This window comes from Pseudonocardia ammonioxydans, from assembly GCF_900115005.1.
Taxonomy (GTDB): domain Bacteria; phylum Actinomycetota; class Actinomycetes; order Mycobacteriales; family Pseudonocardiaceae; genus Pseudonocardia; species Pseudonocardia ammonioxydans.
In genome coordinates, this window is the sequence record NZ_FOUY01000009.1 from 56,787 (window position 1) to 113,585 (window position 56,799).

56 protein-coding genes and 1 pseudogene (2 of these 57 running past the window's edge) are annotated in these 56,799 nt (G+C 74.2%); 27 read left to right on the forward strand and 30 right to left on the reverse strand.

What is annotated here, in order from left to right:
• The 3 genes in view from BM093_RS10915 to BM093_RS10925 are tightly spaced (at most 14 nt apart) and all read left to right on the forward strand, a layout consistent with a single transcriptional unit that may run on beyond the window.
• Positions 1-328: the 3' end of a DUF6541 family protein gene (locus tag BM093_RS10915; protein WP_093341099.1), read on the forward strand. The gene continues 1,883 nt to the left of window position 1, outside the view; 328 of the gene's 2,211 nt are visible here — the last part of the coding sequence; its start codon lies beyond the left edge, outside the window; it ends in the stop codon at positions 326-328.
• Between the two features lie 14 nt (positions 329-342).
• On the forward strand, positions 343-1,161 hold the full coding sequence (locus tag BM093_RS10920) for a class I SAM-dependent methyltransferase (RefSeq protein WP_093341102.1): 819 nt from the start codon (positions 343-345) through the stop codon (positions 1,159-1,161).
• A 3-nt stretch (positions 1,162-1,164) separates the two neighbouring features.
• Positions 1,165-3,087 (forward strand): arabinofuranosyltransferase, encoded by a 1,923-nt coding sequence (locus BM093_RS10925; RefSeq protein ID WP_093341106.1) that lies wholly within the window; start codon positions 1,165-1,167, stop codon positions 3,085-3,087.
• A 28-nt stretch (positions 3,088-3,115) separates the two neighbouring features.
• Here BM093_RS10925 and BM093_RS10930 read toward each other — a convergent pair whose 3' ends face one another.
• Complete coding sequence (locus BM093_RS10930; RefSeq protein WP_093341109.1) at positions 3,116-4,462, reverse strand: DUF222 domain-containing protein; 1,347 nt, start codon at positions 4,460-4,462, stop codon at positions 3,116-3,118.
• Positions 4,463-4,513: 51 nt separating this feature from the next.
• Complete coding sequence (locus BM093_RS10935; RefSeq protein WP_093341113.1) at positions 4,514-4,912, reverse strand: VOC family protein; 399 nt, start codon at positions 4,910-4,912, stop codon at positions 4,514-4,516.
• Between the two features lie 54 nt (positions 4,913-4,966).
• Here BM093_RS10935 and BM093_RS10940 point away from each other — a divergent pair, with 54 nt between their 5' ends.
• On the forward strand, positions 4,967-6,532 hold the full coding sequence (locus BM093_RS10940; protein WP_143105333.1) for a hypothetical protein: 1,566 nt from the start codon (positions 4,967-4,969) through the stop codon (positions 6,530-6,532).
• A 6-nt stretch (positions 6,533-6,538) separates the two neighbouring features.
• Here the strand turns inward: BM093_RS10940 and BM093_RS10945 are convergent, their stop codons facing one another.
• Positions 6,539-7,423 carry a glycosyltransferase family 2 protein gene (locus tag BM093_RS10945; protein WP_245773448.1) on the reverse strand — a complete coding sequence of 295 codons (885 nt, stop codon included), beginning with the start codon at positions 7,421-7,423 and terminating at the stop codon, positions 6,539-6,541.
• 81 nt (positions 7,424-7,504) lie between these two features.
• On the opposite strand from BM093_RS10945, the gene BM093_RS10950 reads away from it, so the two are divergent.
• Positions 7,505-8,593, forward strand: a complete 1,089-nt coding sequence (locus BM093_RS10950; protein ID WP_177238393.1) for a hypothetical protein — start codon at positions 7,505-7,507, stop codon at positions 8,591-8,593.
• A gap of 13 nt (positions 8,594-8,606) precedes the next feature.
• Here the strand turns inward: BM093_RS10950 and BM093_RS10955 are convergent, their stop codons facing one another.
• Genes BM093_RS10955 through pseB form a run of 3 tightly spaced genes read right to left on the reverse strand, consistent with a single transcriptional unit; the run spans position 8,607 to position 12,144 of the window.
• Positions 8,607-10,034 (reverse strand): lipopolysaccharide biosynthesis protein, encoded by a 1,428-nt coding sequence (locus BM093_RS10955; protein WP_093341119.1) that lies wholly within the window; start codon positions 10,032-10,034, stop codon positions 8,607-8,609.
• Positions 10,031-11,161 (reverse strand): DegT/DnrJ/EryC1/StrS family aminotransferase, encoded by a 1,131-nt coding sequence (locus tag BM093_RS10960; protein ID WP_093341122.1) that lies wholly within the window; start codon positions 11,159-11,161, stop codon positions 10,031-10,033. Before BM093_RS10960 ends, BM093_RS10955 begins: the two co-directional genes overlap by 4 nt.
• Positions 11,161-12,144, reverse strand: a complete 984-nt coding sequence (pseB, locus tag BM093_RS10965; protein ID WP_093341125.1) for a UDP-N-acetylglucosamine 4,6-dehydratase (inverting) — start codon at positions 12,142-12,144, stop codon at positions 11,161-11,163. Before pseB ends, BM093_RS10960 begins: the two co-directional genes overlap by 1 nt.
• Before the next feature lie 83 nt (positions 12,145-12,227).
• Between pseB and BM093_RS10970 the strand changes: the two genes are divergently transcribed.
• The 8 genes from BM093_RS10970 (at position 12,228) to BM093_RS11005 (ending at position 19,312) form a co-directional block, all read left to right on the forward strand.
• Positions 12,228-12,953, forward strand: a complete 726-nt coding sequence (locus BM093_RS10970; RefSeq protein WP_093341128.1) for a cytidylyltransferase domain-containing protein — start codon at positions 12,228-12,230, stop codon at positions 12,951-12,953.
• Between the two features lie 10 nt (positions 12,954-12,963).
• Complete coding sequence (locus BM093_RS10975) at positions 12,964-14,556, forward strand: GNAT family N-acetyltransferase (RefSeq protein ID WP_177238394.1); 1,593 nt, start codon at positions 12,964-12,966, stop codon at positions 14,554-14,556.
• A gap of 69 nt (positions 14,557-14,625) precedes the next feature.
• Positions 14,626-15,207, forward strand: a complete 582-nt coding sequence (locus BM093_RS10980; protein WP_093341130.1) for a biotin transporter BioY — start codon at positions 14,626-14,628, stop codon at positions 15,205-15,207.
• On the forward strand, positions 15,204-16,574 hold the full coding sequence (locus BM093_RS10985; RefSeq protein ID WP_245773449.1) for a class I adenylate-forming enzyme family protein: 1,371 nt from the start codon (positions 15,204-15,206) through the stop codon (positions 16,572-16,574). The genes BM093_RS10980 and BM093_RS10985 overlap by 4 nt, the downstream gene beginning before the upstream one ends.
• Positions 16,571-17,692, forward strand: a complete 1,122-nt coding sequence (locus BM093_RS10990; protein ID WP_093341402.1) for a thiolase family protein — start codon at positions 16,571-16,573, stop codon at positions 17,690-17,692. Before BM093_RS10985 ends, BM093_RS10990 begins: the two co-directional genes overlap by 4 nt.
• Entirely contained in the window at positions 17,689-18,363 is a 675-nt protein-coding gene (locus tag BM093_RS10995) for an energy-coupling factor ABC transporter ATP-binding protein (protein ID WP_093341133.1), read from the forward strand. Before BM093_RS10990 ends, BM093_RS10995 begins: the two co-directional genes overlap by 4 nt.
• 13 nt (positions 18,364-18,376) lie before the next feature.
• The gene (locus BM093_RS11000; RefSeq protein ID WP_093341136.1) at positions 18,377-19,018 is read left to right on the forward strand and encodes an energy-coupling factor transporter transmembrane component T family protein; all 642 of its coding nucleotides are present in this window, start codon (positions 18,377-18,379) and stop codon (positions 19,016-19,018) included.
• Between the two features lie 111 nt (positions 19,019-19,129).
• The gene (locus BM093_RS11005) at positions 19,130-19,312 is read left to right on the forward strand and encodes a hypothetical protein (protein ID WP_093341138.1); all 183 of its coding nucleotides are present in this window, start codon (positions 19,130-19,132) and stop codon (positions 19,310-19,312) included.
• Between the two features lie 20 nt (positions 19,313-19,332).
• Here the strand turns inward: BM093_RS11005 and pseI are convergent, their stop codons facing one another.
• Together pseI and BM093_RS11015 are read right to left on the reverse strand one after the other, a co-directional pair.
• Positions 19,333-20,391 (reverse strand): pseudaminic acid synthase, encoded by a 1,059-nt coding sequence (pseI, locus tag BM093_RS11010; protein WP_093341140.1) that lies wholly within the window; start codon positions 20,389-20,391, stop codon positions 19,333-19,335.
• A gap of 25 nt (positions 20,392-20,416) precedes the next feature.
• A complete protein-coding gene (locus tag BM093_RS11015) occupies positions 20,417-21,418 on the reverse strand; it encodes a putative sugar O-methyltransferase (protein ID WP_093341142.1) in 1,002 nt (333 codons plus the stop codon).
• A gap of 108 nt (positions 21,419-21,526) precedes the next feature.
• Between BM093_RS11015 and BM093_RS11020 the strand changes: the two genes are divergently transcribed.
• The 3 genes from BM093_RS11020 to BM093_RS11030 all read left to right on the forward strand — a co-directional run bounded on the left by BM093_RS11020 (position 21,527) and on the right by BM093_RS11030 (position 23,752).
• Positions 21,527-22,210, forward strand: coding sequence for a glycosyltransferase family 2 protein (locus BM093_RS11020; protein ID WP_093341144.1), 684 nt, complete (start codon positions 21,527-21,529; stop codon positions 22,208-22,210).
• Positions 22,207-22,707, forward strand: coding sequence for a DUF2304 domain-containing protein (locus tag BM093_RS11025; RefSeq protein WP_245773450.1), 501 nt, complete (start codon positions 22,207-22,209; stop codon positions 22,705-22,707). The genes BM093_RS11020 and BM093_RS11025 overlap by 4 nt, the downstream gene beginning before the upstream one ends.
• A 97-nt stretch (positions 22,708-22,804) precedes the next feature.
• A complete protein-coding gene (locus BM093_RS11030; protein ID WP_093341146.1) occupies positions 22,805-23,752 on the forward strand; it encodes an NAD-dependent epimerase/dehydratase family protein in 948 nt (315 codons plus the stop codon).
• 179 nt (positions 23,753-23,931) lie between these two features.
• On the opposite strand, the gene BM093_RS11035 is transcribed toward BM093_RS11030, so the two are convergent.
• The 3 genes from BM093_RS11035 to BM093_RS11045 form a co-directional block, all read right to left on the reverse strand.
• Positions 23,932-25,017 (reverse strand): decaprenyl-phosphate phosphoribosyltransferase, encoded by a 1,086-nt coding sequence (locus BM093_RS11035; RefSeq protein ID WP_093341148.1) that lies wholly within the window; start codon positions 25,015-25,017, stop codon positions 23,932-23,934.
• On the reverse strand, positions 25,014-25,622 hold the full coding sequence (locus tag BM093_RS11040; RefSeq protein WP_245773451.1) for a phosphatase PAP2 family protein: 609 nt from the start codon (positions 25,620-25,622) through the stop codon (positions 25,014-25,016). The genes BM093_RS11035 and BM093_RS11040 overlap by 4 nt, the downstream gene beginning before the upstream one ends.
• A gap of 125 nt (positions 25,623-25,747) precedes the next feature.
• Positions 25,748-26,587: an HAD family hydrolase gene (locus BM093_RS11045; protein WP_093341150.1), complete on the reverse strand. Its 840-nt coding sequence runs from the start codon at positions 26,585-26,587 to the stop codon at positions 25,748-25,750.
• Between the two features lie 53 nt (positions 26,588-26,640).
• Between BM093_RS11045 and BM093_RS11050 the strand changes: the two genes are divergently transcribed.
• On the forward strand, positions 26,641-27,762 hold the full coding sequence (locus tag BM093_RS11050) for a glycosyltransferase (protein WP_093341152.1): 1,122 nt from the start codon (positions 26,641-26,643) through the stop codon (positions 27,760-27,762).
• 61 nt (positions 27,763-27,823) lie between these two features.
• Positions 27,824-28,468, forward strand: a complete 645-nt coding sequence (locus BM093_RS11055) for an endonuclease (protein WP_093341409.1) — start codon at positions 27,824-27,826, stop codon at positions 28,466-28,468.
• 51 nt (positions 28,469-28,519) lie between these two features.
• Here the strand turns inward: BM093_RS11055 and BM093_RS11060 are convergent, their stop codons facing one another.
• Positions 28,520-30,172, reverse strand: a complete 1,653-nt coding sequence (locus BM093_RS11060; protein ID WP_218162734.1) for an AMP-binding protein — start codon at positions 30,170-30,172, stop codon at positions 28,520-28,522.
• Positions 30,173-30,182: 10 nt separating this feature from the next.
• Positions 30,183-31,148: a cyclase family protein gene (locus BM093_RS11065; protein ID WP_093341155.1), complete on the reverse strand. Its 966-nt coding sequence runs from the start codon at positions 31,146-31,148 to the stop codon at positions 30,183-30,185.
• 211 nt (positions 31,149-31,359) lie between these two features.
• On the opposite strand from BM093_RS11065, the gene BM093_RS11070 reads away from it, so the two are divergent.
• Entirely contained in the window at positions 31,360-32,271 is a 912-nt protein-coding gene (locus tag BM093_RS11070) for a TetR-type transcription factor C-terminal domain-containing protein (protein ID WP_218162735.1), read from the forward strand.
• Between the two features lie 26 nt (positions 32,272-32,297).
• A complete protein-coding gene (locus tag BM093_RS11075) occupies positions 32,298-33,821 on the forward strand; it encodes a serine hydrolase domain-containing protein (protein WP_093341158.1) in 1,524 nt (507 codons plus the stop codon).
• A gap of 15 nt (positions 33,822-33,836) precedes the next feature.
• Here BM093_RS11075 and BM093_RS11080 read toward each other — a convergent pair whose 3' ends face one another.
• The 4 genes from BM093_RS11080 to BM093_RS11095 form a co-directional block, all read right to left on the reverse strand.
• Entirely contained in the window at positions 33,837-35,300 is a 1,464-nt protein-coding gene (locus BM093_RS11080; RefSeq protein WP_093341419.1) for an amidase, read from the reverse strand.
• 97 nt (positions 35,301-35,397) lie between these two features.
• Positions 35,398-35,850, reverse strand: a complete 453-nt coding sequence (locus BM093_RS11085; RefSeq protein WP_093341161.1) for a DUF350 domain-containing protein — start codon at positions 35,848-35,850, stop codon at positions 35,398-35,400.
• An 85-nt stretch (positions 35,851-35,935) separates the two neighbouring features.
• Entirely contained in the window at positions 35,936-37,099 is a 1,164-nt protein-coding gene (locus BM093_RS11090; RefSeq protein WP_093341164.1) for a glutathionylspermidine synthase family protein, read from the reverse strand.
• Between the two features lie 3 nt (positions 37,100-37,102).
• Entirely contained in the window at positions 37,103-37,801 is a 699-nt protein-coding gene (locus BM093_RS11095; protein WP_245773452.1) for a hypothetical protein, read from the reverse strand.
• A 255-nt stretch (positions 37,802-38,056) separates the two neighbouring features.
• Here BM093_RS11095 and BM093_RS11100 point away from each other — a divergent pair, with 255 nt between their 5' ends.
• Entirely contained in the window at positions 38,057-39,595 is a 1,539-nt protein-coding gene (locus BM093_RS11100) for a septum formation family protein (RefSeq protein WP_143105335.1), read from the forward strand.
• 4 nt (positions 39,596-39,599) lie between these two features.
• Positions 39,600-39,950, forward strand: coding sequence for a metallopeptidase family protein (locus BM093_RS11105; RefSeq protein WP_093341169.1), 351 nt, complete (start codon positions 39,600-39,602; stop codon positions 39,948-39,950).
• Between the two features lie 44 nt (positions 39,951-39,994).
• Here BM093_RS11105 and BM093_RS11110 read toward each other — a convergent pair whose 3' ends face one another.
• The 3 genes from BM093_RS11110 to BM093_RS11120 are packed head-to-tail and all read right to left on the reverse strand — an operon-like array spanning position 39,995 to position 42,602.
• Complete coding sequence (locus BM093_RS11110; protein WP_177238395.1) at positions 39,995-40,741, reverse strand: histidine phosphatase family protein; 747 nt, start codon at positions 40,739-40,741, stop codon at positions 39,995-39,997.
• Positions 40,738-41,691: a prephenate dehydratase gene (gene pheA, locus BM093_RS11115; RefSeq protein ID WP_093341175.1), complete on the reverse strand. Its 954-nt coding sequence runs from the start codon at positions 41,689-41,691 to the stop codon at positions 40,738-40,740. The genes BM093_RS11110 and pheA overlap by 4 nt, the downstream gene beginning before the upstream one ends.
• A 2-nt stretch (positions 41,692-41,693) precedes the next feature.
• Positions 41,694-42,602 (reverse strand): hypothetical protein, encoded by a 909-nt coding sequence (locus tag BM093_RS11120; protein WP_093341177.1) that lies wholly within the window; start codon positions 42,600-42,602, stop codon positions 41,694-41,696.
• 138 nt (positions 42,603-42,740) lie between these two features.
• Between BM093_RS11120 and BM093_RS11125 the strand changes: the two genes are divergently transcribed.
• Positions 42,741-43,526, forward strand: coding sequence for a DUF2470 domain-containing protein (locus BM093_RS11125; RefSeq protein WP_093341180.1), 786 nt, complete (start codon positions 42,741-42,743; stop codon positions 43,524-43,526).
• Here BM093_RS11125 and BM093_RS11130 read toward each other — a convergent pair.
• A complete protein-coding gene (locus BM093_RS11130; RefSeq protein ID WP_093341183.1) occupies positions 43,515-43,844 on the reverse strand; it encodes a DUF3817 domain-containing protein in 330 nt (109 codons plus the stop codon). The two genes, BM093_RS11125 and BM093_RS11130, sit on opposite strands and share 12 nt — an antisense overlap.
• Positions 43,841-44,392, reverse strand: coding sequence for a hypothetical protein (locus BM093_RS11135; protein WP_245773461.1), 552 nt, complete (start codon positions 44,390-44,392; stop codon positions 43,841-43,843). Before BM093_RS11135 ends, BM093_RS11130 begins: the two co-directional genes overlap by 4 nt.
• A gap of 55 nt (positions 44,393-44,447) precedes the next feature.
• Here BM093_RS11135 and BM093_RS11140 point away from each other — a divergent pair, with 55 nt between their 5' ends.
• Both BM093_RS11140 and BM093_RS11145 read left to right on the forward strand, forming a co-directional pair.
• On the forward strand, positions 44,448-45,272 hold the full coding sequence (locus BM093_RS11140; protein ID WP_093341189.1) for a CPBP family intramembrane glutamic endopeptidase: 825 nt from the start codon (positions 44,448-44,450) through the stop codon (positions 45,270-45,272).
• Between the two features lie 119 nt (positions 45,273-45,391).
• Positions 45,392-45,922, forward strand: a complete 531-nt coding sequence (locus BM093_RS11145) for a ferritin (RefSeq protein ID WP_093341192.1) — start codon at positions 45,392-45,394, stop codon at positions 45,920-45,922.
• Between the two features lie 77 nt (positions 45,923-45,999).
• Here BM093_RS11145 and BM093_RS11150 read toward each other — a convergent pair whose 3' ends face one another.
• Positions 46,000-46,935 (reverse strand): DUF5926 family protein, encoded by a 936-nt coding sequence (locus BM093_RS11150; protein WP_093341195.1) that lies wholly within the window; start codon positions 46,933-46,935, stop codon positions 46,000-46,002.
• Positions 46,936-47,287: 352 nt separating this feature from the next.
• Between BM093_RS11150 and BM093_RS35870 the strand changes: the two genes are divergently transcribed.
• Together BM093_RS35870 and BM093_RS11160 are read left to right on the forward strand one after the other, a co-directional pair.
• Positions 47,288-48,085 carry a hypothetical protein gene (locus BM093_RS35870; protein WP_093341199.1) on the forward strand — a complete coding sequence of 266 codons (798 nt, stop codon included), beginning with the start codon at positions 47,288-47,290 and terminating at the stop codon, positions 48,083-48,085.
• A gap of 153 nt (positions 48,086-48,238) precedes the next feature.
• On the forward strand, positions 48,239-48,673 hold the full coding sequence (locus tag BM093_RS11160) for a hypothetical protein (RefSeq protein ID WP_093341202.1): 435 nt from the start codon (positions 48,239-48,241) through the stop codon (positions 48,671-48,673).
• Between the two features lie 672 nt (positions 48,674-49,345).
• Here the strand turns inward: BM093_RS11160 and BM093_RS35055 are convergent.
• The 7 genes and pseudogenes from BM093_RS35055 to BM093_RS11190 form a co-directional block, all read right to left on the reverse strand.
• Complete coding sequence (locus tag BM093_RS35055; protein WP_143105337.1) at positions 49,346-49,546, reverse strand: hypothetical protein; 201 nt, start codon at positions 49,544-49,546, stop codon at positions 49,346-49,348.
• A gap of 77 nt (positions 49,547-49,623) precedes the next feature.
• Entirely contained in the window at positions 49,624-50,697 is a 1,074-nt protein-coding gene (locus BM093_RS11165) for a DUF4328 domain-containing protein (RefSeq protein ID WP_093341205.1), read from the reverse strand.
• 4 nt (positions 50,698-50,701) lie between these two features.
• Positions 50,702-51,031 (reverse strand): rhodanese-like domain-containing protein, encoded by a 330-nt coding sequence (locus tag BM093_RS11170; protein ID WP_093341208.1) that lies wholly within the window; start codon positions 51,029-51,031, stop codon positions 50,702-50,704.
• A 396-nt stretch (positions 51,032-51,427) separates the two neighbouring features.
• Positions 51,428-53,026, reverse strand: a pseudogene (locus BM093_RS11175) (solute symporter family protein); the annotation flags it as partial.
• Positions 53,023-53,370 carry a DUF485 domain-containing protein gene (locus BM093_RS11180; protein WP_177238396.1) on the reverse strand — a complete coding sequence of 116 codons (348 nt, stop codon included), beginning with the start codon at positions 53,368-53,370 and terminating at the stop codon, positions 53,023-53,025. The pseudogene BM093_RS11175 and the gene BM093_RS11180, both read right to left, overlap by 4 nt.
• 223 nt (positions 53,371-53,593) lie before the next feature.
• Entirely contained in the window at positions 53,594-55,351 is a 1,758-nt protein-coding gene (locus BM093_RS11185) for a sodium/solute symporter (RefSeq protein ID WP_093341217.1), read from the reverse strand.
• 13 nt (positions 55,352-55,364) lie between these two features.
• Positions 55,365-56,799, reverse strand: partial view of a hypothetical protein gene (locus BM093_RS11190; protein WP_093341220.1) — the 3' portion only. Its footprint extends 1,268 nt past the window's final position; 1,435 of the gene's 2,703 nt are visible here — the last part of the coding sequence; its start codon lies off the right edge, out of view; the stop codon is at positions 55,365-55,367.

Sequence of the window (56,799 nt, forward strand, 5' to 3'; positions counted from 1 at the left end):
CCTGATCGGCGACTGGACCCCTGAGCAGACCCTGCTGGCGACCCGGATGCGGGACGCCGCCTCCGACCCGGAGGTCTGCGCGGCCGCGGCCGCCACCCGGGTCCAGTACGTACTGAGTGGCCCGGTCACCTTCTGGCCGTGGCACGGTGGCGCCGGCTGGTACCCCGGGCTGCACGATCTCGGTCCGGTGCCCGGGTTCGAGCTGGTCGCCTCCGGAGGCGGACAGGAACTCTGGCGGCTCACCGCGTGCGACCCGGCGAACCCGGCGGATCCGGACGCACAGGCCATGCCGCCCGGAGCACAGCCCGTTCCCGAGCCCACGCCCTGACTCTCGTACGGTGAGTGCTCCGCCGACCGCCCGAACTGGAGAGCACCGCCGACGTGGACCCGACCGAGCACACCGACCTCCCCGAGTACGAACGCTCGCTGCGCATGGTGGAGCGCCGGCGGCTCGCCACCGGTTTCGCGAAGCAGATCGCGATCACCACGGCGCCGTTCCTGGACCGTCCGTTCGCCGACTGCCGGGTGGCCGACATCGGCTGCGGCTACGGCTACACCGCGCTCGAGCTGGCGGGCATGTGCCGCGAGGTGGTCGGGATCGAGCCGAACGCCGCGCTGGCCGCCGAGGCGAACGCCCTCGCGGAGGAGGGCGGCGCGCGCAACTTCACGTTCCGCGTGCAGGGCATCGGCGAGTTCGGCCACGGTGCGGACGAGGGGGCGTTCGACGTCGCCGTCCTCGACAACGTCCTCGAGCACCTCGACGACCAGCCCGACGCGCTGGAGCGGATCGCGTCCTGCCTGCGCCCGGGCGGGGTCGCCTACATCCTGGTGCCAAACCGCTGGTGGCCGATCGAGGCGCACTACTCGCTGCCGTTCCTGGCGTGGCTGCCGCTGCCACTGGCGAACCGCTACCTACGGTGGTCCGGGCGCGGCAACGACTACACCGACGCCAGCTACGCCCCGAGCTACCTGCGGATGCGCCGGCTGCTGGCCCGGCGCCCCGAGCTCGAGGCCCACTTCACCGTGCCCGGCGACGTCAGCCTGGCCGAGGGCGGTGGGTCGCGGCTGTACGCGGCGGGGGTCTCGGCACTGCGCCGGTTCCCGGCGCTCTGGGCGATCTCCAAGGCGTTCCTGGTCGTCGCGGTGAAGAAGCCGGCCTGACCGGTGCCCGGCTCCCGGCGGCTCGCCGCGACGGCGGACCTGACACTCGGGCCGGTCGTCGCCGTCGCCGTGGCCGTGTTCGGCACCGCGCTGGCGGAGCGGCTCCCGATCCCGGCCGGCTCCAACGTCGCCCTGGCACTGACCGCATCCGGCGGTGCGGTGGTCGCCGCCCTCCTGGCCGCTGCGGTGTGGACGGCACGGCCGGTGATCGCCGTCCCGCTCACCTGGGCCGGGCTGGCCGCGATCCCGGCCGTGCCGCTGTCGCTGTTCCTCGCGAACACGCCGCACTACCTGTTCGGGGTCTCCGGTGACCAGCAGTTCCGGGTGCAGTTCCTGACCCGTTTCGCCGACTCCGCCCGGCTCGCCGACTTCGCCTACGCCGACCTGCCGCCGTACTACCCGGCGGCCTGGTTCTGGGTCGGTGGCCGCGCGGCGGCACTGGCCGGGGTCGACGCGTGGGAGTTCCACAAGGTCTTCTCGATCGCGACCCTCGCGGTGACCGCGGTGCTCGCCTACGCGCTGTGGGCGCTGGTGACGACGCGCCGTCGGGCCCTCGGCGCGGCCGTCGCGACGACGCTCGCCGGCCTGGCGACACTGGCCGCCTACACCCCGTACTCCTGGCTCACCGGCGCGCTCGTCCCCCCGCTGGCGGTGCTGGGGTTGCGGCTGGTGCGCCGCACCGGTTCCTGGCTGCGCACCGCGGTCCTGGTCGGGCTGGTGCTCGGGCTGGCCGCGGTCACCCACACCCAGATCCTGATCTTCGCGGGGTTCGTGCTCACCGTGCTCGCAGCCGACGGGCTGCTCACCCGGTGGACGCGGCCGGTCCCGCTGCTCGTGACGGTCGGCGTCGTGCTCGCCGCGGCCCTCCCGCTGACCCTCGTGCACTGGCTGCCGTACCTGCTCGCGTCGGCGGGTGAGCCGACCTACAGCGCGGGCCAGCACTTCCTCGCCGAGTCCGGGTCCCGCTGGCCGCTGCCGATGCTGGAGGCGACCGCGCTCGGCGGGCTCTGCCTGGCCGGGACGGTGTGGATCGTGGCCCGGTTCGGCCGGTCCACCGTGGCCCGTGCGCTCGGGGTGACGGTGGCGTGCGGGTACGCCTGGTACCTGCTGTCGACGCTGGCGCTGACGGCCGGGACGACGCTGCTGGCGTTCCGGATCGAACCGGTCATCGCCGCCGCGCTCGCCTCCGGCGCCGTGGGCGCCGCCGCTGAGGTCGTGCACCGGTTCCGGACGAACGTGCCAGGGTCGGACGGCGGGGCCGGACGGCCCACGCCGACCCCCGACCCGAGGGCCAGGCCCCGGGGCGAGCGCGACCGTCGCCGGAACCCGACTGCCGCCGTCGTCACCGTGCTCGCCGCGGTCGCCGTCGTCGCCCAGGTGCAGACCGTCCCGGAGACCTACGAGTGGGCCGGCGCCGCGCAGGACTACCGCCCGGACGGGACGAAGCCCGACGGTTCCCGTGATCCGGGTGACGCGAACGCCTGGCTCGGCGAGCTCCGGGCGACGATCGACGGGCTGACCGGCCGCGCGCCTCGGGAGGTCGTCGTCGCGAGTGCGAACCAGACGTTGCTGACCTACACCCCGTACTTCTCGTGGCAGGCCTCCTCCGCCCAGTACGCGAACCCGCTCGCGAACTACCCGGCGCGCACCGACGAGCTCCGTCGGTGGACGACCGCGGCCGGGCCCGCGCAGCTGCTCGGCGCGCTGGAGGGCAGCCCGGCGCGGGCACCGTCGGTGTTCGTGTTCTCCCGGACCCCGGACGGCCTCCTGCAGCTGCCGACGACCGAGGACCGGTTCCCGGACCCCGACTCGGGAGCCCCGGCCGCGACGTTCGCGCCGCAGCTGTTCGACGACCCCGCCTGGCAGCGGCGGGACGTGGGGCCCTACGCGGTGTTGGTGCGAGTCCCCGGCCCGCCGGTGCCCTGAGCGGCCTCGGCGGCGGAGCGCGATGCCGTCACGCCACATCGGCGGGCCGTGGACGGGCCCGTGGTCGCTGCATCGGGTCGATCCAGCGGGGCGGCACAAACTCGGGAAGCCCGTCGCGGATGCGCACGATCCACTCGGAGTGGTGCAGCAGGCGGTGATGGACCCGGCACAGCATCACGCAGTTGCCCAGCGAGGTCTCCCCGTCGGCCTCCCACGGGCGGATGTGGTGGACCTCGCACCAGGACGGTGGCCGGTTGCAGCCGGGGTGGGCACAGCCGCGATCACGAGCGGTGATCGCGCGGCGCAGCCCGTCCGGGACGGTGCGCTTGATGCGGCCGACGTCGAGGGGCTGCCCCTGGCCGTTCATGACGATGGGGACCACACCGGCGTCGCAGGCCAGCATCCGCAGGCTCTCGGGGGTGATCTGACCACCGAAGTCGAGCACGGCCGCACGGGCACGGCGCTGCAGGTCCTCGAGACCGATCAGCACACTGATGACGGGGCGGCGGCCACCGGTCTCGGGGAGGTCACCGTGGTCGAGTGCCCGGGCGCAGATCTCGGACAGCCCCTCGGCCTGCCGTTGCTCGGGTGAGCGCTCGTCGAGGTTGTCGCGTGGGGCGGCGAGGGCGTCGACGGCGGTGGCGATGGCGTCGAACAGGGCGGCGTCGTCGAAGCGGCCCCGGATGCGACCGCCCGATCCCGTGCGGTTCGCCACCACCGTGAGCGTGTTGATCTGGGGCGGTGGGGTGTCGTCGGGTTCGGGCCCGTCGTCGTCGAGGGCCTCGATCAGCCGGGTGGCCCAGGTGTGCAACTCGCCCGGGTTGTAGACGGTGGCGTGCTCGGCGATCTCGGCCTCGGCCAGGGCGAGCCGGTCCGGATGGATGCGGCGGGCGGCGTGGCTGCCGAGCACGGTGGCGATGACGTGCACGTGGCGCAGCCCGATGCGGCCGTCGGCGAAGCGCTCGGCGGTGGCCGGCAACGCGGGCGGCTGCGGGGTGCCGTCGAGGGCGGTGCGGGGGTGGACGTGCTCTCCGCGGCGAGGGTGCGACGGCGGGCGTCGGCACGGTCCCAGTTGAGCAGGTCGGCCAGGGCGAGAGCGGGGTTGCGGTAGCCGCGTTCGGTGAACGAGCCCTCGCGGTCGAGCGCGGCAACGGTGGCGACCGTGACCTGGTCGAGCCGCCGCACCCCGCCCTCGCACAGGGTGAGGACCGACAGGCGCTCCTCGGCGGTGGCATCGGGCCCGGCGGCGGCCCGCAGCGCGGCGACCGCCTCGGTGAGGAGGCGATGCGCGGTGGCGAGGCGCTCGCTGGGCATGAACCCATGCTACTCGAACATACGTTTGATCGACTGTCCGTCGTCGCAGGTCGAGCGCCACTCACCGACACGTGCCGACGGTGAGGAGCACGGTGTCCCCGTCCTCCCCGCTTCAGACCTGCACCACGGTGACGACGTTGCCGTCCGGGTCGCGGAGCATGAACATCCTCGGCGCGCCCGGGGTCTCGTCCTCGTCGAGCGGGTCGAGGTCGAGGCCACCGACGGCGGCGAGCCGGGCGTGCTCGGCGGCGACGTCCGGGGTCTCGACGCCGATGGCGCTGCCACCGGGCTCGTCGAACATCGGCGGGTTCAGCGCGAGCCGCGCGGTCGAGCCGGGCGGGGCGACCTCCAGCCAGCGGTGCTCACCGTTCTCCCCGAACCGGGTGTCGCCGCGGACCTCGAAGCCGAGCTTCTGCGTGTAGAAGTCCCGCGCCGCGTCCTGGTCGGCGACGGTGAACATGACGACGCTGATGTTGTTCACGGTCGTCGGGTTCTGCGTGTGGGTGCTCATACCGACCACGACCGCGCTGCCGGTCGGAACTCATCGGTGCGGCAGAATCCGGCCATGCTGACCGCTCCCCGCCGGGCCGACGAGCCACGGACCGCGGGCCCGGAGCCGCACCGCAGCCGCCGTCCGGTGCTGCTCGCCGCCGCGCTCCTCGCGCTCGCCGCCGGGCTCTGGGCGTGCTGGTCGGTCACCGTCGACGACGCCTACATCACCTACCGGTACAGCGCGAACCTCGCGCACGGCTTCGGCGCGACCTGGAATCCCGGTCAGGACCCGGTGGAGGGGTTCACCAACTTCAGCTGGATGCTGTGGCACGCCCCCTGGGTGTGGCTCGGCGTCCCCCTCCCGATCGTCTCCAAGCTCACCGCCGGAGCCTGTGCCGCGGTGATCGTGTGGGTCCTGGTGACCGAACCCCGCACCCGCTCCGGGGCGGTCGTCGCGGCGGGGAGCTTCGCCCTGTTCCTGCCGACCTGGGTCCACGTCGACTCCGGGCTGGAGACGGGACCGTTCGCACTGGTCGTCCTCCGCGCGGTGGTGCTCGCCGCTCGCCTGCTCCACGACCGGGACGCGGCCGTGCGGGCCGGGGAGATCCCGCTCCTGCTGCTCCTCGCCGGCACCCTGCGCCCGGACGGCGTGCTCGGTGTCGCCCCCGCGCTGCTGGTGCTGCTGTGGCTCCGGCGTCGGGACCGCACGGTGTGGTTGTGGACGGCCGGGGCCGGTGTCGTCGGCGTGGTGTACCTGGCCGGTCGGTGGCTGTACTACGGCCACCTGCTCCCGAACACCTTCTACGTCAAGGTCGGGGTCGAGGCCGCCACCGACGGCCGCTGGCTCCAGCTGACCGCCGCGACCTTCCTGCCGCTGCTGGCCTTCGCCGTCGCGGCGCTGTTCCGGACCCGGGTCGCGGCGCCGGCCGCGCTGGTCCTGGCGAGCTGCACCGCGTTGTGGATCATCCCGGCGCTGTCCGCGCCGGCGATGGACTACCTGTCCCGGTTCGCGTGGCACGGGTTCCCACTGCTCTGCCTGGCCGCCGCGTGGGCCCTGGACACCGCGGACCTGCGGCGGGTGGCCGCCGGTGCCGCCGTCGTCGCCGTGGCGTGGACGACTGCAGCCGGGTTCCTGGCCCCGGACGCCCGGACCCTGGTCCACTACGGCGACGACCTGCGCCGGGCACACATCGCCATCGGGCTCGCACTGGCCGACACCGACCTGCCTGCCGAGCGCCGGACGGTCGCGGTGACCGACGCCGGGGCGATCCCGTACTTCTCCGAGTGGACCACGACCGACTACATCGGACTCAACGACGAGCGGCTCGCGCACGGGGCGTCCCCGACCGACGTGCTGCTCGCCGACGATCCCACGGTCCTGGTCGTCACGAGCTCGACGCCGGAGCCGCCGCCCGCGTCCTGGCGGACGGATCTTCCCCGGGTACTGGGCGACCGGGAACTCGTCGGCGTGGCCCAGATGCGGCCGGAGTACTTCCAGCTGGTGTTCGCGAAGCCGGACGTCGCGGGTGATGTGCGGGCGGCCCTGGATCAGCGGCTGGCCGAAGCGCGTGCCGTGACCGACGCACGTCTGGACCCGGGCTATACGCGCTGGGTGGAGCGGTTGTCCGGCAGCAGCTGAGGCCGGTCAGCGGGTGAGCAGATGTGTACCCAACGCCCGCAGCGCCGCCCCGTCTCGCCGCACCAGCGCCCCGGGGAGCTGGACCGCCGCATTCAACCGGGACGAGACATGCCCCCGTGCGGCGCGGGCCGCCCGTCCCCAGCCGCGAGCGTCCATCCGGGCCGCCTCGGCCGCGAAGTAGCGCCGTTCCTCGGCGAACCGGTTGCCCGCGGCCGCGCCGGAACCGGAGTCGCTGGAGCGATGCCGCCGGTAGCGGAAGCAGACGTGGTCGTCGACCACCATCGACCTGCCGTCGGCGATCACCGCGACGGGGAGGGCCAGGTCGAAGACGTCCGCGGAGTCCGGAATCTGCTTCAACGCCGACGTCCGCCAGCACAGTGACGGGTTGTAGAGCCAGTTGCCGCGCAACAGGCTCACCACCAGGTCTTCGCCGCCCACCTCACGCGGCCCGGTCCCCTTCGGCGCGAGCAGTGCCTTCACCCGGTCGGCGAGCGGACGGACCGGCTGGTCGTGCTCGTCCATGATCGCGACACCGGGCTGGACGACCGCGGTGGCGGGCCAACGCTCGTGCAGCGCGAGGACGGTGTCCAGGTAGTCGGGCGACATGAGGTCGTCGGCGCCCATCATCACGAAGTACGGCAGCTCGACCTGCTCGATGCAGTACCGGTTGTTCGGCTGGGCGCCGAGCCGCTGCGCGTTGCGGCGGTAGCGGATGCGGTCGTCACCGAGGCCGGCGAACCAGGGCTCGATGGAGTCGTCGGGGTAACCGTCGTCGACGACGGTCAGCCGCCAGTCGGTGCGGGACTGCTGCTGCACGCTGCGGACTGCCCGGCGCAACAGCTCCGGGTCCCCGTAGAACGGAAGCATCACATCGACGGTCGGTGCAGGCACGTGCCGACGGTAGCGAGCGAGCGGATCGCTAGGATCGCCCGCCTCAGGGAGACGACGCCAGCAGCGATCCGGAGCACGGCCTTGGACATCCAGAACCATTACTACGGTCACTCGGCCGTCCTGGCCGCCTACGCGGGGTTGCCGCGGCCGCGGCACATCGCGGGCCTGCTCCAGCACGGCTGGACGGCGATCTCCCCGGTCGCCGCGCACTTCGCGGACTTCCCCACGGTCGGTGCCGACCCGCGGCAACGGCGCCTGCTGGTCTGGTCGCACGGCTGCCGTGGCTGGTCCCCGGCCGACGAGGACCGCGCGACCACCCCGATCGGCGCCCCTGTCCTGTACCTGGAGCGGCTGCTGCACCGGCAGGGCTGGTCCCGGTCGGACCGGCTCGGGCCGGTGTTCGTCCCGTTCCACGGGACCCGCCTGGTGCGGGTCACCGGCGCGCACGCCGACCTCGCCCGGCAGGTCGCGAAGGTCGACGGTCCGTCGACGGTCTGCCTGCACCACGAGGACATGACCGACCCCGAGATCACGTCGGCCTGGGCGGACGCCGGGCACACGCTCGTCACCGCCGGGCGGCGCGACGACCCGCACTTCCTGCTGCGGATCATGCACCTGGTCGGCAACGCGAGCCGGGTCTCGTCGAACCGGCTCTCCACCGCCGTCCTCTACGCGGCGGCGGTCGGCACCCCGGCCGCGGTCTGGGGCGACCCGCTGACGTTCGGCAACCAGGGCGCGGACGCGGTGACCCAGCTGCGGGAGCGGTGGCCGGAGTTCCACAGCGCGGACGCCGAGGACGGGACGCGCCCCGATGAGGGTGCGGCCGAGGCCGATGCCGCGGCGACCGCGCTGGCCCGTCGCGAGCTCGGTGCCGACCACCTGCTGGAGCCCGCCGAGCTCCGGGAGGTGCTCGGCTGGGGCCGCACGCCGAGCATCGGCCCGGGGCTCCAGTACTACGCGGCCTCCCCGCTGGCCAAGGCGGCGATGGTGCTCGGGCTGACCAAGCGTTCCGAGGCCGCCACCGAGGCGATGTCCGCGGGCAGCTTCAGCCCGTGGCTGTGGTTGCGGAACCCGCTGGCGGCCGTACCGCGGCCGTTGCCGAAGGGGTTGCCGACCCCGGTGACGACCGAGGAGCCCCTCCGGGCCCGTGAGTGGTTACCGCGGCCCTGACCGCGATAACCACTCACGAGCGAAAGACTCTCCGCACCATCCACACCAGCGCGATGCCCAGCAGCAGGGCCAGGCCGAACCGCGTCGACAGCCACGCCCAGCCGGCGGTCGGCAGCAGCGCACCGACCGCGCAGGCGAGTGCCCCGGCACCGATCGGGCCCAGCAGCACCGCCTCCCGCCAGGTCGTCTCCGACACCCGGCGGCGCAGCAGCGACGTGCCGACGGCGAGCGCGAGGTAGATGAGCGGGAACCCGAAGGCCACCGCCGTGAGCGACCCGGTCCCGGCCAGCAGCACCGCCACCACCAGGCCGGCGACCAGGCTCAGCGGGCTGGCCAGCGCCAGCCCGCCGCTGCGGCCGGAGGCGAACACCAGGTGCACGTTGGCCAGGTAGGCGACGCTGATCACCGCGCCGGCCGCGGCCACCCCGGCGGCCGGGACCAGCTCGGCAGGGACAAACGTGGCCGGGGCGAGGAAGCGCAGCAGGAACGGCGACAGCAGGGCCACGCCGCCGGCCAGCGCCGCCGTCACCGCGGCGACGTCGCGGGAGGTGCGTTCCAGTGCGGCGCCCCGGTCGGCCGGGTCGGTGCGGTAGACGACCGGGGCCCAGGCGTTGTTCAGCGCGGAGACGATCATCGCCGGCGCGGAGCCGAGCAGCAGTGCGATCTGCAGGCGACCGCCGTCGTCCAGGCCGAAGAACCGGTTGGCGATCAACACCAGCGCGTTCTGCACCAGCAGCAACGCCACCAGGTGCGGCACGGCGGGCAGCCCGACCCGCAACGCCCGCCGCAGGTCGCCCCGCTCACCGTGCGGGCGGCCGCCGCGCAGCGCGAGGACGATCCCGGCGAGCCCTGCGACGAGGTAGCCGAGCAGCAGGCCGAACAGGTAGTCCTCGGCGTCCGAGGCGCGCAGCGTGACCAGCAGCAGCCCGGCGACCGGCCCGCCGAGGGTGGCCACGGTGGACAGTGCCACGAACGGCAGCGGCCGGTCCTGGACCCGCAGGAACGACTGGGCGTTCTGGATGGTGGCGAACCCGGCGGCGGCGAGCGCGGCGAAGGCGAGCCCGGCCTGCCAGGGGGTCCCCAGTACCGGCTCGCCCCACAGTGGACCGGTGGCCACCGCGGCCAGGACCAGCAGCGTGGCCAGCGCGCTGCCCTGCAGGGCGAGCTTGCGGGACCCGGCCTCGCCGGAGCGCTCCATGATCCCGTGCCGGGTGATGGACGCCGCCATCCCCAGCCCGGCGACCATCGAGCCGACCTGCACCAGCACCAGGCCGACCGCGACGACGCCGTACTCGCCGACGCCGAGCACCCGGGTCACCACCGGGGTGACCAGCACGTTCGCCAGGATCGGCGCGACGCTGCCGAGGGTGTAGAGCGAGCCGCGGCCGAGCACGTCGCGGCTCGCGTTCCCGGCCGCCTCCGGATCGACCACCCGGCTCACGCCGAGTGCCCGAGGAACTCCCGCACCAGGCCCGCGACCCGGTCCACATCGGAGTCGGTGAGGTCCGGGAACAGCGGCAGCGAGAGCTGCTGGGAGTAGTAGGTCTCGGCGTTCGGGCAGAGCCCGCGGCGGTAGCCCAGGTCGGCGAACACCGGGTGCCAGTAGGCCGGGATGTAGTTGACCTGCACCCCGACCTCCCGCTCGCGGAGGAACTCGAACAACGCGCGGCGGCGGCCGTCGAGCACCCGCAGCGGGTAGAGGTGCCAGGCCGGGTCGGCACCGTGGCGCCGTGACGGCGTGCGGACCTCGGCGACGTCGGCGAAAGCGGCGTCGTAGCGGGCGTGGATCTCGCTGCGGCGCGCACGGAACGCGGCGAGCCGGGCCAGCTGCGACGACCCGAGGGCGGCGAGCAGGTCGGGCAGCCGGTAGTTCAGCCCGAACGCGTGCACCTCCTGGTGCCACGGACCCTCGTCCGGGAACCGCTGGGAATCCTTGTCCCGCACCAGGCCGTGGTTGCGGAACGAGCGCGCGCCGGCGACCAGGTCCGCCCGCGGCGAGACCACCGCGCCACCCTCGGCGGTGGTGAGGTTCTTGGTCGGGAAGAAGCTCAGCGTCGTGAGGTCGGCCAGGTCACCGACCGGACGGCCGTGCCAGGTGCCGCCGACCGAGTGCGCGGCGTCCTCCAGCAGCAGGGCACCTGTGTCGTGTGCGACCTCGCGCAGCGGCCCGGCGTCGATCGGATGCCCGGCGTAGTCCACTCCGGACACCACGGTGGTGTTCGGGGTGACGGCGGCCTTCGCGGCGTCCGGATCGAGGTTGCCGGTGTCCTCGCTGACGTCGGCGAAGATCACGTTCGCCCCGTGCAGCGCGGCCGCGCTCGCGGTCGCGACGAACGTCAGCGGGGCGACGACGACGTCCTGGCCCGGCCCGACGCCGGCCGCCGCGTAGGCGACGTGCAGCGCCGCGGTCCCCGACGTCACCGCGACGGCCGGGTTCCCGCAGACGACCGCGAGGTCGTCCTCGAACCGGGTGACCGCGGGCCCGGTGGTGAGCCAGTCCGTGCCGAGGACCGCGGTGACGGCCTCGACGTCGTCGGACGAGATCGACTGCCGGCCGTACGGGAGCATCAGTCGAGCGCCTCGACCATCTCGCGCAGCTGCGCGGGCGACAGCCACAGGTCGTTCGTGTCCGAGCGGTAGGCCTCGCCGTCGGCCATCGGCTCGCCGTCGGCGGGCGAGGTGTAGCCCCAGCCGGCGATGTAGGGCTCGACGACGTAGCGGTCGGTCAGCCGGCGGGTCCGCCGCGAGTCGTCGGCGGCGATCATCTCCTCGTGCAGCTTCTCCCCCGGCCGGATCCCGATCTCGTGGGTCGCGGCGCCGGGCGCGATCGCCTCGGCCAGGTCGGTCATCCGCATGGACGGGATCCGCGGCACGTACAGCTCGCCGCCCTGCATCAGGTCGAACGAGTCGATCACGAACTGCACGGCCTGCGGGAGCGTGATCCAGAACCGGGTCATCCGCTTGTCGGTCAGCGGCAACGACGCGCCCTCGGCGGCCAGTTTCTTGAACAGCGGCACGACCGAGCCGCGGCTGCCCAGCACGTTGCCGTACCGGACCACGGAGAACCGGGTCTCGTAGGCGGCCGCGTAGTGGTTCGCGGAGACGAACAGGCGGTCCGCGCACAGCTTGGTGGCGCCGTAGAGGTTGATCGGCGACGACGCCTTGTCCGTCGACAGCGCCACGACCTTCTTCACGCCGGAGTCGATCGCGGCCTCGACGACGTTCTGCGAGCCCTCGACGTTGGTCCGGATGAACTCGAACGGGTTGTACTCGGCGGTGTCGACCTGCTTGAGCGCGGCGGCGTGCACCACGTAGTCGATGCCGTGCATGGCCCGGCGCAGGCGCGGCTGGTCGCGGACGTCACCGAGGAACCAGCGCAGCCGGGGGTCGTCGCCGAACAGCGACCGGCACTCGTACTGCTTGAGCTCGTCCCGGGACAGGATCACCAGCCGGCGCGGTTCGTAGCGATCGAGCAGGGTGCGCACGAAGGCCTTGCCGAAGGACCCCGTCCCGCCCGTGACCAGGACCGACGAGCCCTTGAGTACCGACATCACGCCTCCACATCCACGGAATTTCTCCCGCCCGGCATGATGGCACGCGGGCAGGCGGACGAATCGAAGCAGGTAGCGAGCAGGTGCGGATCAACGCGGTCATTCAGGCCCGGACGGGCTCGACGCGGCTCCCCGGGAAGGTACTCCGGGATCTCGGTGGGCGACCGGTCCTCGATCGGGTCGTCCACGCCGCCCGCGCGGCCTCGAGCATCGACCAGGTGCTGGTCGCGACGTCGACGGCCGCCGGCGACGACGCGGTGGCCGAGCGCGCCTCCCGGCTCGGTGTACCCGTCGTGCGCGGCTCCGAGGACGACGTGCTGAGCCGCTTCGTCCAGGCCGTCGACGAGCACCCATGCGACGCCGTGGTGCGGCTCACCGCCGACTGCCCGCTGCTGGATCCCGATCTCGTCGGCCTGGTCGCCGCCACCTGGCGCACGGCCCCGCAGCACGACTACGTCGCGACGACGCTGGTCCGGACCCTGCCCCGGGGACTCGACGTCGAGCTCGCGACGGTCCCTGCGCTGCGCGCGCTGGCGTCCTCGGCAACCGGCTACGACCGGGTCCACGTCACGTCCGGGCTCTACGGCGACCCGGAACGGTTCCGTTGCCTCGGGGTGGTCGTCGCCCCGGCAGCGAACGATCTCCGGGTCACCCTGGACACCGCCGACGACCTGCACGCCTTGGAGGGGCTCGTCGAGCGGCTCGGCGACCGCACCGACTGGCGGTCGGTGGTGTCGGTGCTGCGGTCGAACCCGGACCTGGTCGAGCGGAACGCACACGTCCGCCAGAAGTCACTCACCGAAGGATGAACGCAGCGGGATGAGCCGGATGCGACTGTTGCTGCGCTGCGACGCCGGTCCGTCGACCGGGGTCGGGCACGCCGTGCGGTGTGCCGCCGTCGCCGAGGCGGCACTGCTGTCCGGACACGAGGTGTTCTGGTCCGGACGCCTCGACGGTCTCGACTGGCTGTGGGCGGGCCTGTTCCGCGTCGCGTGGCAGGCGTACACCCCGCTCCCGGGTGCCGCCGCGGAGCCCGCTCCGGGACCACCCGGGGTACTGCTCCCCCCGGCCGACAACGCCTCGGACCTGGTGGCGCTGTGCCGCGAGCACCGGATCGACGCGGTGCACGTGGACCACTACCTGCTCGGCACCGACCTGCGTGCCGCCCTGGTCGCGGCCGGCGTGGCGCTGTGCACGGTCGAGGACTTCACGACCGGGCGGCGGCCCGGGGACGTCGTCGTCGACCCGAACCTGGGCGCGGCGGAGCACCGGCGTCCGGACGACGGCTCGCCGGTCCTGCTGCGTGGCCCCGAGCACGCCCCGCTGCGGATGGCGGTGCGGCGGGCCCGCCGGCGGCGCGCGATCGGGGCGGCCACGGCCCCGGCCGCGGGGCCGCCGCGGGTTCTCGTCGTGATGGGGGGAACCGATGCGGCCGGGCTGCTCCCCCTGGTCGTCGCCGGGGTGGCCCGCGCCGGTGTCCCGGCGGAGGTCGACGTCGTCGTCCCGGCCGGGCGCGCGGTGGAACTGCCCGACGACGGACCGGCCCGGTTCCGCGCGGTCGGCCCGCTGCCCGATCTCCCCGCGACGATGGCCGAGGCGGACCTGGTGGTCAGCGCCGCCGGGACGACGGTGTGGGAGCTGTGCTGCGTCGGCGTCCCGATGGCGCTGGTCCGGGCCGCGGACAACCAGGCCGAGGGGTACCGCACGGTCGTCGCCGCCGGCGCCGCCGCCGGGCTGGGCGGGGTCGACGACCTGAGCGAGCCGGAGCCGGCCGCAGCGGTGCTGCGCGACCTGCTCACCGACCCGGACCGACGGGACGCCCTCGCCGAACGCGCCCGCGCCGTGGTCGACGGCGAGGGCGCGAACCGGATCGTCGATGCGGTCGCCGCCGCCGCGGGCGCCGCCTCCGACACCGAGTGGCGCACGCACGTCGAGGACACGACGTTGACGGGCGTCCTGCACGCCCGTCCGGCCACCCTCGACGACGCCGAGCTCCTCCTGGGCTGGCGCAACGACCCGGAGACCCGCCGCTGGTCGCGGTCCACCGACGAGATCGACCCGGACACGCACCGCCGCTGGCTCGCCGGGTCCCTGGACCGCGTGGACCGGTCGCTGCTGGTCGTCGCCGACCTCGACGGGCCGGTGGGCACCGTCCGCTGGGACCGCGAGTGCAGCGGCTGGGAGGTGTCGATCACCGTGGCGCCGGAGCGCCGTGGCGGCGGGCTCGCGGTGCCGCTGCTGCGCGCCGGGGAGGAGGCGCTGCGGACCCGGACAGGCACCGGCACCCCGGTGATCGCCGTGGTGCACGCGGACAACGCGGCGTCGGCGCGGTTGTTCGCCCGCGCCGGCTACGCCGACGACGGCACCGGCGCGGATCCGGACGGTTTCCACACCCTGCGCCGGATGCTGTGAGCGGCGACCTGCGGTGACGCCACCCGCATGTTGTGCCGCCGACACGCCGACGTGACCTAGTCTTCGCGCGTGTCCGGATCCCGCTCCACGCTGCCCGCCGCCTCGCTCGCGCGGGTCGTGGTGTTCGCCGCGTTCATCGCCGTGCTCGGTCTGTTCCCCGGCATCGGGGGCGTCGCGGGTGTCCCGATCGTCGTGCAGAACGCCGGGCCGATCCTGGCCGGCGCGATCCTCGGCTGGAAGCTGGGCACGGCATCGGTGGCGCTGCTGCTCGGCCTCACCGCGATCGGCCTGCCGCTGCTGTCCGGAGGACGCGGCGGGCTGGCCCCGTTCGTCGGGCCGAGCGCCGGCTTCGTGGTCGGCTGGCTGCTGTCCGCGCTGGTCACCGGCCTGATCGTGCAGCGGGCGCGCACCCGGACGCTTCCGGTGCTGCTGCTCGCCTGCCTCGCGGGCCTGCTCGCCGACTACCTGATCGGCATCCCGGTGATCGGGCTGTTCGTCGGCGACCTCGGTGCGGGCCTGCTCCAGTCCCTCGTGTTCGTACCGGGTGATCTGATCAAGGTGGTGCTGGCCGCGGTGATCGCCGGGCTGGTGCACCGGGCGCTGCCGGACCTGCTGCCCCCGACGACGTCCGCCGGGTCGCCGGTCCGGTGACGACGGGGCATCCTTCGCCGGCCTCGGCCCGGGTCCGCACCCGTCCCGCCCCGGAGCCGGCCCCGATCATCGCCGACGACCGGCTCCCCCGGGACCTGGCCGACGCGGTGCTGGCCGCGGCGCGGGACCTGCGCGGACGCGGGCTCGCCGCCGGCGACCGGGTGGTGCTCGACGCCCCCGACCGCGCCCGCTGGGACGTGCTGCCCCACCTGCTCGCCGCCGACCGGGCCGGCGCCGCGTCGCTGGTCGCCGACCCGGGCTGGTCGGGACGCGAACGGGCCGCGGTGCTCGCCGACGCCCGGCCCGACCTGATCGTCCCGGTCGGGGATGCTGCTGCCGGTGACCCGGCACCTGGTTCTGCGGGACCCGCGCCGGCCGATCCGCCGTTCCTGCTCCCCACCACCTCGGGCAGCACCGGCGCCCCGTCCGTCCTGGCCCGCACCCGCCGTTCGTGGTGGCTCGGGTTCGACGCCCTCGGCCCGCTGCCCGGGCCCGTGCTCGTACCGGGCCCGCCGTCGTCGACGCTGTACCTGTTCGGTGCCCTGCACGCGTTGCACCACGGGCTCGGCCTGGTCACCCGCGACCGGTTCGACCCCGCCGACGCCCGCGCCACCGGCACCGTCCACCTCGTCCCGGCCCAGCTGTCCGCGCTGCTCGACGACCGCGCGCACCACCCCGGTCACCCCGCGCCGCAGGTCATCGTCTGCGGTGGCGCGCACGTCGCCCCGGCGGTGCGGGACCGGTGCGCCCGGCTGCTGCCGGACACCACGCTGCTCGAGTACTACGGCTCGGCCGAGCACTCGCTGATCGCGCTGCGGCGCAGCGCCGGCGCGCTCCGCCCCGTCGAGGGCGTGCGCCTGGAGCTGCGCGAGGGCGTGCTGTGGGTGGACAGCCCGCAGGCCGTCCTCGGCCGGCTGCGGCACGGCGTCCTGGAACCGGCCGCCCCCGGCGCGTCGACGGTCGGCGACCGGGCCGAGCTGCACGCCGACGGCTCGCTGAGCGTCCTCGGCCGGTCCGCGGCGACGATCTCCTCCGGTGGGACGCTGGTCGCCGCGGAGGAGGTGGAGCAGGTGCTGCGGTCGGTCCCTGGGGTCGCCGACGTCGTCGTCGCCGGCACCCCGCACCCGGCGCTGGGGATGCTGGTCACCGCCGTCGTCGAACCGCGCACCGGCGTTCCGGTGTCCCGGCGGGACCTGCGGGACGCGGCCCGCGCCGCGCTGTCCCCGACCAAGCGGCCGCGGCGCTGGCTGGTCGCCGACGGGCTGCCCCGGCTCGGCTCGGGCAAGCCCGCCCGGGCCGCCGTCGAGGCGGGGCTGCGGGACGGCGGTCTCGACGCCCACCCGTTCGACCGGTGGAGCCCGCGATGACCACCGACGACACCCCGGTCGTGATCGCCGCCTACCGCACGCCGATCGGCACCGCGGGCGGGGCTCTGCGCAGGCACACCGTCGACGCGCTCGCCGCACCCGTGCTGGCCGCGCTCGCCGCCGAGATCGACACCCCGGTCGACGACGTGCTGCTCGGCAACGTCTTCGGCCCCGGCGGCAACCCCGCCCGCGTCGCCGCGCTGGCGGCCGGGCTCGGTGACACCGTCCCCGGGATGACCCTCGACCGGCAGTGCGCGAGCGGGCTCGCCACGATCGTCACCGCGGCGACGGCGATCCGGGCCGGTGACGGCGCCGCCTACCTCGCCGGCGGTGTCGAGTCGCCCTCCACCGCACCGGCCCGGACCCGGCCGGACGGCACCGGCTACACCCGCGCCCCGTTCGCCCCGTCCGGGCACCCGGACCCGGACATGGGCCCGGCCGCCGACGCCGTCGCCGCCCGGGCCGGGATCACCCGGGAACGCCAGGACGCGTTCGCCGCCCGCAGCCATGCCCGCGCCGTCGCCGCGCAGCGTGCCGGTCGGTTCGACGGCGAGCTCGTCGAGGTCGGCGGAGTCACCACCGACGAGCGGCCGCGCGACCGGTTCACCACCCAGCGGCTCGCCCGGTTCCGGCCCGCCTTCACCCCCGACGGCACGCACACCGCCGCGAACTCGTGCGGGGTGAACGACGGCGCGGCCGCCGTCCTGCTGGTGTCCGAGGCCCGCCGCCGCGAGCTCGGCGTCCCGGGACTCGCGCTGGAGGTGGCCGCCACCCGCGGCTGTGCCCCGGAACTGCTCGGGCTGGGTGCGGTCCCCGCCATGGCGGCCACCGGCACTGCGGACGCCCCCGACGTCGTCGAGTTCACCGAGGCGTTCGCCGGGCAGGTGCTGGCCTGCCTGGACGCCGCCGGGCTCGACCCCTTCGGCACCGCCGAGGACCGGGTCAGCCCGGACGGCGGGGCGATCGCGCTCGGGCACCCGTGGGGCGCGTCGGGCGCGGTACTGGTCGTCCGGCTGTTCCACCGGCTCGTCGTGCAGGGGCACGGGGAGACCGGGCTGGCCGCGTTGTCGTCCGGCGGCGGGCTGGGCGTCGCCACCCGGTGGAGGGTCGTCCGATGATCGAGTTCTCCGGGGTCGGACACCGCTACGGCGACCGCGTCGTGCTCGACGGCGTCGATCTGACCCTGCCGCAGAGCCGCGTGGCGCTGATCGGGGCCAACGGCTCGGGCAAGTCCACCCTGGCCCGGACGGTGAACGGGCTCGTCACCCCGACCGAGGGCACGGTCCGGGTGGACGGCCGCGACCCGGCGCGGCAGGGATCCGCGGTCCGCCGCCGGGTCGGGTTCGTGTTCAGCGACCCGGACTCACAGATCGTGATGCCGACCGCGGGCGAGGACGTCGCGTTCTCGCTGCGCCGCACGGTGCGCAACCGGGCCGAACGCGCCCGGCTCGCCGCCGAGACCCTCACCGGGTTCGGGCTCGGCGACCACATCGAGCACCCCGCGCACCAGCTCTCCGGTGGACAGAAGCAGCTGCTCGCCCTGTGCGCGGTGCTGGTGCTCGACCCCGACGTGCTGGTCTGCGACGAGCCGACGACCCTGCTCGACCTGCGCAACAAGAAGGCGTTCGCCGAGCGACTGGCCGGGCTGCGCCAGCAGGTGCTGCTCGCCACCCACGACCTCGACCTGCTCGAGGGGTTCGACCGCGTGATCGTCCTGGACGGCGGCCGGGTGGTGGCCGACGACGAGCCGGAGCCGGCCGTGGCCCACTACCGGAAGCTGTGCACGTGACGGCCGGTGCGCGGTGACCCCGCTCGGCCTCTACGAGCCCGGCACGAGCCTGCTGCACCGGGCGCCCACCGGGCCGTCGCTGCTGGCGGTGCTGCTGATCGCCGCGGGCACCGTGCTGACCTCCGACCCGTGGGTGCTCGCGGGTGTGTGCGGGCTGGTGGCGCTGGGCTACGTCGTCGCGCGGGTGCCGTGGCGGCGGCTGCGGCCGCTGCTGCGCACGCTGGCGCTGCTGCTGGTGCTGATCGGGCTGGTGCAGTGGTGGCTGCTCGGGCCGGAGCGGGCGCTGGTGATCGCGCTGCGGCTGGTGGCCGCGATCGGCGCCGCCAGCCTGTTCACCCTCACGACGCGGGTGGACGACCTGGTCAGTGCGGTGGAGCGCGGGCTGGGGCCGTTGCGTCGGTTCGGCGTCCGGCCCGAACGCGTCGGCCTTCTCGTCGGGCTGACGATCCAGTCGGTGGGGACGCTGTCCGGCATCGCCGGGCAGGTGCGCGCCTCGGCGAAGGCCCGTGGCGCCGGCGGCTCGGTGACGGCGTTCGCGGTGCCGTTCATGATCCGCACGCTGCGGCACGCCGACGCGCTCGGTGAGGCCCTCGCCGCCCGCGGCTGGGGTGACGACGACACTCGCCCGTCCCCACCCCACGTCGCGGAGCCATGACGCCTTCCGCAGGACACCGCGGGGACAGCACCGGGACAGCGACGCCCTCTACCCCGCGCCGCCGGTCACGGTGGAGCGGCCGGATCTCGGCACGGGGGGACGGTACCGGGGATGAACGATGTCGTGATGCTGATGCTGGTCGCTGTCGTCGTCGCTCTGATCGCGACGAGCTACCGGCGCAGTGTGGGCGGCTCCCCGCCGCGTCGCCGTCGGTTCTTCTCCGACGGCGACGGCGGGAGCGACGGCGGAGGCGGTGACTGCGGCGGAGGTGGCGACGGCGGAGGCTGTGACTGAGCAGAACTCGGGCCGACCGGTCAGATCAGGTCCCAGGTCAGCGGTGTCCCACGGGCCACGTCGCGGGCGAAGGTCCGGCCCAGCACGGTGCCGATCGTGTCGGTCGGCAGCCCGCCGGCCGGGCGGATCGAGCGGACGTTGTCCTCGGTGACCGGGTCCCCGGCGGCGACGTCGGCGACGACGTAGAGCGAACGGCGCAGCGCGAGCGTGTCCCGCTCCGACTCGCGCGGCCCGAAGCGGGCCGGACCCAGCGCACGCCGGGCCACGTCGGTCTCGGTGACCAGCGACGCCAGCTCGTGCGGCTCCAGGGAGAAGTCGGAGTCGACGCCACCGTCGGCGCGCTGCAGCGTCACGTGCTTCTCGATCGCGACGGCGCCGAGCGCGACCGCGGCGACCGGGACACCGATGCCCGGGGTGTGGTCGGAGAGCCCCACCGGCACCCCGAACGCCTCGCGCAGCGCCGGGATCGTCTGCAGGTTCGCGTCCACCGGATCCGCCGGGTACGACGCGGTGCAGGCCAGCAGCACGATCTCGCTCGCCCCACCCTCGCGGGCCGCGGCGACGGCGGCGTCGATCTCGGCCAGCGTCGCCATCCCGGTGGACATGACCATCGGCTTGCCGGTGGCCGCCATCCGCCGGATCAGCGGCAGGTCGACGAGCTCGGCGGAGGCCACCTTGTACGCCGGCGCGTCGAGGGACTCGAGCAGCTCGACCGCCGTCGGGTCGAACGGGCTGGAGAACGGGACCAGCCCCAGCGAGCGCGCCCGGGCGAACAGCGGCTCGTGCCACTCCCAGGGCGTGTGCGCCTGCTCGTAGAGCTGGTAGAGGTTGCGTCCGCCCCACAGCCCGTGGTCGTCGCGGATCCGGAAGGCGGGACCGTCGGCGTTGATGGTGATCGTGTCCGCCCGGTAGGTCTGGAACTTCACCGCCTGCGCCCCGGTCCCGGCGATCGCGTCGACGATCTCCAGCGCCCGGTCCAGCGAGCCGTTGTGGTTGCCGGAGACCTCGGCGATGACGAAGGGCCGCTCCCCCGGCCCCACACGGTGGCCGGCGATCTCGATCGGGTCCGGGATGCGCATGCCGCTCACCCTACGAGGCCCGCGTTCAGGAACGCCGGGCCAGCACCATCACCTCGGACACCGTGGCCTCGGAGTCCTGGCCGTACAGCCCGGCGTCGGAGTCGACGAGCTCGTAGCGGTCGAAGAGCTCCAGGTACCGGTGCCGCAGCATCGGCTCGCGGACGCCCGGCTTGCCGCTGGGCGAGTTGCGCAGCAGCAGCCATCGGGCGCCGAGATCGGTGACCAGCCGCGCGTAGTTCTCGACGACGTCGGGCTCCATCTCCTGGAACGAGATGAAGTTCGCGAACAGGTCGACGGTGCCGGTCAGCCGCGGGAGCTGCCAGGAGCAGAGCACCGTGGCCGGGTGCTCGATCTCGTCGATCGCGATCTTCTCCCGGTCCCGGGTGGCCGCGTAGTCGAGCACCCGGCTCTCGCCGAGCACCTCGCGCAGGTAGTGGGTGGCGACGGCGGCGACCGGCGGGATGTCGACGTCGATGTAGCGCAGCCCCTCGTTGCGCGCGAGCAGGATCTCGCCGAGCGTGCCGAACCCACCGCCGATCTCGCACACGGTCGAGATCTCGAGGTCGGGCACCGCGCGCTTGAGCATCACGAGGCCGCGCAGGTAGTTCAGCGACGAGCGGCTGAACCGGCGGCCGCCGAGGACCAGCTGCTCGGCGGGAGCGCCGGCGGTCGACTCCGAGAACCCGGTCAGGACCGGTGCCCGGTCGGCCGGGTCGAGCGCCTGCACGGTCGCGTGGTGCGCGCGCGCCACCGGGACCTGATCGATCCGCTCGCGGATCAGCTTGCCGGCCGAGCCGACGAGACCGAACGCCCCGGACAGCGCCGCCGCGGGACGGGAGACGGGCGCGTACTGCGGGGCGTAGAAGAACCGTGCGGACGGATGCCTGCGGAACTCCGCGAAACCGCGTTCGCGCAGGTCGGCGACCACCTTCTCCAGGCCGGTCCGCCAGAAGTCGGTCGGGCGGTAGAGTTCCGGTGCGTCCTCCAGGTCGGCCAGCATCAGCTCGAGCAGGGTCCTCGCGTCCACGCGTCCTACCGTACGGAATGTCGCGTTCGTCCTGATCACGGCGTACCGTCGCGAGCCGCCCGGATCGGGACCGATAACCTGCGGGAGGCGGACGGGAAGGACGAGGCAGTGGACGTGGTCGCCGACACCGGTACCTGGGTGGTGGTCCCCGTGTACAACGAGGAGACCGTCATCGCCGACGTCGTCGACGAGATCCGCGTCCGCTTCCCGAACGTGGTCTGCATCGACGACGGCAGCCGCGACGCCTCCGCCGAGCGGATCGCCGGCACCCGGGCTCATCTCGTGAAACACCCGATCAACCTCGGCCAGGGCGCATCCCTGCAGACCGGCATCGACTACGCACTGCGCCGGGGTGCCGAGCGGATCGTCACGTTCGACGCCGACGGCCAGCACGACGTCGCCGACGCCGCCCGGATGGTGGAGATCGTCCGCAGCGGCGAGGCCGACGTCGTCCTCGGCTCCCGGTTCCTCGACTCGACCGAGCCGGTCCCGGTGCTGAAGCGGCTCGTGCTGCGCACCGTCGCGGCGCTGTCCCCGGCGAGCCGGAAGCTGAAGCTCACCGACGCCCACAACGGCCTGCGGGTGCTGTCCCGGCCGGTCGTCGAGGAGCTGCGGATCTCGATGAACGGGATGGCACACGCCTCGGAGATCGTGGCCGCGCTGGCCCGGTCCTCGTGGCGGATCGTCGAGGCGCCGGTGACGATCCGCTACACCGAGTACTCCCAGTCCAAAGGCCAGTCGTTGTTCAACGGGGTGAACATCTTGTTCGACCTGTCGGTCCGGCAGCGATGACCCAGGAGGCGAACACCGTGATCCTGCAGATCATCCTGCTGCTGTCCACTCTCGGCGCGCTCGTCTACTTCGTCCGCAGCGGACAGAGCGTCGGGGTCCGGGCGAGCAAGCGGATCGCGTTCGGCGCGTTCGTCGTCCTCAACATCTACGCCATCCTGCGGCCCGACGACGTCACCTACGTCGCCCGCGCGCTCGGTATCGGCCGCGGTACCGACCTGATCGTCTACCTGCTGGTCGTCGCGTTCGTGTTCGGGATGCTCAACACCTACCTGCGGGACCGGGAGATCAGCCAGCACCTCACGAACCTGGCCCGGCAGATCGCCGTGCGGGACGCGGAGTTGAGCCGCCGCGAGGAGGAGCTCGCCCAGCGGCTCGACGCGCTCGCCGAGCGCGACGCACAGTCGCTCCCGTCCACGTCGAACAGGCCCACCTCGAACGGACGTGCACAGGAGTCGCCCGACACCGTCGGTGACCCGACCGACCGGTCGCGCGCCTGACCTGCGGTACATCACGGCTGCCACGACCTGAGAGAAACGCCCGGCGGCTGCGCAACGACAGCACTCCGGCATCGCCCGACCACACCGGAGGACCTCCATGCGCGCGCTCGTCACCGGTGGAGCCGGTTTCATCGGCTCCACCCTCGTCGACGCCCTGGTCGCCCGCGGCGACGACGTGCTCGTCGTCGACGACCTCTCGTCGGGCACGCGGGAGAACCTCGCCCCCGGTGTGGACCTCGCGGTGCTCGACATCCGCGACTCGGAGACGCTGGCGAAGCGGGCGGCGGAGTTCCGCCCGGACGCGGTGTACCACCTGGCCGCGCAGATCGACGTCCGCACGTCGATGGCCGACCCGGTGCACGACGCGTCGGTGAACGTCCTCGGCACCCTGAGCGTGCTGCAGGCCGCGCGGGACTGCGGGGCCGGTGCGGTCGTCGTCTGCTCCACCGGCGGCGCCATCTACGGCGACGGCGCGCCGCTCCCCACGACCGAGGAGGAGCCGCCGGAGCCTGAGTCGCCGTACGGGATGAGCAAGCTGGCGGCCGAGCGCTACACCCGGTTCTTCGTCCGCACGCACGGGCTGCCCGCGCTGGTGCTGCGCTTCGCGAACGTCTACGGGCCGCGCCAGCACCCGTCGGGCGGGGCGGGCGTGGTGTCGCTGTTCTGCGACCGGGCCCGCGGCGGCCGGCGGCCGACGGTGTTCGGCGACGGCGGGCAGACCCGCGACTTCCTCTACGTCGGCGACGTCGCGCGCGCGGCGCTCGCGTCGGCCGACCGGCTGGCCGCGGGCGAGCTGGCGGGCGAGGTGTTCAACGTGGGCACCGGGACCGAGTCGACGGTCGTCGAGCTGGCCGCGACGATCGGCCGGATCGCCGGGCTGGATGCCGGCGACTTCGCCCCCGAGTTCGAGCCCGCCCGGCCCGGGGAGCTGCGCCGCAGCTGCCTGGACCCCTCCCGCGGGCTCACCGCGCTCGGCCTGCCGGCGCCGACGACCCTCGCGGACGGCCTCTACGCCACCTGGGCCTGGCACACGCGCCGCGACTGACAAGCGCCGCGTACTCCCACCCCCACCCCCGCCCCGGCCCCGCCCCCGAAACGCCCCGAGGGGCACCCTCGGGGCGCTGGGCGCCACCAGGGTGCCCCTCGGGGCAGCGAGCACGGGGGTCCGAGCCGGAGCGCGAGGCGCCGGGCGTGCGGCGTCGGAGCGTGCGGCGCCGGGGCGGGTCAGCTGTAGACGGCCAGGGTCAGCATCGCGATCCAGGCCACGGCGAGCACCTGCAGCACCCGGTCGCCCAGCGCGATCTCCTCCGGCTCCCCGCCGGTACCGCGGTCGACGTCCACCGAGTAGCGCAGCACCGCGATCACGAACGGCACGATCGACACCACCGACCACACGGTGTTGTGGTGGGTCTCGCGGATCTCGAACGCCCACAGGCCGTAGGTCATGATCATGACCGTGGCCGACAGCGACCAGATGTAGCGCAGGTAGGACGCCGAGTAGCTCTCCAGCGACTTGCGGATCTTCGCGCCGGTCTCCTCGGCGAGCCGCATCTCCGCGTAGCGCTTGCCGGCCACCATGAACAGCGAGCCGAACCCGGTGACCAGCAGGAACCACTGCGACAGCGGGATCTCGGTCGCGACACCACCGGCGATGGCGCGCATCAGGAAGCCGGACGCGACGATGCAGATGTCGAGCACCGGCTGGTGCTTGAGCCACAGGCAGTACGACAGCTGGACCGCCACGTACACGGCCAGCACCACGATCAGCTGCCAGGTGACCAGGATCGACAGCGCGATCGCCGCGGCGAACAGCACCGCGGCCGCCACGTAGGCCAGCGGCAGCGGCACGATGCCCGCCGCGATCGGACGCCGGCACTTCGTGGGGTGTGCCCGGTCGGCCTCGACGTCGAGCGCGTCGTTGACCAGGTATACGCCCGATGCGGCCAGCGAGAACGCGGCGAACGCGATCAGGCAGTCGACGAGCACCTCGACGCCGAACAGCCCGCCGCCGACGAACGGCGCGGCGAACACCAGGACGTTCTTCACCCACTGCCGCGGGCGCATCGTCTTGAGCAGGCCGCGGGCGACCTTCGCCGTGGTCCGCTCGGAGGGGTCGATCGGGACCTGCGGGGCCGGCCGCTCCTCGGCGGCCTCGGCCTCGTGCCCCTCCGGGGCGCCCGCGTCGTCCGGGGCGTCCGGCTCGACCGGGGTCTTCGGGTCGGCCACCTCGGCGACGGCGGCCTTCGAGTCCGTGGGCTCCTCCTCGGCGGAGGAGGTCTCGCCGACCTTCGTGGGATCGGTGCGGGTCATGCGCTCACCCTCCGGTGGGTGGGGTTGCGACGGATCACACGCCGGGCCGCGGTGGCGACGACCGCGCCGAGCGCGGTGCCGGTGGCGACGTCGGACGGGTAGTGGACGCCGAGCACCAGGCGCGAGAGCGCCATCATGCCCACCGTGGCCGAGGCGACCACGACCGGCGCCCGCCCGCGACGGCCGAGCAGTCCGCCGTAGAGCACGGCGGCGGCCGTCGTCGACGTGGCGTGCGAGGACGGGAAGCTGAGCCGGCTCGGGGTGCCGACCAGCACCCGGACCGACGAGTGGGCGGGGCGGCGCCGCCGGACGACGCGTTTGACGCCGATCGACGTGCCGTGCGCCAGCGCCACGGCGGCCGCGGAACCCAGCCACTCGCGCCGGCGTGGCCGGTCGACTGCGGCCCCGGCCAGGCCGATCGCCAGCCAGCCCGCTGCGTGTTCCCCGAACAGCGACATGCCGCGCGCGGCGCGGACGTACCCGTCGCCGCCGAGCGTGTCCTGCACCGCGTTGAGCAGGAGGATCTCGCCGGTCGCCGGGGTCTCGATCGGGGTGTCGACGTCGGCAGTCGGTTGTGGACCGGAACGGTCCAGGGTCTCTGCCACGGGGTGGGGCCCTCCTGGCGTGCCGCTGGCACCCGGCTCGACCCGGGCGATGACAGCCCGTGATGGTACGCGCGGGCGGGGTTCCGGCCGGGGTCGGGGCGGGTAGGGCCGGCCCGGGCACCGGCTCAGAACCAGCGCTCGAGGACCTCGGCGATGCCGTCGCGGGTGTTCGGCGCGGTCACCTCGTCCGCCAGCCCGACCAGGTCCGGGTGGGCGTTGCCCATCGCGACCCCGGTCCCCGCCCAGCGCAGCATCTCCCGGTCGTTGGGCATGTCGCCGAACGCGATCGTCTCCGCCGCGCCGACCCCCAGGTGCTCGGCCACGTCGGCCAGCCCGGTCGCCTTCGTGATCCCCGGGGCGGAGGCCTCCAGCAGGCCGCCCGGGTGCGAGAACGTCAGGTCGGCCAGGCCCTCGGCTTTCGGTGCGAGCGCGTTCAGCATCTGCTCGCTGGTCAGCTCGGGAGCGCGGACGAGCAGCTTGGTCACCGGCCGGGCGAGCATCTCCTCGTGGCTGGCCTCGCCGCCGTCGTGCGCACCCCAGGCGTGCACGTAACCGGGTCCGGTGAGGAACTCGTCGACCGTGCCGAGCGTGACCTGCCCGGTGATCGAGTTCCCGACCCGCTCGACGCCGATGCCGCACCCCGGGAACAGCTCCCCGGCCAGCGTGGCCAGCGTGCGGACCGCGTCCGGCTCGAGGGTGTGTGCCCCGAGCAGACGGTCCTCGGCGGCGTCGTAGAGCACGGCGCCGTTCGCACAGACGCACAGCCGCACCAGCCCGTCCGGCAGCTTGGCCACGATCGGCGGGATCCACCGCGGCGGACGCCCGGTGACGAGCACGAATCCGGTCCCGGCCTCGACCGCCCGGGTGAGGGCGGCGACCGTGCGCGGGGTGACGGCGTCGCGGTCGTCGAGGAGGGTGCCGTCCACGTCGGTCGCGACCAGCCGGGGCGGGTTCTCGGCGATCACACCCCGAGCCTACGGAACCCCGCGACCCCCATCGTCACGGTTACGCTCGTCGGGTGCGCGTTCTGGTGGTCGCGGCCCCGCTGGCGGGGCACATGACGCCGCTGCTGCCGTTCGCACACGCGCTCTGGGACTCCGGCCACGAGGTGCTGCTGGCCGGCGGCGGGGACGCGCTCCCCCGGCCCGCCGGTCCGGACGCCCGGTCGCTGCCGTTCATCGACGTCGCCCGCAACCTGCGGCTGGGCCGGCTCGCGGCGCGTTCGCTGGTGACCCACCCGGTCACCGCCCGCGCCGAGCTGACCGGCCGGGCCGGCGACGCGGGCGTCCGCTCGCTGTTCGGCCCGGTGAACGAGGGGCTGACCGACGCGCTGGTGACCGTCGCCGAGCAGTGGCGGCCCGACGTCGTGCTGCACGAGCCGCTCGCCGTGGCCGGCGCGCTGGCGGCGGCCCGGCACGACGTCCCCGCCGTGCTGCACGAGAACGGCCTGCTCGACGGGCTCGCGACGGCCCGGACCCTGATGCACTCCCGCCCGGTGCAGCGGGCCCGGGCCCGGCACGGGCTGCACGACGTGCCCCGCCCCGCCGTGGTCCTGACGATCGCGCCGGCCAGCCTGGTCGGTCCGCGGGACGCGCTGGCGGTCCGGCCGGCCGGACCGGCAGGCGGGCCCGCGCTGCCCGGCTGGTTGAAGGCCCCCTCGGTCCGTCCGCGGGTGCTGGTCCTGCGCGGTGGCGGCCCGATGCGGGGCGACCTGCAGACCTCCGCGCTGCGCACCGTGCAGGCCACGGAGGACCTGGGCTGCGACCTGGTGCTCTCCCGCCCACCCGCCCGGCTGGCCCGCCGGACCGGGCCCGGCGTGCACACGGTCGGGCGGGTCGCGCCGGCCGAGCTGCTCCCGGCGTGCGCGGCCGTGCTGCACGCCGGCAGCTCCGGGCACGTGCTGTCCGCGCTGACGGCGGGCATCCCGCAGCTCGCCCTGCCCGGGCCGGGCGATCGGCGGCACAACGCGGAGCTCGTCGCCGCCCGCGGGGCCGGGATCGGCGGGGCGGTCACCGAGGACGCGCTGCGGCGCCTGGTGCACGACGGCGAGCTCGCCGCCGCGGCCCGCGAGGTGCGCGCCGAGATCGCCGCGATGCCCCCGCCGCAGGCCCGCGTGGACGTCGTCGCGGCACTGGCCTGACCGTCCCCGGTGCCACCCCGGCATCGGGGTGTGCAGCGGCGTCACCGGGTACCCGGACGGCATGGCCGACCACGACACCACCGTCGCCGCGCTGCTCGACCGCGCCGGGACCACCTACGCGGCCGAGGCCGGGATCACGCTGAAGGACACGCCCGCCCCGCTGTACCGGGTGCTGGTGCTCGGCACGCTGCTGTCGACGCGGGTGCAGGCGTCACTGGCCGTCGCCGCCACCCGTGAGCTCGTCGACGGCGGCATGGGCACGCCGGAGCGGATGCGCGACGCGAGTTGGCAGGACCGCGTCGACGCGCTGAACCGGGCGCACTACCGCCGGGTCGACGAGCAGATGGCGACCGCACTCGGCGAGGGCGCGCACCAGCTGCTCGAGGACTGGTCCGGTGACCTGCGCACTCTCCGGAAGGCCGCGGACGGCGACCCGGACCGGATCCGCTCACTGCTCACCGGGTTCGCGCGACTCGGCCCCACCGGCGCCTCGATCGTGGCCCGGGAGCTGCAGGCGGTGTGGCCGGAGCTGCGCCCGTCGCTGGACGGCAAGGCGCTCGACGGTGCGCAGCGGCTCGGCCTGCCGACGGAGCCGGACCGGCTGGCCCGGCTGGTCGACGGCGAGCGGCTCGCGGAGTTCGCCGCGGCGCTGACCCGGGTCGGGCTGGACAAGAAGCTCGCCGACGACGCCCTGGCCGCGGCCTGACCGGGCGGGTCCGGTGCCGGCCCCGGGGCCCGGGACCGGCACCGTCGACACCTACCGCGAGCGCAGCTCGCGGCGCAGGACCTTCCCGCTGACCGTCTTCGGGATCTCGTCGAGGATCTCGAGCTGCCGCGGGTACTTGTAGGCGGCCATCCGCTCCTTGCAGAACGCGATGACCTCCTCCGGCGTGACCTGCGCCTGCGACCGCAGCGAGACGAACGCCTTCACCGTCTCCCCGCGGTACTCGTCGGGCACCCCCACGACCGCCGCCTCACGGACCGCCGGGTGCTCGTAGAGCACGTCCTCGACCTCCCGCGGCCAGATCTTGTAGCCACCCGCGTTGATCTGGTCCTTCTTGCGGTCGACGATGTAGAACCAGCCCTGGGCGTCCATGTAGCCGACGTCGCCGGTGTGCAGGGCGCCGCCGGGCAGCGCCGTCGCCGTCTCCTCCGGCTTGTTCCAGTACCCGGTCACCACCTGCGGGCCCTCGGTGACCAGCTCGCCGATCTCGCCCGCGGGCAGCTCCGTGCCGTCCTCGTCGATGATGCGCACGATCGTGTCGTAGATCGGCACACCCACCGACAGTGCGCCGGAGTCGGGATCGACCGGTGCCTCGGCACCGAACGGCACGGCGTGCGACGGCGAGGTCGTCTCGGTCAGCCCGTAGATGTTGTGGATGTAGTTCCCGGAGACCTCGCGGAACGCTTCGACCGTGCTCGGCGGGATCGGCGCGCCCCCCGAGTAGAGCTTGGTGAGCGAGGCGAGCTTCGCCCGGTCGGCGTTCGGTGCGTTCATCAGCGCGATGTAGACGGTGATCGACCCGACGGTGAAGGTCGCCTGCTCGGCCTCGACCGTGTCGATGGTCAGCGCCGGGTCGAGCCGGTACATCAGCACCAGCGGCGCGCCGGCCAGCAGCGACACCGCGATGTGCCCGACCAGGCCGGTGATGTGGAACAGCGGGGCGATGCCCAGCACCACGTCGTCCGGCCCGATGCCGATCCAGTCCCGGTAGCTCTGGGCGTTGAAGACCACGTTGCGATGCGTGGTCATCGCACCCTTGGGCGGGCCGGTGGTGCCGGAGGTGTAGGTCAGGAACGCCACGTCGTCCGGCCCGAGCGACACCGGCGGCGGTGCGGTACCCGCGTGCCGGTCGAGCAGCTCGACCAGGTCGAGCGTGCCGGGGCAGTCGATGCGCTCCACCCCGGCGAACACGGCGGGCTCGTCGCGGGACTGGAAGTCCAGTTCGGACGTCGTGATCACCGTGCGCACGGCCGTACCGCCGACGACCGCCGCCGCCACGTCGCGCTGCAGCGACTGCAGGACCACGAGCACGGTCGCGCCGGAGTCGGTGAGCAGCTCGGCGAGCTCCCGCTCCCGGTACATCGGGTTCGCCGACACCGCGATGCCGCCGGCCTTCCACGTGCCGATCTGCGCGATGACGAACTGCGGGACGTTCTGGGCGAAGATGGCGACCCGCTCACCGGCGACGAACCCCTCGCCCGCCAGGCCGGCGGCGAAGGCGTCGGTGAGCCGGTCGAGCTCGGCGAAGCTGATCCGGCCGTCGAAGTAGCGGATGGCGTCGCCGTCGGGGCCGCGCGCCACCGACGCCCGGAACATCGCCAGCGCGCTGTCGTGCTCGAGCTCGATCCCGGCCGGCTGCCCCGGGTCGTAGCGTCCCAGCCAGGGCTTCTCGTCGTAGACGGTCACAGTGCCCGCCTCACCGGATGACGACGGGGTTCACCGGGGCACCGGTGCCCTCGACGACGTTCAGCGGGGCCGCGGTGTAGAGGAAGTCCCACCGGCCGTCGGCCGCGCACGCCTCGGCCAGCTTGTCCAGCGCGACGATCTCGGTGAGCACCACGCCGAGGTTGCGCATCAGTGCGCAGTGCAGCGGCAGCATGACGCCCGAGACCGGGTCCTTGGTGACCTCGTTCGCGATCGTGTCGGTGACCAGGTTCGGGATCTCGCGGTCGGCGAACCACTGCACCAGCTCGCGGGAGTACGTCAGCCCGGGCTCGACGAAGTCGGCGTAGAACTCCTCGGCCGGGACCGAGTAGAAGTACCCCAGGAAACCGGTGCGGATCAGCAGGATGTCGCGCTGACCGATCTCCACGCCCTGGGCCTGCGCGGCCGCCTCGAGGTCGGTGTGGGTGAACGTCTCGCCCTTGTCGAGCCACGGCTTGCCGCGGTGGCGGGCCATGTCGATCAGGACCCCGCGCCCGGCGACGCCCCGCTCGGCGATGGCGGCCACGGAGGCCTTCTTCATGCCCTCGACCGTGTCGCGCGCGTCGTAGCCGTTCCAGATCTTGCCGTCGTACCAGACGTGGCCGAGGGCGTCGTACTGCGTCGATCCCTGCAGGAAGATCTCGGCCTTGTCGTCGGCGTAGTGCAGACCGCCGGGGAACGCCGGCGCGCCCTCGCGGCCCTCGTCCCACGAGGACTCGTCGAGGACGTTGACGCGGTTGATGCTCTCCCGGCCCGGGAAGACCGGGTCACCGTGCGGGTGCCCCATCGGGGCCTGCAGCGGGAACACCTCGCCGGAGCGGATGTGCTGCGCGCCGCGCAGGACCTGTGCGGCGTCGAGGTAGTTGAGCGCCCCGACCTCGTCGTCGGGACCCCACTTCCCCCAGTTGTTCAGGGCGTCGTCACCGAGAAGCTCACGCATCGTGGGCACGTCGGACATTCCGTCTCCTTCGGCGCTGAAGCATTCGGTAGAGCGTCAGAGCGCTCGATCGGTCGATGTCCACGTATGCTGTAGGACACATTTTGCTCCGTCAAGGAGCCCGCTGAGCACACCTCGCCAACGGGCGTGTTCAGCCGAGCTGAACACCGACAGAGCCGAAGACCGACAGCGCTGAACACCGACAGAGCTGACACCGACGAGGAGATGACGGGTGCCCCGCCGAGTGAGCCCCCGGGTCACCGACGACCCGACCGGCGCACAGATCCGCGCCGCCCGGACCCGGCGCGGGCTCAGCCTGCGCACCCTCGCGCGCACCGTCGACGTCAGCCCGGCGACGCTGAGCCAGATCGAGCTCGGCCGGACCGGCCTCACCCTCACCCGCCTCACCCGCATCGCCGACGCGCTCGGGACGAGCGTGCAGGAGATCCTCGCCATCGATCCGGCGCGCTCCGCCGAAGGTGGGCCCGGCCCGGTCCGGGACCGACGCCCGCCGCGCCCCGAACAGGCCCGGGACTGGCGGGTCTACGGCCCATTGCCGTTCGACCCCGTCCTCGGCGCCGCCCTCACCGAGTTCGTGCACGTCGGCTACCACGGCGCGACGGTGCGGAGCATCGCGCGGCGCGCAGGCCTGTCGGTGCCCGGGATCTACCACTACCACCCGAGCAAGCAGCACATGCTGATGGCGATCCTCGAGTACACGATGGCGGACCTGCTCGAGCGGGCCGAGGCGGCGCGGGCGGAGGGGCTCGACCCCGTCGAGCGGTTCGGCCTGCAGGTCGAGCACCTGGTCCTGTTCCACACCCACCGCGCCGAGCTCGGTTTCGTGGGCGCCGCCGAGAAGCGGAGCCTCGACGACGGCAACGCGCGGCGGATCGCGGCCCTGCGCACCCGCCAGCAGCACTATGTCGACGACGAGGTGCACGACGCAGTCGCACTCGGCCTGTTCCGGTCCGACGGCGCCCGCGAACGGGCCCGCTCGATCGTCACGATGTGCACGGCGTTGCCCACCTGGTGGCGACGCGACGGGCACCACACCCCCGAGCAGATCGCGGAGCAGTACGTCGCGATCGCACGCGACGTCATGCTGGCCCCCGGTCGACCGACCTCGTCTCGGTTGTCCTGAACGTAATTACGGAATATCGTAGTTGCATGGTGGTCACCGATACCCCGTCCCGTCCCGTGCCGCCGCTGCGCCGGGGGCTCGTGGCGGCCCTCGCCGGAGCGGTGGTCGCCGGCCTCCTCGGCTGGCTGCTCGCGCCGGCCCCGTCCACCCCCGGGCCGGAGACGACCGGCGACCCCGCGCTCGCCGAGTGGCTGCGGGCCCAGGCGGGCCCGGGCCGGCACGGGCTGGTCGCCGCCGTCGTGCGGGACGGACAGGTCACCGCGGCCGGGATCGGGGACGACGGCCACGGCGAGCCGGTCGGCGCGACGACGCCGTTCGAGATCGGTTCGATCACCAAGACCTTCACCGGGGCACTGCTCGTCGAACTCGAGCGGCGCGGCGTGGTGCGCGCCGACGACCGGGTCCGCGACGTGGTCCCCGACCGGGCGTGGCGCCCCGGTGGGGTCGGGGACGTGACACTGGCCGAGCTGGCGAGCCACCGGTCCGGGCTGCCGAGGCTGGCGACCGGTCCCGCGGCGGGCCTGTCCCTGTGGGCGCGCAACATCGCGGGGTTCTCGCCCTACGACAGCAGCGTCGAGGAGCTGTTCACCGCGGCCGACCGGGCCGAGCTGACCGGGCGGGGCGAGTACCTCTACTCCAACCTCGGCAGCGCGCTGCTCGGCCAGGCACTCGCCGCGCGGGCCGGCACGCCGTACCCGCAGCTGGTGTCCGATCTGGTCACCGCACCGCTGGGGATGACCGGCACCGCCGTGCTCGACGCCCCGCCGCCCGGTGCGGCCCGTTCCCACGACCTGGCCGGCCGTCCCCGCGCCGTGTGGACCAGCGAGGGGGACGCGCCCGCCGGCATCGGCGTGTGGTCGACCGCCGAGGACCTGGTGCGCTACGTCGGTGCGCTGGACGATCCGGCGTCGGCGGTCGCCGAGGCCGCCCGGCCCCGGTTCGACTCCGACCTCGGACAGGTCGGCTACGGCTGGGAGACCCTCACCGCCGAGGGGCGCACGTTCCTCTGGAAGAACGGCGGTGTGGCCGGCACCTGGGCCACGATCCTGACCGAGCCCGCCCGCGGGCAGGCGGTCGTGGTGTTCGGCAACTCCACGCTGCCCGTCGACGACCTGGCCGTCCGGCTGCTGGACGTCCCCTCGCCGTTCACCGGCGGGGACGAGGAGGCGGACGCGGATGTGGCCGCCGCCCTGCTGCCGTTGGGGGTCGGCGCGGTCTTCCCGCTGCTGGGCGGACTGAGCACGCTCGTGGCGGCGCGGGGCGGATGGCGCGGGCGGCGGCCGGTGAACCGGCTCGAGTTCCTCGGGTCGGCCGGGACCGGGCTGTTCTTCCTCGCCGCGACCTACTCCCTGGGCGGTGTCGCGTGGGTGCTCGTGGCCCCATGGCTGGCCGGGTGCGTCGCGTTCGGGGCCGGTGTCGGCCTGGCCGCGGTCCGGTGGGCCGGCTGGGACGGCGAGCGGAGCGCGGCCCGCTGGGCGAACGCCGCCTTCGGTGTCGTCCTCGGGGTCGGGCTGACCGGCGCGGTCACCGTCGCGGCGCTGCTCGCCTGATTGTGAGCGCGGCGCTCACAGCAGCGGTGGCGGGGTGAACCCGCCGAACTCCCGCTCGACGAGCTCGGCGAAGCCGATCGTGGTGCGGTCCCCGAACATCGGGCCGATGGCCTGCACCCCGATCGGCAGCCCGTCCCCGGACCGGCCGACGGGCAGCGCCGTCGCCGGCAGGCCCGGCAACGTGGCGACACCCGCCAGCGCGAGCTGATCGAAGTAGGGGTACTCGACGCCGTCGACCTCGATCCGCCGGGTGGCCAGGGCACTGTGGTCGTGCGGGAACGCCGGTGTCGGCATGATCGGGGCGAGCACGATGTCGATCTCGTCGAACAGGGCGCGCCAGCGCTGCCGGATCAGCGCGCGCTCCCCGTCGGCCACGACCCAGTCCCGGTGGCTGAGCACGGCGCCGCGGGCCCGTTCGGCGGCGAGGCCGTGGTCGTCGTCGTCCAGCTGGGCGGCCGTGGCGCGGGCACGCTCGTAGACCTCCGGCGGGTAGCCCGCGGCGAGCCCGGCCTCCAGCAACCGCATGTACACCCGCGCGGCCGCGGTCTGCTCGGGCAGCAGCGGGCTGTCGCGCAGCACCGTGGCCCCGGTGCCGGCGAGCCTCGCGGCGAACCCGTCGATCGCCTCCCGCACGCTCGCCGAGCTGGGCACGAGCGGGTGCTCGTCGAGCACCAGCACGCGGTAGCTCCTCAGGTCGGTGTGGCGGGCCGGCGGGAGCGCGAGCCGGTAGGCCACGCCGTGGGTGAGCTCGTCGGGCCCCGCGAGGACGCCCAGCAACAGGGCCAGGTCCGACGCGCTGCGGGCCATCGGCCCGATCACCGCGAGATCGTGCTCGGCGGGCAGGACCGGGACCGGGGGCGGGGTGTGCCCGCGCAGCGCCAGCAGGCCGAGCGAGGGCTTGTGCGCGTGGACCCCGCAGCAGTGCGCCGGGTTGCGCAACGACCCGCCGATGTCCGAGCCGAGCGACAGTGGCGCGTAGCCGGCCGCGAGCCCGGCGGCCGACCCGCCCGACGACCCGCCCGGTGTGCGCTGCGGGTCCCACGGGTTTCCGGTGGTCCCGTACAGGTCGTTGTAGCTCTGCAGATCACCGAGGTGCAGCGGCACATTCGTCTTGCCCAGCACGACCGCCCCGGCGGCCTTCATCCGTGCCACCGCCACGGCGTCGGTGTCCGGGACCACGTCGGCGAACGCCGGGGCGCCCCACGTGGTGGGCAACCCGGCCACGTGGAACGACTCCTTCACCGTGACCGGCACGCCGAGCAGCGGCCGTCGCTCGCCCCGGGCCAGCGCCGCGTCGGCAGTGGCGGCGGCGCTGCGCGCCCGGTCGAAGTCCGGCACGCACACCGCGTTGATCGTGCCGTCGAGACGCTCGATCCGGGCGATGGCCGCCTCGGTGAGCTCGACCGCCGAGACCCGGCCCGCGGCCAGGTCGCCGACGAGATCGCCCGCGCTGCGGTAGGCCGGATCCCCGGTCCCCATGTCGCCGGTCACCGCGTCCCCCCGTCGATCACGCCCGGGCCGTCGGCCCGCGTCCGGGAACCGTGCCCGCGCGCACCGGCGGTGTCGAGGGAATTGTTCAGAAGACGGCGACGGCCACGATCAGGCCGAGCGCGACGTGTGCGGCGGCGACGACCTTGGCGGCGGCGCGCGGCTCCTCGGACTGGATGACCTCACCGATGTCGATGCCCGTCACCCACTCCAGCAGCCGCACCGCCGCGACCTGGGCGATGATCCCGACCAGGCCGAACACCAGCGACGAGATGAGCCCCTGCAGCAGCGACCCGGCCGAGACGTAGATGGCGATGACGATGATGAACGCCATCGAGAGCATCCCGGCGGCGGTGATCGTGACGGCGTTGGGCAGCCCCGCCCGCACCATCTGCGGCAGCTTGCCGGGCGTCGTCAGGTCGATCGCCCAGAAGCCGACGAGCATCATCAGGATGCCGATCACGGCGTAGAGCAGGATCGCGCCGATGCCACGGCCGAGGAAGCCCCAGTAGGTGGCGTCGAGCGCCTGGGCGAGGATCACGGATGCCTCCGGAGGGAGCGGGGAGCGGACAGTGCTCGGGGGTCGGGCAGCTGGATCGGGGTGGATGCTTCGGGCGGGCCGATGGTCAGGACGGGATGCGGTGCGGCACGAACGCCGCGCCGTCGTCGGTGATCAGCCCTGCGGTCTCGCGGATGCCGAGACCGGCGGCGGTGTCACCGACCAGCCAGGCGCCCAGCGCGGGTCGGTAGCCGTCGAACTCGGGCAGCGGGTCGAACATCTGGTAGACGAAGCCCTCCTCGCCGTAGACACCGCCGGTGGCGGTCTCGTAGTCGGGGGCCACGATCTGGATGTTCGCCCCCTCCCGGCCGAGCAGCGGCTTGCGGACGTACTCGGTGAGCAGCCCCGGGTTGCCGAGGGAGGCCGGCAGCAGGTTCGGGTGCCCGGGGTACATCTCCCACAGCACCGCGAGCAGCGCCTTGTTCGACAGCAGCGTCTTCCACAGCGGCTCGAGCCAGAGCGTCTCCGGCAGGCTGCGGGTGACGTGCTTGCCGAACTGGTCGGACAGCACCCACTCCCAGGGGTAGAGCTTGAACACCCCGGACATCGGGGCTTCCTCGAGATCCACGAACCGGTCCAGTGCGGAGTCCCAGCCGATGTCCTCGATGGACAGACCGACGGTGTCGATGCCGGCCTCGGCCGCGGTCTCCTGCAGGTAGCCGACCGTGATGTGGTCCTCACCGGTGCTCTCCTCACCGGACCAGGTGAAGTGCACCTCCGAGGACGGCAGCCCGCTGCGGATCTCGCCCCAGCGCTCGACGAGCTTCTCGTGCAGCGAGTTCCACTGGTCGTCGCCCGGGTGGACGTCCTGCAGCCAGTACCACTGCAGGATCGAGGCCTCGAGCAGCGACGTCGGGGTGTCCGCGTTGTACTCCAGCAGCTTGGCCGGGCCGGAGCCGTCGTAGCGCAGGTCGAACCGGCCGTAGACGTGCGGGTCGGCCCGCTTCCACGAGTCGGCCACCGCCTGCCAGCTCCACTCCGGCAGCGCGAAGTCCCGGAAGCGCTCGGCCGTCACCACGTGGTCGACGGCGGACAGGCACATCGAGTGCAGGACCTCGATGTCGGCCTCCAGCGAGAGGATCTCGTCCATCTCGAAGACGTAGTGCACCGACTCGTCCCAGTACGGCCGCTCGCCGCCGGAGCCGTCGCGGCCCGGGGTGCCGAACACCATGCCCTGGTCGGCGACGGTGCGCTTCCAGTCCGGACGCGGGGTGCCGCGTTCGCGTCGCACCGATCAGCTCCCGGACGATCCGGACGAGCCCGAGGTGCCGTAGGACGAGCTGCCGCCCACCCCGAGGCCACCGCGGGAGATCGTGCTGCCGGAGGTGCCGCTGCGGACCGTGGTGCCGCTCTTCGACGCCGCGGGCGGCGGGGTCACCGAGCCGCCGGTGGCGACCTGGCCGACGCTGCCGGTGCTGCCGTAGTTGTAGTGGTACTGGCGCCCACCGCCGCCGAGGAAGATCGGCACGAAGGCGAACCCGCCGCCACCGGTGGCGACCTGGCCCTCCCGCGCCGGGTCACCCGCGCAGTTCTCGTCCGGGACGACCACCCCGGCGTCGTCGACGCACTGCGCGACGATCTCCTCGTCGGGGCTGGAGGCGGCGTAGACCGCGGCGATCAGCGCGACGACGCCGATGGTGGCGCCGGTGCCGATCAGCACCCGCTTGGTCTTCTTCGAGCGCGCCTCCTTGAGGCGCACCGCCTCGCGGTCGGCACGCACCTTCTGCTCACGGGCGCGCTTCTCCGCGAGCGTGGGTTCGCGCGGTGCGGTGGTCTCGTCCTGGTGCCGGATCCGGCCCCGTGGCGCGTCCCCGCCCGCACCGGCCTGCGGCATCCCGGTCGTCGGCGTGTCGTCGCCGGCCCCGGTGGCGCCGCCGGGTCCTGTCGCGTCCCGCTCCGGGCCGCCGTCGGCCGAGTGCCGTCCGTCGGTCATCGATGATCACCCATCACGTCACATCCCCCCGGCCCGAACCGTACCGGTCGGCCCCGACGACCCGCGGCCCGGAGCGGATCTCGATTCGGCTGCGGTTGGGCGCGTCGCACGCCGACGGCCGGCTGCCGGTGGTCGACGACCCCGTCCGGGACACCCCCGGCGGCTGCTCGTTCACAGCACACCGCCGACCGATGACCGCGCCGGGACACGGCCGACCGGGAAGCCGGGCGACCGGGCGGCATCATGGGTTCCGCCATGGATCCCAGCTCCCCTGCCGGCTCCGCTCCCCGGCGGCCCGACGAGACCGGTACCGACGTGGCCGAGGAGGCCTACGACGGGTACGACGGTCGCTACGCGCGGGCCGGCGGCGGCCCGACGGTGCTGTCGCGCCCGGAAGCGGTCTCGGCCCCGGAAACGGTGTCGCGACCGGAGGCGCCGGCCCCGGAAGCGACGGCAGTCCCGGAAACGGCGTCGGCCCCGGGAGCGACGGCCGCGACCCCGGTGGCACCGACCCGCGCGACCCCGGTGGCACCGACCCGCGCGACCCCGGTGGCACCGACCCGGCGACGCCGGCGCGCCGCCGACGCGGCCCCGGACGGCAACGGCACCGGGGACGGCGCCGCCGACGGCACCCGGGTCACCACGGACCGGGGCGGACGACGCGGGCGCCCGAGCGGCCCCCGGCGGGTCGGGGTCGGGATCCTCGTCGGCGCGTTCCTGATGTTCGCCGTGGCGGCACTGGACTCGGTGCTCGGCGCCGAGGTCCCGGTACTGGGCTCGTTCGCCTCCTCGGGCGTGCCGCCGCGGGCGGAGGAACCACCGCCCCTGCCGCCGCCCCCGGACACCGCGGGCACCTGCCTGAACTGGGAGCGCTCCGACGCGACCGACACCGCGGCCGTGAACTGCGCGCAGCCGCACAAGTTCGAGCAGGCGGGCCGGGTCGAGCTCGCCGACCAGCCGGTGTTCCCCTCGGACGAGGCCTGGCAGACGCTCGTCTCCGATCGCTGCACGCCGGTCGTCACCCGGTATCTCGACAACAAGTTCGACCCGGACGGCAAGTTCCGGGTCGGCGCGCTGAAGCCGTCGCAGGCCCGGTGGGACGAGGGCGACCGGGGCATGCGCTGCGGCCTGCAGACCGCCTCGCGCAGCGGCTCCATGCTCCCGATCACCGGCAAGGTCGCCGAGCAGGACCAGTCGGCGGTCCAGCAGGCCGGCACCTGCCTGGCCATCGACGGCCGCACCGTCGGCGACCCGACCGGCTGCGGCGGGCCGCACGCCGCCGAGGTGGTCGGCGTGGTCGATCTGGGCACCGAGTTCCCGGAGGAGTTCCCCGCGGTCGAGGACCAGGACGAGTTCCTCCAGCCGGCCTGCACGACGGCGGCCAACGAGTTCGCCGGCAACGACAAGGTGATCGGCGAGAAGGGCCTGACCGTCTACTGGGGCAACCTCTCGGAGGAGTCCTGGAAGGCCGGCAGCCGCAAGGTCAACTGCAACATCGGCACCCTGCTGCCCGACGGCAGCGGCTTCGCCTCCCTCACCGGATCGGTGAAGGGCAACCTGGTGGTCGCCGGCCAGTCCGCGCCGCCCGCGGCGACGCCACCGGGGGCCCCGTCCGCACCCGGATCTCCGGCCGCACCGACCGGCCCGGCCGACCCCGCGGCACCGTCGGCCCCCGCCGACGGCTCGGCGGAGCCCTCCGGCCGGCCCGGCAGCGAGCAGCCCACCGCCCCCGGTGCACCGCCGACGCCGGACCTGGACATCCCGCCCGGCCTGCCCGGGCTCGGCGACGACTGAGGCCGTGCCGGTAGCGATGCCGCCGGACCGGTTCGACGAGCTGGTCGGCGACGCCCTGGACCTGGTCCCGGAGGAGCTCGCGGCGGCGATGGACAACGTCGTCGTCCTGGTCGAGCCGCGCCACCCGGAGGAGCCGGAGCTGCTCGGGCTGTACGAGGGCGTCGCGCTGACCGAACGGACCGCCGACTACGCCGGCGAGCTGCCGGACCGGATCACCGTCTACCGCGACGCGGTGCTGGAGATGTGCGCCGACGAGGACGAGGTCGTCGACGAGGTCGCGATCACCGTCGTGCACGAGATCGCGCACCACTTCGGCATCCCCGAGGATCGGCTGCACGAGCTGGGCTGGGGCTGACCGCCCCGCCGCCGGCGGGGCCCTGCTCGTCGGCGGGGCACTGCTCAGTGCTGGGAGCGCGCCTGCTCCGGCATCGGGTCCCACAGCTCGCGGGTCCAGCCGTCCGGGTCGCGGCGCAGCACCACCCGGCCGGTGTTCGGGATCGGGTGGTCCCGGCCGAAGCCCGCGTCCGGCCGGCCCGGCGAGGAGCCGTCCCGGCCACCGAGCAGGGCCTGGGTGAGGAGCCGGATCGCGGCGCCGTGGCTGACCACCGCGAACGCGCCGGACCCGCCCCCGCCCAGCACGTCGGCGACGTCGGGCAGGAAGCGGTCCCACACGTCGCGGGCGGACTCACCGCCGGGCATCGGGCGCTCGACGTCGCCGAGCCACCAGCCGTCGAAGATCTCGTCGAAGATCTCCCGGGCCTCGGCGTCGTCCCGGTTGTCCAGGTCACCGACGAAGACCTCGTGCGCCCCGGGGAGCAGCCGGACGTCCAGGCCGAGCGCGTCGGCGATCGGGGCGGCCGTCTCCCGGGCGCGGGTGGCGCGCGAGGTGTGCAGCGCGCGTATCGGCCAGCCGGCGAGCAGCCCCGCGACCTCGCGCGCCTGCCCGTGACCGACCTCGTCGAGCGACGGGCCGGGCACCCTCGTGTCGAGCGCGTGCCGGACGTTGGACGGCGTGCGGCCGTGCCGGACCAGCACGAGCCGGGTCGCGCCGTCGTCCGGCGGAACCTCCGGCGCGCGGGACGCGGCCCGCACCGCGGCGAAGGACGCGGCACCGTCGTGGTCGTCGTCGGGGGCGTGCCCGGTCACGTTCCGGCTCCTTCCCTGATCGCGGCGAGCCAGCGCTCGGACGCGGCGTAGTCGTCGAGGGTGGCGGCGGCGGGCGGCACCACCGGGCTGCCCGAGCCCGCGACCGGTGCCGGCTCGTCCGACCTGGGGAACGAGCCGAGGTAGCGCAGCTGGTCGCACCGGCGGTGCAGCGCGGCGAGCGCCTCGCCCATCGCCGGCTCCGCGACGTGACCGGAGCAGTCCAGGTGGAACCAGTACTCGGCGTGCCGGTCCTTCACCGGCCGGGACTCGATCCGGGTCAGGTCGATCCCGCGCACCGACAGCTCGGTGAGCAGGCCGAGCAGGGTGCCCGGCCGGTTCGTCGTCGTCGCGGCGAGGGTCGTGCGGTCCCACCCGGTCGGCGCCGTCGGGGGGCCGGGCCGGGTGAGCAGGACGAAGCGGGTGACCGCGCCGGGGTTGTCGGCGATGTCGTCGGCCAGCACCGCGAGCCCGTGCTGGGTCGCGGCGAGCGGGGCGGCGACCGCGGCGTCCACCTCCCCGCGGGCGGCCTGCGCGGCGGCCTCGGCGGTCGACGAGCTGACCCGCACCTCGGCGCCGGGCAGGTGCGCCGCCAGCCAGCCGCGGGTCTGGGCGATGCCGTGCCCGTGCGAGGCGACCGTGCGGATCTCCCGGAACCCGGTTCCCGCGGCGCCCATCAGGCAGAACCGGACCGCGATCCGCGCCTCCCGGCCGATCACCAGCGGCGGGTCCTCGACCAGGCCGTCGAGCACGGGTGGGACGGCCCCCTCCACGGTGTTCTCGATCGGCACGCAGCCGGCGTCGACCGACCCGTCCCGGACGGCCGCGAGGACCGCGGGCGCGCCGGGCAGCGGGACCAGCTCAGCGTCGTGCGACTCCGGCATCGTGCGGAGCGCCTGCTCGGTGAACGTGGCGTGCGGGCCCAGGAAACCCAGCCGGAGCCGACTCGGCACGGTCAGTCCAGCAACCCGAGCGCGACCAGGTCGGCGATCGGCACCGGGTCCGGGTCCACGCCGCAGCGCGGCAGCACGGTCCGGACCTGCTCGACGGCGGCCTCGGGGAGCTCGTCGAGCTCGCGGGCGAGCGCCTCGCCGTCGGTGGACTCCAGGGCGTCCTCGACCGGGTCCGGCGACACGCTGACCCCGATCATCCGGGCGACGGCGACGATCAGGTTGAGCAGGCCGTGCCGGCCGCGGGGCACCGCGTCGGACGGGGCCTCGCGGACGATCCGGTCGAGCCCCTGCGCCGAGATCCCGCCGGTCCCGCTCTCCAGGCCGGCCTGCAGGAAGCGGTGCAGGTCGCCGATCTCGGGCACGTCCGACGTCCGCGGCCCACCCATCCGGATCTTGGGGGTGCAGCCGTGCTCGGCGACCTTGCGGACCGCGGCGAGCCACGCCTCGGTCCCCTCCTCGTCGCCCTCGACCGGGCGGCGCGGCTCGACGACCGGCGTCACGTCGTCGGGCACGAACTCGGAGACACGCTCCAGCCAGATGCCGTCGACGTCCGGCGGGGCGGCGCACTCGACGGTGCTCGGGGTGAGCAGGCTGGAGCGGGAGAACACGGTCGACAGGGCCTTGGGCACCGCACCCAGGCCGGTGTCCACGACCAGGGCGAGATCGGCCGGCCGGTTCGGCGCGGACCGGGCGAGTTCGGTGACCACGGCGGGCAGCTGCGAGGCCGGGCAGACCAACCGCCCGACGAGGCCTCCGTAGTGACCGTCGCGGGCGGCGAGGTAGCGCGACACCACGGCATCGACACCCGGCGCGACGGTCCGTGGCTGCAGCAGGCTGGTGTCGTCGACCAGCGCGGCCAGCAGCGGACGGATCGGCCACGGGTCGGCAGCGGAACCCGAGGGCACGGTCATCACGTCCGGAGACGCTAACGGTCGGGTCACGGCACGCCGACAACGGGGGTTCTCCGCTGCGGGCGCGACCACACCGACCGGGGGTGGACAGGCGACGCTCAGTCCTGTTTAGGTAAGGGTTACCTAATGGAGGTGAGAGTGGGAACCACCCGCACGCGCCGCCCGCCGACGCCCGCCGTCGCCGAGCGCGCCCGCAGCCTGGTCACCCGTGGCGCTCGCGCCGCGCTCGTCGGCACCGGCGAGCCGGAGCCCTGCATACCGCTGATGCACCACACCTGGCCGAACGGCACGACCGATCTGCTGCTGCCCGACGACCACGTGGTGCGTGACCGGGCCCGGCACTCGGCCGACGGCCTGCCGGTGATGCTCGAGCTGACCGGGATGACCCCGGTCCCGCTCGCCGAGCCGGTACGCGAGCTGCTGTGGCTGCTGGGCCGGCTGCACGAGCCGGACGCGCGGACCGGCCGCGAGCGGGCCCTGCGGCTGGCCGAGAAGGCGCCGCACCCGAACCTGCTCGACGCCGGGCGGGGCGCGACCCTGCTGCGGCTGCACCCGTCGTCGGCGGTCTACTCCGACGCCGAGGGCTGCGCGCCGGTCTCGCCGACCGAGCTGGCGGCCGCCGACCCGGACCCGTTCTGCCAGGTCGAGCACGCCTGGCTGGAGCACCTCGACCAGGCCCACCCGGAGATGCTCTGCGCACTGCGCAGGCACCTGCCGCAGGTACTGCGGGACGCGGGCGGCACGGCGGGCCGGATCCGCCCGATCGGGGTCGACCGGTTCGGCGTACGGGTGCGGGTACCGGCACCCGGCGGGACGCAGGACGTCCGGCTCGCGTTCTCCGCGGAGGCCACCACCCCCGCCGAGCTGCAGAAGCGGTTCGCGGAGCTGGTCGGCTGCCCGGCCGGGCGCTCGCTAGACGTGTGACCCGGGCGCGGCGAGGTGCTCGTTCTGCACCTTGTGCGTCACCTTGCGCTCGGCGACGAACGACGCGACCGGGATCGTGCCCGCCGCCAGGATGACGACGGCGAACAGCGGCTTCCAGCGGCACCGCTCGGCCAGGATCAGCGTGCACACGATGTAGATCATGTACAGGAAGCCGTGCACCATGCCGATCGCCGCGACCGGGCCCGGCTCGCCGAAGATGTACTTCGCGGGCATCGCGTAGAAGGTCAGCAACAGCAGACCCACACCCGTGACCCAGGCCGAGATCCGGAAGGCCTTGAGCGCTCCTGCGACGGTCACGAGCTCGTCTCCTCCTGCCGGGCCGCCAGGCGGGCCAGCTCCTCGTTGTAGGCCCGCAGCTGCGGGTCGGTGGCCCGTGGGGCGCTCACACCGGCCGGGCGGGCGGTGAACGGCGACGGCCGCCCCGAGGACGTCGCGGCCGTCTCGGCCGTCGCGGCCGCCGCGGCCGGGACGCCGGCGGCCACGGGTGCCGCGGGCTGCGCCGGGACCCCGGACAGCTCGGGCTCCGCCGCCGTCGCGGTGGTGGCGGTGGTGGTGGTCGTGGCCGGGGCGGTGACAGTCCCGCCGTGGCCGTCCGCCGGGGGCTCGTCCCCACCCGCCTCCTGCTCCCGCAGGCCGGCGACCTCCAGGCGCAGGAACCGCCACCACATCACGCCGAAGAAGATCGCGAACAGCGGCCACTGCAAGCCGTACCCGATGTTCAGCGCGGACCCCATCGCCGACCCGGCCCGCCCCCACTGCCACACGGCGAGGAAACCGCAGGTGACCATCGCGCCGAGGGTGAGCACGTGCCAGGCCATCCACTTCGGGGACAGCAACAGCCGCATCACACCGACCAGGGTACGCATCCCGCCGCCGGGCGGCCCTTGCGAGGATCCCCACGTGACGACGACGGCGGGCGGATCCGTGCTCCGGAGCTGGCTGGCCCCCGGGCCGCCGGCGCAACCACCGGTCGTCACCGACCGCCGGGAGCGCCGGCTGATCGGCCTCGAGATCGCCGTCGTCGTGACGGTGACGCTCGGCCTGTCCGCGCTGCGCAGCGCGCTCTCGCTGCTGGAGGCGCTGCTCGCGCCCGCTCCCCTGTCCGAGCAGCAGGTGGCGCTGAACGCACCGGCGTCCACCGACCTCTGGCTCGACCTCGCGTTCCAGCTGACCCGTGCGCTGCAGCTGGCCGGCTGGGGCGCGCTGGCCGCCTACCTGCTGCTGCGCGCGGGCTTCGCGCTGCGCCGGGTCGGGCTGGACGGGCGGCGGCCGGGTCGCGACGCGCTGCACTCGGCCGGGCTGGCGGCCCTGATCGGGATCCCGGGGCTGGGGCTGTACCTGCTGGGCCGGCTCGCCGGCATCACGCCGGACGTCGCCCCGAGCACGCTCACCGACGCCTGGTGGCGGATCCCGGTGCTCGTCGTCTCGGCGGCGGCCAACTCCTGGGCCGAGGAGGTGGTCATGATCGGCTACCTGCTCACCCGGCTGCGGCAGCTGGGGTTCTCGGAGAACCGGTCGGCGCTCGTCGCGGCCGTGTTGCGCGGGGCCTACCACCTCTATCAGGGGGTCGGCGCGTTCGTCGGGAACCTCGTCATGGGGCTGGTGTTCGCCCGGTACTGGCAGCGGACGAACCGGCTCTGGCCGCTCGTCGGAGCGCACCTGCTGATCGACGTCGTGGCCTTCGTCGGGTACGCCCTGCTGGTGGATGTACTACCGTTCACATAGGTCCGCCGGACCACCGGAAAAGGGCCCCTCACCTGGGGAAAGGGGACCCTGTCCTGTTGAGACGAAGGACAAGTCTGGAATCACTCCAGATCAGCGCGGACGTGGCTAGCCTGGTTCTCATGACCGACGACACCAAGTTCCACGCACTGCTCCGCGACCAGGTCCGGAGCGAGTTCACCGCGAGCCAGCAGTACGTCGCCGTGGCCGTCTGGATGGACCGCCAGGACCTCCCGCAGCTGGCCGCGCACTTCCACGCGCAGGCGCTCGAGGAGCGCAACCACGCCATGAGCATGGTCCAGTACCTGCTGGACAACGACGTCGAGGCGACGATCCCGGGCATCGACGCGGTCAAGAACGACTTCGCCTCGGTCGAGGACGCCGTGAGCCTGGCGCTGACCCAGGAGAAGCACGTGACCGAGCAGGTCACCGCGCTCGCCCGGACCGCCCGCGACGAGGGCGACTACCTCGGCGAGCAGTTCATGCAGTGGTTCCTCAAGGAGCAGGTCGAGGAGGTCTCCTCGATGTCGACGCTGCTCACCGTCACCCGCCGGGCGGACAACCTGTTCCACATCGAGGACTTCGTGGCCCGCGAGATGGCGTCCGAGGCCGCCGACCCGACCGCGCCGGCCGTCGCCGGCGGTCGCGTCTGACCCACCGCCCGACCCACCCGTCGGTCGGTCCCACGCCCCCCGGTGCCCGTACCCCGGCACCGGGGCGGCCAGGGCCCCTACCGCAGGGTGATCTGCTTGCCCGCGAGCACCTCGCGGGCCCGGTGCTCGGCGTCGGTCAGCGGCGACTCCGCCAGCCCCGCCAGCGCCTCGTCGAGGCGCTTCGCGAACTCCCCGGCCGGGCCGGCCCACTCCGAGGAGTGCATCTCCCGGTCCACGTCCCAGACCGGGACCAGCAGCCCGTGCGCCCGGAACGACCCGGCGTACCGGGACCCCTCGCCCAGTTCCAGGACGCCCTGGCCGGACAGCCGGGCGAGCGCCCCCATCAGGTCACCCTCGTCCTCGGTGCGCACCCAGCGCACGTGCGCCTTCGACCCGGTGTCCACCCAGTACGCGCCGCGCACACCCGGTGCGGACAGCGCCTCGGTCGGCATGATCACCGAGTTGGCGCGCTCCAGCATCGCCTGCGCCTCCGGGTCCTGGGTGTCCGCGGGCAGCCACCAGCCGAAGTCGGCGTGCACCGTCGGGTCCAGCGGCGTCTCCGGCTCCAGCACGTCCTGCAGCCGCTCGCCGGTGCGCCGGTCCGGGCCCACGACCGGCAGCGAGGAGCCGGGCTCCGCCGAGCGGGCCCAGGCCAGCGCGCCCGCCAGGTCGGCGGACAGGTCACCGGAGCGGGTCTGCACCTGCATGCCGAGCAAGATGTCGCCGTTGTCGCGCACCATCGCCGCGGACGCGCCCGGGAGCACCGACGCCAGCGTCACCGGCCCACCGGAGCGGACCGGGAGCGGTGCCGTCGCCGACGGCAGGAACTCCCGCATCGCGACGAGGTCCGGCTCGGCGGCCAGACCCTCGAACGGCCGGATGACGATCACGTCGTCGCCGGCACCGTGGCAGACCTTGTACCGCTTGCCCGAGCCACAGGGGCACGGCCGGCGGGGGTTGTCGGCGGCGGCGCCGTCGGAACGGCCGGCACGGTTACGCGTCTTCTTGCCCATCGCCAGGCAAGGTAGCGGGTCACGGGTGCCGCCGACCCGACGGACCCCGGTTTCCTCGCCGCCCCGTGCCCCGCGTGCGCTCCTGCACCGGATCCCCCGGTGCCGCCCTGCACGGCCCTGCCCTGCACCGCCCGGCACTGCACGGCACCCCGGTCCGGCCGCCCCGGTTCGTCGTGCAGGGCCGATGGAAAGTGCACCGCGAAAAATAGGCCGAACGGACGTATTTCAAATACCCCGGAAGACATATTCGCCGCGGCCGTTCGCTCAATTCTGCGCACGGTTCCGTGGGCCCTCGGAAAGGAGAACGATCCTGCCGTCGCCGGGTGACGGTCGGCGTGGTGGAATCCGTCCGGTGGAATCGTGGTCGGAGGTCCTCCGGGGCGTGCTGGACGCCCCCGGCGCCCGCTACGCCTGCCTCGCCGACCCGGCCACCGGCGCGGTCGTCGCCGCCCACGGCACGGCCCGGTGGGGGCCCGATCCGGTGGACGCGGGCGGCCCGCCCGGCGGCGTCCCGGTGGACGCCTCGGCGGTGCTCGGCTGGGCCGCCACCGAGAGCGTTCCCGCGGCGGCGGGGCCGGTCTTCGCGGACGCGGTGATCACCACCGACGCGGTCTACCACCTGGTCCGGGTGCTGCCCCGCGACGACGCGACGCTGCTCGCCTACCTGCAGGTCGACCGGGTCCGCGGCAACCTGGCGCTGGCCCGGCGCGCCCTGCTGGCCCTGCCCGTGACCAGCGACGACGCCGGCCATTCACCGGCCCCGGCGGCACCCGCCCCGGCCGCGCACCCGGTCGTCCCGGCACAGGCGTCCGCCCCGGAGGCCGAGCGGACGCCCCCGCTCCCGGTGCCGTTGCCACGCCGTGCACCCGGCTCGGTGACGCACCGCCCACCGGCCGGGCTGCCGCCGCCCGCGCTCGCCCCGGCCGCCGTCCCCACGCCGGCCCCCGCCGCTCCTCGTTCCACCGAGACGCCCAGCGAGACCACCGCCGGGACGCCCACGGGGACCACCACCGGGGAGGCCGGTGCGGAGGACACCGCAGCCCCCGCCGGCCCGCTGTCCGGGCCACCGGACCAGCCGGGACGGCGGTGGGCCGACGATCTCCGCACGATGGCCCGGATCCTCGCCGGGCTCCGCCGGCTCGAAGGGTAGGCACGGGCGGGATTTGACGATTCCTGGAACGGGGTTATCGTGGTTCTTCTCCACGCGGAAATCGTGGAGATCCGTTTCGCCCCGACCGGAACGGCCGTGGAACGGCTCCCCCATTCACCAGACGAGCGCGGCGTGCCGCGCGGAGGCAACACAATGAACAACATCGATCGTTCGCTGGACATGGCTGCCAACATCAAGGGCGCGTTCGCGGTCGCGATCGTCGACTTCGAGAGCGGCATGACCCTCGGCTCCCGCGGTGGCAGCCCCGAGTTCGACCTCGACGTCGCCGCGCCCGGCAACTCGGACGTCGTCCGCACCAAGCTCGACGTCATGCAGAAGCTCGGCCTGCGCGAGAACATCGAGGACATCCTGATCACGCTGGACACCCAGTACCACCTGATCCGGATCATCCGCGGGACCGACGAGCAGATGTTCTTCTACCTCGTGCTCAACCGCGCCCAGGCCAACCTGGCGATGGCCCGCCGCGACCTGCGGGTCATCGAGCAGCAGTTCACCCTGTCCGCGCCGCAGGCGGGTGCCCCGCAGCAGCAGGGCGGCCAGGCGTTCTTCCCCGCCCAGCAGCGCTGAGCGGATCGGGCTCGGAGCCACCACGCACATGGCACGTCACCGGCACGCCGTCTCGGTACGCACCGACGGTCTCGCCGCGGTCCTCGGACCGCTGCTGGCCGACCCCAGGATTCGCTCCGCGGCCCTGATCGACGCCGACAGCGGCATGGTGCTCGACGTCTGCGGCCCGGACACCGCGGCCGGGCGGTACGGCAGCGGCCGGGCCTCCGAGCACGACCACCGCGACGAGGTCCGCGGTGCCGCGCACGCCGAGATGGTCCGGATCGGGTTCGCCCTGGCGCCCGGTTCCGGCGGGGTGCTCGGGCTGGTCCTGGAGGCCGGTCCGGACCGGCACGTGCTGCACACCGTCCCGGACCCGCACGGTGGCCGGCTCGCGCTGTCGGTGGTGGTCCGTGGCCCGGACCGCGTGGTGGCGAAGGTCCGCAAGCGGCTGCGGGCCGTCTCCGAGTCGGCGCTGACCGCCGGTCCGTCGGTCGCCGTCCGCCCCGGTTCCGCCGGGTGGACGGTGCCCGGCGCGGCCGGTGCTCAGCCGGCCGGGTCCCCCGCGGGCCCCGCACCGCACGGCGGCCCGTGGCGGCCCGGCCTCGCGCCGGACCCGCACGGACCGTCGCATCCCGGTATCACCGGACCGGCCGGGCCCGGACCGCGCACCGGCCGGCCCGGTCCGGATCCTCATGACCCCTCCCCGCCCCGGCCCGCGACCGACGCGGCGTCGCCGAGGCCCACGGCGGCCGCGAGCCCCACGACCTCGGGCCCCACGACCTCGGGCCACTCAGCGACCTCGTTGCCGTCGGCGCCCTCGATCCCCGCGGCGCTGCCCGCCGCGTCCACCCCGGCTCCGCCGACCGCCGACCCGGTGGCACCGGAGTCCACCGGAACCGACGGCGATGCCGCCGCGGAGGGCACCGGGACCGGGCACCGGCCGATCGAGGCCACGGCGCCGTACGCCGCTACGGCCCCGTCGGGTCCGTGGACCGTGCCGGCAGATCGGACGGTTCCAGGACCGACGCCCCCGGGACCGACGACATGGCCCGGGCAGGTGGCCCCGCTGTCGGCGATGCTGCCGTCGCCCCGGCCCCGTGCGGACGGACCAGAAGCTCCCGCGGACCCTGCGGATCCGGCTCCAGCAGAGCGGTGACCCACCGGACCAGGTGGATCGTGCGGTAGGCCGCGACGGCGGCGAACACGTCGGCCCAGGCGTGCAGCACGACGCCGTCGGCCAGTGCCTGGGTGCCGGAACGGAACCGCCACACCAGCGCCAGCGTGGCGAGCAGCACCGAGGCGATCCACAGCCCCCACCACACCAGCAGCACGCGCGACGGCGTCGGGCGCCGCCCGGGCGGCAGCTCCAGCGCGGCGTGCTCGGTCTCGGCGAGCAGCGACCCGGGGGCGGCCAGGTTCCATCCGGGCACCAGCCACCCCGCGAGGATCCGGCGCCTGCTGCGCCACGGGCGCGTCCCCGACCGCTCGGCCGCGGCCCGGTAGGCCCAGATGCTCCACGAGATCGTCAGCACCCCGGCCGCGATCACCGCCGCGACCGACGACCAGCCGCCGAACCAGACCAGCGCGTCGGACCAGCCGATCGCGACCGGCGACAGCGCGTCCGACCGGCTCGCCAGCAGCAGGACGTAGCGCCACACCTCGGCCGCGGCGGCGACCGCGTTCACCGCGACCGTCACCCACAGCACCGGCACCAGCTGCGCGGCCAGCCAGCGGGCCCGGTCCAGCGGCGGGAGCGGCTCGTCCCCCGGGTCCGCCGGCGGCCGCCACGGCCCGACGGGCAGCCCCCACCGCGGCACGGACCGGTAGCGGGGCGGGCCGCCGTAGCGCTGTTCCGGCACCGGGGCGGGGCGGGGCCGGAGCTCCTCCGGCAGCGCGTCGGCGCCCGGGGGCGCGGCGACCCACTCCAGGGCCGCCAGGTACCGGCCGCACCACGGGCAGAACGCGCCGCTGCCCGGCGGTGCCTGACGCCCGCAACGCGGGCAGGGCGGCGGCGCGGCGGAACGGTGGTGCGGCTCGGCCACGGTGCTACGCGATCCGGGGCGCGCTGCCGTCGTCGGTGATCACCTCACGGCCGGTGGCCGCCCACTCCTGCATCCCGCCGGCCACGTTGACCGCGGGGAAACCCTGCTGGGTCAGGTAGGCGACGACCCGTGCCGACCGGCCGCCCGAACGGCAGACGACGTAGAGCGGGTCGTCGCCGGGGACCTCGCCCATCCGGCCCGCCAGCTCGGACATCGGCAGGTGACGGGCGGACGGGGCGTGCCCGGCGGTCCACTCGTCGAGCTCGCGGACATCCAGGATCGGAGTGTCGGCGGGCAGGTCGGACACGCGCACGGTGGGCACCTGGTCGGACATGCGCGCCATCCTGCCACGCGGCACCGTCAACACCCGGTGAGCGCGCGACCCACCACTGCTCCGGTCGTGCTACCCGCGGTCGTCCCGGTAGAACGAGCCGTGCGGGATCGTCACCTCGTTCGGGTCCTCCGGAGGTGCGGCCCGGAACCCGCCGCTCGCCTGCGTCCCGTACTCGCCCCACCGGTCGGGACGGGCCGGGCGACCGGACATACCGACGGCCGGCTGGGTGCCGGTCAGGCCGGTGTTGCCGAACAGGTCACCGGCCTGCCCGCTGGTCCGGGGGCGACGGGCCGCACCGTCCCCGCCGGGGGACGGCCGCGCGGCCCCGCCCCGGATCGGCGCGGACGCGAGCTCGGCAGCCGGGACCGCGGCCGGGCGCGGCTCCTCCTTCTTCTTCTCCTCCGTCGGGCGGACCGCACCGGCACCGGTCAGCGAGCGGACCTCCATCTCGGCGTACGTGGCGGCATCGAACCGCTCGCGGCCGCCGAGCAGCGTGCCGACGACACCCAGCAGGAACGACGCCGGGATCGACACGAGGCCCGGGTTGGACAGCGGGAAGATCGAGAAGTCGACGCTCGGGATCATCGCGTTCGGCGAGCCGGACACCGCGGGCGAGACCACGATCAGCGCCACGCAGATCAGCACGCCGCCGTAGATGCTGCACAGCGCGCCGGTGGTGTTGAACCGCTTCCAGAACAGCGAGAACAGGATCGTCGGCAGGTTCGCCGAGGCGGCGACGGCGAACGCCAGCGCGACCAGGAACGCCACGTTCTGGCCGTTGGCGAGGATCCCCCCGCCGATCGCGACGAGCCCGATGACCAGCGCCGTCGTCCGCGCGACCCGCACCTCGGAGTCCGGCGACGCCGTGCCGCGCCGCAGCACGTTCGCGTAGACGTCGTGTGCGAACGACGCCGACGCGGTGATCGTCAGGCCGGCGACGACCGCGAGGATCGTGGCGAACGCGACCGCCGAGATCAGGCCCAGCATGAGCTCACCGCCGAGCGCGTACGCGAGCAGCGGGGCGGCGTCGTTCTGGTTCTCCCGGGTGATCGTCCCGGCCGGCAGCAGCGCCGTCGCGCCGTAGCCCAGGACCAGCGTGAACAGGTAGAACGTGCCGATCAGCCAGATCGCCCACACCACCGAGCGCCGGGCCTCCTTGGCCGAGGGCACGGTGTAGAAGCGCATCAGGATGTGCGGCAGGCCCGCGGTGCCCAGCACCAGGGCCAGTCCCAGCGAGATGAAGTCGATCTTGTTGGTGTACTGCAGGCCCGGGTCGAGGATCGCCTCGCCGTGCTCGGAGTTGTCGGTCGCGTGCTCGAGCACCGCGGAGAGGTCGAACCCGTACCGGCCGAGCACCCAGGTGGTCAGCACGGCGGCTCCGGTGAGCAGCAGGCCCGCCTTGATGATCTGCACCCAGGTGGTGCCCTTCATGCCGCCGAACAGCACGTAGAAGATCATCAGACCGCCGACGACGACGATCACCATCGCCTGCGAGAACGTGTCGTCCTTCGGGATCTGCAGCAGCAGCGAGATCAGGCCACCGGCCCCGGCCATCTGGGCGATCAGGTAGAACAGCGACACGATCAGGGTCGAGGTCGCGGCGGCCGCCCGGACGGGCCGCTGGCGCATGCGGAACGCCAGGACGTCGCCCATGGTGAACCGGCCGGTGTTGCGCAGCAGCTCGGCGACCAGCAGCAGGGCCATCAGCCAGCCGACCAGGAAGCCGATCGAGTACAGGAACCCGTCGTAGCCGTAGAGGGCGATCGCGCCGGCGATGCCCAGGAACGACGCCGCGGACAGGAAGTCCCCGGCGATCGCCGTGCCGTTCTGCGGCCCGGTGAACGCGTGGCCGCCGGTGTAGTAGTCGGCACGGGTCGCGTTGGTACGGCTGACCCGCAGCACGATCATCAGGGTCACGATCACGAACAGCAGGAAGAACCCGAGGTTCGCGGTGACGCTGCCGACCGACTCGGCCTGGGCGAGGACGGCGGTCACGCGCCCACCTCCTGGTGTCCGGACTCGACCCGCGCCCGCAGCTCGGCGGCCGGGCCGTCGAGCTCGCGCTCGGCGAACCGCACGTACAGGGTCGTGATCACGAAGGTGCTGACGAACTGGGCGAGACCGATGAGCAGGCCGACGGTGATCGTCCCGGCGACCCGGATCGACATGAACTCGGGCGCGTAGCTCGCGAGGCCCACGTAGGCCAGGTACCAGGCGAGGAAGATCGCCGTCATCGGGAACACGTAGCGGCGCAGCCGGCCCCGGAACGCCCGGAACTCGGGGCTCGCCTGGACCTGCTCGTAGATGGTGCCGGCCGAGCGCTCAGCTGGGCTGCTCATGACGCCGTTCACCGGTCCTTTCGGTCGTGCTGGCGGGGAGCGGGGCGCGGTGCGGCCTCCGGGACCACGCCACGCCCGTGGACGAACTCGTCCTCGTCCCCTTGCACAACGAGTGGGGCCGGGCTGAGCGACGTCCGCGGAGGCCGAACCGCCGCAAGAACCCCGGTCCGGAGCAACTCCGCCGCCGATCCGGTCACGTACCGTGAGCCGAACGGTGGTCCGTTCAGCCGCGGTCGTCCAAACGATCCCGCATCAGGCCCAGCCGTTCGGGTGCATGGAGTCGCAGAAGTACCTGCCCGGCGTCCGCGGGACGGCGCGTCCGGGTGATCCCAGACACGGCGACCATGGTCAGGAACGCCAGCGGCACGCTCACGATGGCCGGCCGATAGAGCAGCACCTCGACCCAGCCGCCGGTGGCGACGGGCAGGTACGCCTGCAGCCCGCTGATCGCGGCGGTCACCGCCCCGGCCGACGTCACCCCGCCGACGACCACGCCCGCGATCGCGCCGACGTCGGTCAGCCCGCGCCACCAGATCCCCAGCACCAGCAGGGGACAGAAGGTCGAGGCCGCGACCGCGAACACCAGCACCACGGCCTCGGCGAAGTTCAGCCCGGTCGGGACGAGCGCGACGACCGTCGGCGGGAGCCCGGCCAGCACGGTGGCCACCGGGAAGCGCCGGGCCAGCCCGCCCTTGCCGGGCAGCACGTCGGTGGACACGACGCTGGCCAGGCTCACCAGCAGGCCGGACGCCGTCGACAGGAACGCCGCCCACGCCCCGGCCGCCACCAGACCGGCGACCAGCGAGCCGACCAGACCGCTGCCCAGGATCGCGGTCGGCAGCAGCAGCACCGCGGCGTCGGTGCGGCCGGTGACCAGCAGCTGGGGCGTGTACACCCGCGACAGCACGCCCATCAGGGTCACCAGGACGTAGAAGCTGCCCAGCATCGCCAGGACGACGACGGCGCTGCGCCGGGCGGCCCGGCCGTCGGAGTTGGTGTAGAAGCGGCCCAGCACGTGCGGCAGGCCCATCGTGCCCAGGAACGTGGCCAGGATCAGCGAGTACGTGGCCAGCAGCTGGTGCTGCTCGGAACCGGTGAACGGGCGCAGCCAGCTCTCGTCGTCGGTGGGGGCGCCGCTGGTCACCGGGACCGGCTCACCCGCGGCGAACGAGAGCTCGGTGCCGGTCGCGACCCGGTGCGCGGACCCGGCGGTCCAGCTGACCGGGCCGTCGACCGGCTGCCCGTCGACGGTGCCGCGGACGGTGACGTCCACCGACCGCGGGGCCTCCAGCGTCACCGGGGTCTCGACCGAGACGGTGGTCGGCTCCCGGAACTCCGGCGGCTCGTCGCGGGCGAACGTGTGCGAGTCGCCGAACCAGACCGCGAGCCCGATGATCACCGGGACGGTCAGCGCGGTGAGCTTGAACCAGTACTGGAAGGCCTGCACGAACGTCACCGAGCGCATCCCGCCGAGCGCGACCGTGGCCACCACGATCACTCCCGCGGCGGCCGAGCCGATCCAGTCCGGCAGGCCGGTGATGATCCCCAGGGTGAGCCCGGCGCCCTGGATCTGCGGCAGCAGGTAGAGCCAGCAGATGAGGATCACGACGGCGGTGCAGACCCGGCGCAGCGGCGGTGAGGCGAGCCGGGCGTCGGTGAAGTCGGGGACGGTGTAGGCACCGGAGCGGCGCAGCGGTGCCGCGACGAGCAGCAGCAGGAACAGGTAGCCGGCGGTGTAGCCGACCGCGTACCAGAGCGCGTCGACGCCCTGGACCAGGATCAGGCCGGCGATGCCGAGGAACGAGGCCGCGGACAGGTACTCGCCGGAGATCGCGCCGGCGTTCAGCCGGGACGGCACCGAGCGCGACGCGACCAGGAAGTCGGACGTGAGGCGGGTCCGGTGCACGACCGAACCGATCACCGCCGACGCCACGGCCACCAGCACGATCGCGACCAGCGAGATGATCGCGGTGAGGCTCATCGCAGTCCTTCACTCACCTGTCGGCCACGTCCTCCGCGAACTCCTGCTCCGCGGTCTCCGAGGACCGCACGAACCACCAGCCCAGGCCCAGCAGGAACGGGTAGACCAGGATCCCGAGCAGCAGCCAGGGCAGCCGGATGCCGAGGACCTCGACGGTGCCGAGGGACGGAACGGCCATGAACAGGGCCGGGAGCATGCCCAGGCCGAACAGCGCGACCATGCCGACCCGCAGGGCGAGCAGCAGCTGCGTGCGGACCAGGGAGTTGCGCAGCAGGGTTCCGACCGTGCCCGGGTCCTGGACGTCGGACAGCCGGCGCGACGAGTGCGCGGTCGACCGGCGCTCGGAGAGCACGATGCGGATGCGGCCGCTGCCCGGGCCGTCGTCGCCCTCCTGAGCGTCCGGCTCGACGGCGACCGGGGCGTCGGTGGGAGCGGCGGCGAACCGGCGCGGCCGGGCGCCCGTGTAGGGCTCGGGCGCATCGAGCCCCGCGGCGGGCGCCGGTGTGACCGGGGCGTCGAGGCCGGGGGCGCGCCAGATGACCTCGGTGCGCTCGGTCGCGTCCTCGTCCGGGTCCCCGAAGTCACCGAACTCCCCGTCGAGATCCGGATCGAGGTCTTCTGCGACGGCGTCCTCGTCGTCCACCGTCGGGGACGACGGTGCGGGGCCGGACGGGCCCGCCGCCGGGGGCCTGCTGCGCCGGCCGCCGGCGGTCCAGTGGGTCGGGACCGGGCTGGTCTCGGGGTGCTCCCCGGTCCCGGGGGCGGTCGGGGCCGGCGGGGAGCCGGTGTGGAGGGCCTGGGCGTCGGGCGTCCACTTCGCGCTCCACGCCGACGTCGTGGCCCCCGGGACGCGGCGCGGAAGACCGGAGGCCCCGGTGACCGGCGGCCACTGCTTGCCGCTGTCGGTCGGGCCGGGTCCGCCGAAACCGGTGGTGTCGCGGACGCCGTCCGGGGCGTACGGGTCCGGGTCCACGTGCGAGCGCGGGCGGGGCCCACCGGTCCGGCGGGGTCGTGCCGGACCGGGCTCGTCGTCGGCGTCCTCCGGCTGCCCGGGGGTCCCGGCAGGCGCCGTCGCGCGGCCGGCCCCGGTGGCCCCGGCCCCGGGCTCGTCTGCCTCCGGGGACGTGGTCCCGGCCGGTGTGCCTCCGGTCGAGCCGGTCCCGGTCGGTCCGGCCCCCGTCCGCTCGACGTCCGTCGGCGCAGCCCCGGCAGACCCGGTCGCCGTGGGCGCAGCCCCGGCAGGCCCGGTCGCCGTGGGCGCAGCCCCGGTCGGGCCGGTCGCCGTGGATGCGGTCCCGGACGGCCCGGTCGCCGTGGGCGCCGCTCCGGTCGGGCCGGTCGCCGTGGATGCGGGCCCGGACGACCCGGACCCCGCGGGCACAGCACCGGACGGGCCGGTCCGCACGGACGCGGTCCCGGTCGGTCCGGGCCTCGTGGATGCAGCCTCG

Coding starts and splice junctions, on each gene's coding strand:
- BM093_RS11170 (WP_093341208.1), bottom strand. CDS start 51,031: ATGTCCGACCAGGTGCCCACCGTGCGCGTGTCCGACCTGCCCGCCGAC.
- BM093_RS10940 (WP_143105333.1), top strand. CDS start 4,967: ATGCTGACCGCTCCCCGCCGGGCCGACGAGCCACGGACCGCGGGCCCG.
- BM093_RS11100 (WP_143105335.1), top strand. CDS start 38,057: ATGGATCCCAGCTCCCCTGCCGGCTCCGCTCCCCGGCGGCCCGACGAG.
- BM093_RS11065 (WP_093341155.1), bottom strand. CDS start 31,148: ATGTCCGACGTGCCCACGATGCGTGAGCTTCTCGGTGACGACGCCCTG.
- BM093_RS11080 (WP_093341419.1), bottom strand. CDS start 35,300: ATGGGGACCGGGGATCCGGCCTACCGCAGCGCGGGCGATCTCGTCGGC.
- BM093_RS11025 (WP_245773450.1), top strand. CDS start 22,207: ATGACCCAGGAGGCGAACACCGTGATCCTGCAGATCATCCTGCTGCTG.
- BM093_RS10975 (WP_177238394.1), top strand. CDS start 12,964: ATGAGCCGGATGCGACTGTTGCTGCGCTGCGACGCCGGTCCGTCGACC.
- BM093_RS11030 (WP_093341146.1), top strand. CDS start 22,805: ATGCGCGCGCTCGTCACCGGTGGAGCCGGTTTCATCGGCTCCACCCTC.
- BM093_RS11135 (WP_245773461.1), bottom strand. CDS start 44,392: ATGCGGCTGTTGCTGTCCCCGAAGTGGATGGCCTGGCACGTGCTCACC.
- BM093_RS10995 (WP_093341133.1), top strand. CDS start 17,689: ATGATCGAGTTCTCCGGGGTCGGACACCGCTACGGCGACCGCGTCGTG.
- BM093_RS11035 (WP_093341148.1), bottom strand. CDS start 25,017: ATGACCCGCACCGATCCCACGAAGGTCGGCGAGACCTCCTCCGCCGAG.
- BM093_RS10960 (WP_093341122.1), bottom strand. CDS start 11,161: ATGCTCCCGTACGGCCGGCAGTCGATCTCGTCCGACGACGTCGAGGCC.
- BM093_RS11005 (WP_093341138.1), top strand. CDS start 19,130: ATGAACGATGTCGTGATGCTGATGCTGGTCGCTGTCGTCGTCGCTCTG.
- BM093_RS11075 (WP_093341158.1), top strand. CDS start 32,298: ATGGTGGTCACCGATACCCCGTCCCGTCCCGTGCCGCCGCTGCGCCGG.
- BM093_RS10935 (WP_093341113.1), bottom strand. CDS start 4,912: ATGAGCACCCACACGCAGAACCCGACGACCGTGAACAACATCAGCGTC.
- pseI (WP_093341140.1), bottom strand. CDS start 20,391: ATGCGCATCCCGGACCCGATCGAGATCGCCGGCCACCGTGTGGGGCCG.
- BM093_RS11185 (WP_093341217.1), bottom strand. CDS start 55,351: ATGAGCCTCACCGCGATCATCTCGCTGGTCGCGATCGTGCTGGTGGCC.
- BM093_RS11180 (WP_177238396.1), bottom strand. CDS start 53,370: ATGAGCAGCCCAGCTGAGCGCTCGGCCGGCACCATCTACGAGCAGGTC.
- BM093_RS11150 (WP_093341195.1), bottom strand. CDS start 46,935: ATGGGCAAGAAGACGCGTAACCGTGCCGGCCGTTCCGACGGCGCCGCC.
- BM093_RS10990 (WP_093341402.1), top strand. CDS start 16,571: ATGACCACCGACGACACCCCGGTCGTGATCGCCGCCTACCGCACGCCG.
- BM093_RS11160 (WP_093341202.1), top strand. CDS start 48,239: ATGAACAACATCGATCGTTCGCTGGACATGGCTGCCAACATCAAGGGC.
- BM093_RS11095 (WP_245773452.1), bottom strand. CDS start 37,801: ATGACCGACGGACGGCACTCGGCCGACGGCGGCCCGGAGCGGGACGCG.
- BM093_RS11055 (WP_093341409.1), top strand. CDS start 27,824: ATGGCCGACCACGACACCACCGTCGCCGCGCTGCTCGACCGCGCCGGG.
- pseB (WP_093341125.1), bottom strand. CDS start 12,144: ATGTCGGTACTCAAGGGCTCGTCGGTCCTGGTCACGGGCGGGACGGGG.
- BM093_RS11120 (WP_093341177.1), bottom strand. CDS start 42,602: ATGACCGTGCCCTCGGGTTCCGCTGCCGACCCGTGGCCGATCCGTCCG.
- BM093_RS11145 (WP_093341192.1), top strand. CDS start 45,392: ATGACCGACGACACCAAGTTCCACGCACTGCTCCGCGACCAGGTCCGG.